Annotated in this window: 58 protein-coding genes, 1 tRNA gene and 1 pseudogene (1 of these 60 cut by a window edge); 24 read left to right on the top strand and 36 right to left on the bottom strand. The window is 65.4% G+C overall.

What is annotated here, in order from left to right; all coding sequences use genetic code 11:
• A protein-coding gene (locus VFV19_13810; GenBank protein ID HEX4825374.1) for a hypothetical protein crosses the window boundary here: on the top strand, positions 1 to 620 show its 3' portion. It extends 37 nt beyond the left edge of the window; the window shows 620 of its 657 coding nt (coding positions 38-657); the start codon falls outside the window, past its left edge; the stop codon is at positions 618 to 620.
• Positions 621 to 1192: 572 nt separating this feature from the next.
• Here VFV19_13810 and VFV19_13805 read toward each other — a convergent pair.
• The 5 genes from VFV19_13805 to VFV19_13785 form a co-directional block, all read right to left on the bottom strand.
• Complete coding sequence (locus tag VFV19_13805) at positions 1193 to 1384, bottom strand: hypothetical protein (GenBank protein ID HEX4825373.1); 192 nt, start codon at positions 1382 to 1384, stop codon at positions 1193 to 1195.
• Between the two features lie 214 nt (positions 1385 to 1598).
• Positions 1599 to 2012 (bottom strand): hypothetical protein, encoded by a 414-nt coding sequence (locus tag VFV19_13800; protein HEX4825372.1) that lies wholly within the window; start codon positions 2010 to 2012, stop codon positions 1599 to 1601.
• Positions 2013 to 2818: 806 nt separating this feature from the next.
• The gene (locus VFV19_13795) at positions 2819 to 3040 is read right to left on the bottom strand and encodes a hypothetical protein (GenBank protein ID HEX4825371.1); all 222 of its coding nucleotides are present in this window, start codon (positions 3038 to 3040) and stop codon (positions 2819 to 2821) included.
• Positions 3041 to 3339: 299 nt separating this feature from the next.
• Positions 3340 to 3660, bottom strand: a complete 321-nt coding sequence (locus VFV19_13790; protein ID HEX4825370.1) for a hypothetical protein — start codon at positions 3658 to 3660, stop codon at positions 3340 to 3342.
• 390 nt (positions 3661 to 4050) lie between these two features.
• Positions 4051 to 4953, bottom strand: a complete 903-nt coding sequence (locus VFV19_13785) for a hypothetical protein (protein ID HEX4825369.1) — start codon at positions 4951 to 4953, stop codon at positions 4051 to 4053.
• 274 nt (positions 4954 to 5227) lie between these two features.
• On the opposite strand from VFV19_13785, the gene VFV19_13780 reads away from it, so the two are divergent.
• The 3 genes from VFV19_13780 (at position 5228) to VFV19_13770 (ending at position 6960) form a co-directional block, all read left to right on the top strand.
• A complete protein-coding gene (locus VFV19_13780) occupies positions 5228 to 5668 on the top strand; it encodes an Hsp20/alpha crystallin family protein (GenBank protein HEX4825368.1) in 441 nt (146 codons plus the stop codon).
• Positions 5669 to 5813: 145 nt separating this feature from the next.
• Complete coding sequence (locus VFV19_13775; GenBank protein ID HEX4825367.1) at positions 5814 to 6122, top strand: antibiotic biosynthesis monooxygenase; 309 nt, start codon at positions 5814 to 5816, stop codon at positions 6120 to 6122.
• A gap of 427 nt (positions 6123 to 6549) precedes the next feature.
• Complete coding sequence (locus tag VFV19_13770) at positions 6550 to 6960, top strand: hypothetical protein (protein HEX4825366.1); 411 nt, start codon at positions 6550 to 6552, stop codon at positions 6958 to 6960.
• A 629-nt stretch (positions 6961 to 7589) separates the two neighbouring features.
• On the opposite strand, the gene VFV19_13765 is transcribed toward VFV19_13770, so the two are convergent.
• The gene (locus VFV19_13765; protein ID HEX4825365.1) at positions 7590 to 7835 is read right to left on the bottom strand and encodes a GIY-YIG nuclease family protein; all 246 of its coding nucleotides are present in this window, start codon (positions 7833 to 7835) and stop codon (positions 7590 to 7592) included.
• A gap of 166 nt (positions 7836 to 8001) precedes the next feature.
• Between VFV19_13765 and VFV19_13760 the strand changes: the two genes are divergently transcribed.
• The 3 genes from VFV19_13760 to VFV19_13750 all read left to right on the top strand — a co-directional run bounded on the left by VFV19_13760 (position 8002) and on the right by VFV19_13750 (position 13343).
• Positions 8002 to 8295 carry an MgtC/SapB family protein gene (locus VFV19_13760; GenBank protein ID HEX4825364.1) on the top strand — a complete coding sequence of 98 codons (294 nt, stop codon included), beginning with the start codon at positions 8002 to 8004 and terminating at the stop codon, positions 8293 to 8295.
• A 399-nt stretch (positions 8296 to 8694) separates the two neighbouring features.
• Positions 8695 to 10008 carry a hypothetical protein gene (locus VFV19_13755; GenBank protein HEX4825363.1) on the top strand — a complete coding sequence of 438 codons (1314 nt, stop codon included), beginning with the start codon at positions 8695 to 8697 and terminating at the stop codon, positions 10006 to 10008.
• A gap of 185 nt (positions 10009 to 10193) precedes the next feature.
• Positions 10194 to 13343 (top strand): MopE-related protein, encoded by a 3150-nt coding sequence (locus tag VFV19_13750; GenBank protein ID HEX4825362.1) that lies wholly within the window; start codon positions 10194 to 10196, stop codon positions 13341 to 13343.
• A gap of 76 nt (positions 13344 to 13419) precedes the next feature.
• Here VFV19_13750 and VFV19_13745 read toward each other — a convergent pair whose 3' ends face one another.
• The 7 genes and pseudogenes from VFV19_13745 to VFV19_13715 all read right to left on the bottom strand — a co-directional run bounded on the left by VFV19_13745 (position 13420) and on the right by VFV19_13715 (position 19417).
• Positions 13420 to 14823 (bottom strand): serine hydrolase, encoded by a 1404-nt coding sequence (locus VFV19_13745; GenBank protein HEX4825361.1) that lies wholly within the window; start codon positions 14821 to 14823, stop codon positions 13420 to 13422.
• Complete coding sequence (locus VFV19_13740; GenBank protein HEX4825360.1) at positions 14824 to 15420, bottom strand: hypothetical protein; 597 nt, start codon at positions 15418 to 15420, stop codon at positions 14824 to 14826. It abuts the gene before it with no gap.
• Positions 15410 to 15943 (bottom strand): RNA polymerase sigma factor, encoded by a 534-nt coding sequence (locus tag VFV19_13735; GenBank protein ID HEX4825359.1) that lies wholly within the window; start codon positions 15941 to 15943, stop codon positions 15410 to 15412. Before VFV19_13735 ends, VFV19_13740 begins: the two co-directional genes overlap by 11 nt.
• Positions 15944 to 16153: 210 nt before the next feature.
• Positions 16154 to 16804 (bottom strand): hypothetical protein, encoded by a 651-nt coding sequence (locus VFV19_13730; protein ID HEX4825358.1) that lies wholly within the window; start codon positions 16802 to 16804, stop codon positions 16154 to 16156.
• A gap of 38 nt (positions 16805 to 16842) precedes the next feature.
• Positions 16843 to 17346, bottom strand: a complete 504-nt coding sequence (locus VFV19_13725; GenBank protein ID HEX4825357.1) for an archaeosortase/exosortase family protein — start codon at positions 17344 to 17346, stop codon at positions 16843 to 16845.
• 93 nt (positions 17347 to 17439) lie between these two features.
• Positions 17440 to 18504, bottom strand: coding sequence for a hypothetical protein (locus VFV19_13720; protein HEX4825356.1), 1065 nt, complete (start codon positions 18502 to 18504; stop codon positions 17440 to 17442).
• A gap of 643 nt (positions 18505 to 19147) precedes the next feature.
• A pseudogene (locus VFV19_13715) lies at positions 19148 to 19417 on the bottom strand (tetratricopeptide repeat protein).
• A gap of 458 nt (positions 19418 to 19875) precedes the next feature.
• Here VFV19_13715 and VFV19_13710 point away from each other — a divergent pair.
• Complete coding sequence (locus VFV19_13710) at positions 19876 to 20361, top strand: MgtC/SapB family protein (protein HEX4825355.1); 486 nt, start codon at positions 19876 to 19878, stop codon at positions 20359 to 20361.
• A 141-nt stretch (positions 20362 to 20502) separates the two neighbouring features.
• On the opposite strand, the gene VFV19_13705 is transcribed toward VFV19_13710, so the two are convergent.
• Positions 20503 to 21429 carry a hypothetical protein gene (locus VFV19_13705; protein ID HEX4825354.1) on the bottom strand — a complete coding sequence of 309 codons (927 nt, stop codon included), beginning with the start codon at positions 21427 to 21429 and terminating at the stop codon, positions 20503 to 20505.
• A gap of 1357 nt (positions 21430 to 22786) precedes the next feature.
• Here VFV19_13705 and VFV19_13700 point away from each other — a divergent pair.
• The gene (locus tag VFV19_13700) at positions 22787 to 22966 is read left to right on the top strand and encodes a hypothetical protein (protein HEX4825353.1); all 180 of its coding nucleotides are present in this window, start codon (positions 22787 to 22789) and stop codon (positions 22964 to 22966) included.
• A 215-nt stretch (positions 22967 to 23181) separates the two neighbouring features.
• Here the strand turns inward: VFV19_13700 and VFV19_13695 are convergent, their stop codons facing one another.
• The 5 genes from VFV19_13695 to VFV19_13675 form a co-directional block, all read right to left on the bottom strand.
• Positions 23182 to 23649, bottom strand: coding sequence for a hypothetical protein (locus VFV19_13695; GenBank protein ID HEX4825352.1), 468 nt, complete (start codon positions 23647 to 23649; stop codon positions 23182 to 23184).
• Between the two features lie 55 nt (positions 23650 to 23704).
• Entirely contained in the window at positions 23705 to 24241 is a 537-nt protein-coding gene (locus VFV19_13690; protein HEX4825351.1) for a sigma-70 family RNA polymerase sigma factor, read from the bottom strand.
• A 41-nt stretch (positions 24242 to 24282) separates the two neighbouring features.
• A complete protein-coding gene (locus VFV19_13685; GenBank protein HEX4825350.1) occupies positions 24283 to 24759 on the bottom strand; it encodes a thioredoxin family protein in 477 nt (158 codons plus the stop codon).
• A 6-nt stretch (positions 24760 to 24765) separates the two neighbouring features.
• Positions 24766 to 25182: a hypothetical protein gene (locus VFV19_13680; GenBank protein ID HEX4825349.1), complete on the bottom strand. Its 417-nt coding sequence runs from the start codon at positions 25180 to 25182 to the stop codon at positions 24766 to 24768.
• 322 nt (positions 25183 to 25504) lie between these two features.
• Positions 25505 to 25924, bottom strand: coding sequence for a hypothetical protein (locus tag VFV19_13675; protein ID HEX4825348.1), 420 nt, complete (start codon positions 25922 to 25924; stop codon positions 25505 to 25507).
• Between the two features lie 546 nt (positions 25925 to 26470).
• Here VFV19_13675 and VFV19_13670 point away from each other — a divergent pair.
• Complete coding sequence (locus VFV19_13670; protein HEX4825347.1) at positions 26471 to 29440, top strand: MopE-related protein; 2970 nt, start codon at positions 26471 to 26473, stop codon at positions 29438 to 29440.
• Between the two features lie 21 nt (positions 29441 to 29461).
• Positions 29462 to 30694 carry a M48 family metallopeptidase gene (locus tag VFV19_13665; protein HEX4825346.1) on the top strand — a complete coding sequence of 411 codons (1233 nt, stop codon included), beginning with the start codon at positions 29462 to 29464 and terminating at the stop codon, positions 30692 to 30694.
• A gap of 8 nt (positions 30695 to 30702) precedes the next feature.
• Here VFV19_13665 and VFV19_13660 read toward each other — a convergent pair whose 3' ends face one another.
• From VFV19_13660 to eno, 5 genes are all read right to left on the bottom strand, one after another.
• The gene (locus VFV19_13660) at positions 30703 to 31137 is read right to left on the bottom strand and encodes a hypothetical protein (GenBank protein HEX4825345.1); all 435 of its coding nucleotides are present in this window, start codon (positions 31135 to 31137) and stop codon (positions 30703 to 30705) included.
• A 190-nt stretch (positions 31138 to 31327) separates the two neighbouring features.
• Positions 31328 to 32371, bottom strand: a complete 1044-nt coding sequence (locus VFV19_13655) for a CPBP family intramembrane glutamic endopeptidase (protein HEX4825344.1) — start codon at positions 32369 to 32371, stop codon at positions 31328 to 31330.
• A gap of 347 nt (positions 32372 to 32718) precedes the next feature.
• Positions 32719 to 32795 (bottom strand) — tRNA-Met (locus tag VFV19_13650).
• A complete protein-coding gene (locus tag VFV19_13645) occupies positions 32796 to 33338 on the bottom strand; it encodes a septum formation initiator family protein (protein ID HEX4825343.1) in 543 nt (180 codons plus the stop codon).
• An 11-nt stretch (positions 33339 to 33349) separates the two neighbouring features.
• Positions 33350 to 34636, bottom strand: coding sequence for a phosphopyruvate hydratase (gene eno, locus VFV19_13640; GenBank protein ID HEX4825342.1), 1287 nt, complete (start codon positions 34634 to 34636; stop codon positions 33350 to 33352).
• A gap of 165 nt (positions 34637 to 34801) precedes the next feature.
• On the opposite strand from eno, the gene cutA reads away from it, so the two are divergent.
• Entirely contained in the window at positions 34802 to 35122 is a 321-nt protein-coding gene (gene cutA / locus VFV19_13635) for a divalent-cation tolerance protein CutA (protein ID HEX4825341.1), read from the top strand.
• On the opposite strand, the gene VFV19_13630 is transcribed toward cutA, so the two are convergent.
• On the bottom strand, positions 35119 to 36294 hold the full coding sequence (locus tag VFV19_13630) for a PLP-dependent aspartate aminotransferase family protein (protein HEX4825340.1): 1176 nt from the start codon (positions 36292 to 36294) through the stop codon (positions 35119 to 35121). The genes cutA and VFV19_13630 overlap by 4 nt on opposite strands.
• 61 nt (positions 36295 to 36355) lie before the next feature.
• On the opposite strand from VFV19_13630, the gene VFV19_13625 reads away from it, so the two are divergent.
• Positions 36356 to 37342 carry a cysteine synthase family protein gene (locus tag VFV19_13625; protein ID HEX4825339.1) on the top strand — a complete coding sequence of 329 codons (987 nt, stop codon included), beginning with the start codon at positions 36356 to 36358 and terminating at the stop codon, positions 37340 to 37342.
• A gap of 95 nt (positions 37343 to 37437) precedes the next feature.
• Here the strand turns inward: VFV19_13625 and VFV19_13620 are convergent, their stop codons facing one another.
• The 3 genes from VFV19_13620 to moaC form a co-directional block, all read right to left on the bottom strand.
• Entirely contained in the window at positions 37438 to 38139 is a 702-nt protein-coding gene (locus tag VFV19_13620; protein HEX4825338.1) for a hypothetical protein, read from the bottom strand.
• A 136-nt stretch (positions 38140 to 38275) separates the two neighbouring features.
• Positions 38276 to 38710, bottom strand: a complete 435-nt coding sequence (locus VFV19_13615) for a hypothetical protein (protein ID HEX4825337.1) — start codon at positions 38708 to 38710, stop codon at positions 38276 to 38278.
• A 25-nt stretch (positions 38711 to 38735) separates the two neighbouring features.
• Positions 38736 to 39233, bottom strand: coding sequence for a cyclic pyranopterin monophosphate synthase MoaC (gene moaC, locus VFV19_13610; protein HEX4825336.1), 498 nt, complete (start codon positions 39231 to 39233; stop codon positions 38736 to 38738).
• Between the two features lie 72 nt (positions 39234 to 39305).
• On the opposite strand from moaC, the gene VFV19_13605 reads away from it, so the two are divergent.
• Complete coding sequence (locus VFV19_13605) at positions 39306 to 40769, top strand: aminoacyl-histidine dipeptidase (protein ID HEX4825335.1); 1464 nt, start codon at positions 39306 to 39308, stop codon at positions 40767 to 40769.
• A gap of 85 nt (positions 40770 to 40854) precedes the next feature.
• Here the strand turns inward: VFV19_13605 and VFV19_13600 are convergent, their stop codons facing one another.
• Positions 40855 to 41439: a molybdenum cofactor guanylyltransferase gene (locus VFV19_13600; GenBank protein HEX4825334.1), complete on the bottom strand. Its 585-nt coding sequence runs from the start codon at positions 41437 to 41439 to the stop codon at positions 40855 to 40857.
• Between the two features lie 22 nt (positions 41440 to 41461).
• Between VFV19_13600 and VFV19_13595 the strand changes: the two genes are divergently transcribed.
• The 6 genes from VFV19_13595 to VFV19_13570 all read left to right on the top strand — a co-directional run bounded on the left by VFV19_13595 (position 41462) and on the right by VFV19_13570 (position 47218).
• Positions 41462 to 42151: a TIGR04282 family arsenosugar biosynthesis glycosyltransferase gene (locus tag VFV19_13595; GenBank protein ID HEX4825333.1), complete on the top strand. Its 690-nt coding sequence runs from the start codon at positions 41462 to 41464 to the stop codon at positions 42149 to 42151.
• 45 nt (positions 42152 to 42196) lie between these two features.
• A complete protein-coding gene (rho, locus tag VFV19_13590; protein HEX4825332.1) occupies positions 42197 to 43648 on the top strand; it encodes a transcription termination factor Rho in 1452 nt (483 codons plus the stop codon).
• Between the two features lie 253 nt (positions 43649 to 43901).
• Entirely contained in the window at positions 43902 to 44051 is a 150-nt protein-coding gene (locus VFV19_13585) for a hypothetical protein (protein ID HEX4825331.1), read from the top strand.
• A 488-nt stretch (positions 44052 to 44539) separates the two neighbouring features.
• Positions 44540 to 44782: a hypothetical protein gene (locus tag VFV19_13580; GenBank protein ID HEX4825330.1), complete on the top strand. Its 243-nt coding sequence runs from the start codon at positions 44540 to 44542 to the stop codon at positions 44780 to 44782.
• Positions 44783 to 45025: 243 nt separating this feature from the next.
• Complete coding sequence (locus VFV19_13575; GenBank protein ID HEX4825329.1) at positions 45026 to 46054, top strand: HAMP domain-containing sensor histidine kinase; 1029 nt, start codon at positions 45026 to 45028, stop codon at positions 46052 to 46054.
• 6 nt (positions 46055 to 46060) lie between these two features.
• Positions 46061 to 47218, top strand: a complete 1158-nt coding sequence (locus VFV19_13570; GenBank protein ID HEX4825328.1) for a hypothetical protein — start codon at positions 46061 to 46063, stop codon at positions 47216 to 47218.
• 6 nt (positions 47219 to 47224) lie between these two features.
• Here the strand turns inward: VFV19_13570 and VFV19_13565 are convergent, their stop codons facing one another.
• Positions 47225 to 47494, bottom strand: a complete 270-nt coding sequence (locus VFV19_13565) for a hypothetical protein (GenBank protein HEX4825327.1) — start codon at positions 47492 to 47494, stop codon at positions 47225 to 47227.
• 172 nt (positions 47495 to 47666) lie between these two features.
• Between VFV19_13565 and VFV19_13560 the strand changes: the two genes are divergently transcribed.
• Complete coding sequence (locus VFV19_13560; GenBank protein HEX4825326.1) at positions 47667 to 47906, top strand: hypothetical protein; 240 nt, start codon at positions 47667 to 47669, stop codon at positions 47904 to 47906.
• A 17-nt stretch (positions 47907 to 47923) separates the two neighbouring features.
• Here VFV19_13560 and recG read toward each other — a convergent pair whose 3' ends face one another.
• Genes recG through VFV19_13535 form a run of 5 tightly spaced genes read right to left on the bottom strand, consistent with a single transcriptional unit; the run spans position 47924 to position 54437 of the window.
• Positions 47924 to 50020 (bottom strand): ATP-dependent DNA helicase RecG, encoded by a 2097-nt coding sequence (gene recG / locus VFV19_13555; GenBank protein HEX4825325.1) that lies wholly within the window; start codon positions 50018 to 50020, stop codon positions 47924 to 47926.
• Entirely contained in the window at positions 50017 to 51003 is a 987-nt protein-coding gene (locus VFV19_13550) for an asparaginase (protein HEX4825324.1), read from the bottom strand. Before VFV19_13550 ends, recG begins: the two co-directional genes overlap by 4 nt.
• A 13-nt stretch (positions 51004 to 51016) precedes the next feature.
• Positions 51017 to 51979, bottom strand: coding sequence for a response regulator (locus tag VFV19_13545; protein ID HEX4825323.1), 963 nt, complete (start codon positions 51977 to 51979; stop codon positions 51017 to 51019).
• Entirely contained in the window at positions 51976 to 53490 is a 1515-nt protein-coding gene (locus VFV19_13540) for an HD domain-containing phosphohydrolase (protein ID HEX4825322.1), read from the bottom strand. The genes VFV19_13545 and VFV19_13540 overlap by 4 nt, the downstream gene beginning before the upstream one ends.
• 53 nt (positions 53491 to 53543) lie before the next feature.
• Positions 53544 to 54437 carry a decaprenyl-phosphate phosphoribosyltransferase gene (locus tag VFV19_13535; protein HEX4825321.1) on the bottom strand — a complete coding sequence of 298 codons (894 nt, stop codon included), beginning with the start codon at positions 54435 to 54437 and terminating at the stop codon, positions 53544 to 53546.
• A 21-nt stretch (positions 54438 to 54458) separates the two neighbouring features.
• Between VFV19_13535 and VFV19_13530 the strand changes: the two genes are divergently transcribed.
• Positions 54459 to 55154: a glycosyltransferase family 2 protein gene (locus tag VFV19_13530; protein HEX4825320.1), complete on the top strand. Its 696-nt coding sequence runs from the start codon at positions 54459 to 54461 to the stop codon at positions 55152 to 55154.
• On the opposite strand, the gene greA is transcribed toward VFV19_13530, so the two are convergent.
• A complete protein-coding gene (greA, locus tag VFV19_13525) occupies positions 55120 to 55596 on the bottom strand; it encodes a transcription elongation factor GreA (GenBank protein ID HEX4825319.1) in 477 nt (158 codons plus the stop codon). The genes VFV19_13530 and greA overlap by 35 nt on opposite strands.
• Before the next feature lie 140 nt (positions 55597 to 55736).
• Here greA and VFV19_13520 point away from each other — a divergent pair, with 140 nt between their 5' ends.
• Both VFV19_13520 and ccsA read left to right on the top strand, forming a co-directional pair.
• Positions 55737 to 56153, top strand: coding sequence for a cytochrome c maturation protein CcmE (locus VFV19_13520; protein HEX4825318.1), 417 nt, complete (start codon positions 55737 to 55739; stop codon positions 56151 to 56153).
• The coding region (gene ccsA / locus VFV19_13515) for a cytochrome c biogenesis protein CcsA (GenBank protein HEX4825317.1) at positions 56153 to 56962 on the top strand (810 nt) is incomplete at its 3' end. The genes VFV19_13520 and ccsA, both read left to right, overlap by 1 nt.

Genomic DNA, 56962 nt, shown 5'->3' with positions numbered 1-56962 from the left:
CGAGCGTTACCACAGCGCCCGCTCACGCACAGTTCGGTGTGCCGTGGCGTCACAGCCCAAAGATCGTGGTCATCGGTGCCGAAGGCGACCCTCGTCTGAAGCTCGTCGATGAAGCCGTGTCGTTCTGGAATCAGACGCTGGAAGACCTTGGCTCGGGTTTCAGGCTCGGGCCCGTCCAACGACTCGTGCGCCCGGTGCCGGAAGAAGCATTGCAGTCGCTAAGCCATTCCGTGGTCGGCGCCTCGAACGGACGCGTGGACATCCCCCCGGCACTCCGAGACCTACCCGGCGATCTCACGATTCTGCTTGGGCAATCTGAGTTTGTCTCGTTCACAGGACCGTTTGATGCGGCTTCGAAACGCGTCATCGGCATTCGCGGGCCTGACTTTCCTCCGATCAACCTCCCGAACGTGGCGCTCAACGTGATCACTCACGAACTGGGTCACGCCATCGGCCTGGGGCACAACAGCGACCCCACCATGCCGATGTGCGGCCGTCCTGCTCCCTGTCGGCCCAGCTTGTTTCGCTCGGACGAGCGTCGAATCTTTCCGCTCATGGACGACGAAAAGCGTCAGCTCCTCAGACTTTACCCGGCGAATGGAAAGTCTCGATCGCCGTAGTGGCGCTGCGACTCCCCCAACATCGTCCCCGTTGGTGCCTCGCCCGCCACTCGTCGCCTCTTACAACGACGGTCTAGACCCACCTAGTGACCAGAAGACAGCCGCGAAGTTGCGAAACCTTGCGTGCTGCACCTGGTTACCTGCGGGGACGGGCATAGCTTCTGCTGCCCGAACAACGCGCTCTGCATCCGTTGGGCGGGGTAGAACTCTCCGGTCCCCGGCCGAGCTTGCGGCCGGGGACCTCTTACCTGTCGAGAATGCGAGCGAGTCAGCCTCGTGACCGCTCGTGACCTACCGCTGCTGTGCGGGGCGCACCCTTCGCATCAGCGATCTTCCCCGCGCCATTGCGAGCTAGTGTTTGCAGCCCGGGGTCGGCACGCAGTACGGACACCTGAAGCAGCTCCCGCCGCCCAGATGAGTGCACGGCGGACAGTCGGCGGGCGGCACGCAAAACAAGCATGCGTTGCTGATCGGGGTTGGAATCACCACGGCGAGCGTGCCCAACGCGATCACGACGAGAAGAGCGGAGCCGAACAGTTTCTTCATGCCGAGGCCTCCTCTTGGCTCTCCCCTCAGGGAGTGCAACCGGGAATGGGCTGACAGGTCGGACACTTGAAGCAGCTGCCTCCGCCGAGACGGGTGCACGGCGGACATCGGATGGCGGTGCAGTGGAGACATGCAATCGCGTCGGGGACGGGGAGCGCGATCGCGATCGTCCCGAGAGCGACGACGATCAGGAGCGCCGTGCCGAAGAGCTTCTTCATGACGTCGTACCTCCTGGTGCGATTATTGATTTGGGGCATGCTACGCCGGTCCGATGAGGGCGTTTTCCAGAATCTCCCTATCGGGGTGCACCCGTTTAGCCTTCGTTAGGCCACGCGATGTCACGAACGTGTTGCGGTGTATCCGCTCGCCGCGCGGCCGCCCTCGGCGGTCGCACCCCGCTCGCCTACGGCAATCGAATGCGACCGGCTTTGATCACTCCAAGCCTGGCAAGTCGAGCGGGTGATCGATGCCGAGAAACTCGAGCGCCGCATCCATGGTCCGGAACACGCCGACGTTCTTGGTGCTCCCGGGTTCGACCCGCCGATGGATCTGGAATATGCGGCCCAACCCGAACGCGAACTCGCCCGGCGCGACGATGGCCAGCTTCGCTGGTCCATGGAAGGCGTCCCTCGCAGCGGCCTCGGCCGCGAGATTTTCCATGCGCTCCTCCGAGGCGACGTCGATGTCGGTCACCGAGGACACGTCGATCAACTCGTCGTAACCGATCATGTCGGATCGCGCACCGGTCTCCCGCTCGTATCTGAAGAGGTCGGCGTCGGTGAGCGTCCCGTACCCCGCCGCCACGACGAGCTTGGCGTTTCGATCGATCCGGTACACCAGCGCCACAAGGTGATCCTACCTCCCTTTTGGCGCGATTCTCCGGACGGCGGCGGTTGCAATCTGCGGACGCGACGACATACAAGTGTCGGCGGCCGTTAATCCTTCCAAACTGGTTCGCCCCCGGGTTTCTTAGAATGCACCTCGGAAGGCGCTCCAACATTTGATGAGTACTTCCTCGCCCGCGACCGCTCATTCGCGCGTTCCGGCGGAAATGGGCGCACGAAAATAGGCGGGGAACGTCGCCGCGTACCACGATCGTGTACACCCATCCTTCGGACCAGGAAATGGCCGGGAGGCTGCGCGGGCTGACCTGCTGAGCCCCACGCTCCGTACTAATTGCCCGAGCAAGACGCGCTCGCGATCGGCACGAGAGCTGGTCGACGGGACGCGCACCCGGCCGCCAGCGCGGCCGGGGATCAGGACAGAGCTAGTTCAGGCAAAAGATGCAGAGCGCGTTGTTCGGACAACAGAAGTGGCGTCCATCCGCGCAGGTGATCAAGTGGGAGCCCTTCGGGCACGAGCTCGCTGCAGCGGCCGGAGTCGTCAGAACAGAGGCGATTCCGAAGATAGCGGACGCTACAAGCAAAGTGACCAAGAGTTTTCTGCGCATGAGCGTTCCTCCTGTTAACTTACGCCAAACGACCGTCGCCGATTTTACTCCCACGCGGGAAGCTCCGGCCGCAAGAGTGAGGGCACCCACCGATTCCGGTCCGCCTTCGAAACAAAGTGCCTGTTCGGGATCTCCGCAATCGACACGCGTGCTCGGTCCGCCCGGTGACCGGAGCCGGACGGTCGTCTCGCAGGAAAACCGCTCAAATGTCTCCGCTGCGCACGCAGCCGGTCGCGTGGGCGCAGCCGGCCAGGCAGGAATTTGCATACGTGACACCGTTTGAGCACGTCACAGGGGCATAGTTGTCGGGGCAGATGCAGTGCCCGAAGAAGGCCTGAGCGGGGGTGGCGAAAACCGAAACACCGACGACGAAGGCAGTTACGAGCGCGGCGCCGAAGATGAACTGCATTGCTCGACGAATCATGGTTTCCTCCTCGAAAGAGAGACGGGGTTCCGCCCGTACGGATTCGACGACGGATGTTACACGACCGGCGACGTGGAGCAGCCAAGGTGCAGCGGAACTCTGACCGCCGAGATTCATGAACGCATTTCACGAACGTCCGCGACATGTCGTCTTACGGTTAAACCACGACACGCGACGCGCGTTGGGGACATCGAACGGCTCACATGTGTCCTGCGAGCGTGTCTAACTCGGCCGGCGTAAGAAGAAGGGGCACAGCCGAAGCTGTGCCCCCAATGAAATCGTCAAATTGACTACAAAGACTAGTAGCGACGATTCTCACCGCGACCGCCACCGCCGCCGTTACCCCCGCCGAATCCGCCACCGCCAGGCGTGCGCTCTTTCGCCTCGTTCACCGTCAGGGCCCGGCCGCCGAAATCTTGGCCGTTCAGATCGCGGATCGCGCCGTCGGCGTCGGCGGAATTACCCATCTCGACGAAGCCGAAGCCGCGGGGGCGGCCAGTATCCCGGTCGGTCACCAGCTTGACCTCGGTGACCGTGCGTCCGCCCTGGGAAAAGAGTTCGCGGACTTGTGAGTCGTCCGCCGTGAAAGGAAGATTGCCGACATACAGTCTGCTGCCCATGCTGAAACTCCTGGCGACCTCAATTGGGACGCCTCTCCTCGGGTTCTAGCCATCCACCCGATCCGTCGGGTCAAACAGAAACGCCTAGCGTTCAACACGCTTCGGCGCACCGCACTTTCGTTTCAGTACGAGAAGATGCGGGCCAGAACCCAGACTTACCGTACACCTCCCACACCGGCGCTGTGTATGGGGCGATACCCTACCGAGCCCTTGACCCGACTCCGAGCGCGGCAGCGGGGGTTTGCCGAGGAAGTACACGCCGCAGTCGCGGTCGGTGATGCCCTGCCACATCTCCGGGCTCGATCTGCTCACATCCGCGTTACACCGATCCCTTGGACCAGGATCTGGCCGGTAAGGTAGCCGGATAAGGCCCGTTTCCCGATTGGCTCGTCAGGGAGTTGAGGCATGGCAGCCTCCCGCGCTGCGATCGAAGCCGGCGTCACATGCCCAGTCGTTTCCCGAGTAATCGAGATGCGCATTCGGCGGCGTTGTCAGGGTGGCGCAGAAGTCGCCATCTCTCCGGTAGCCCCGATCGCAGTCCCAGTCGTTCCCCGAGCGCACGAGGTAGCCATGCTGCGGGACCTTGAGTGCTTCACACGATTCGCCGACTTTGCGAAAGCCGCGGCCGCACTCCCAATCATCGCTGGAACACGCCAGGTAAGCGTTCGCGGGCACCATGACGGCCACGCACGACTGGTCGATCATCCGGTAGCCCCGGTCGCAATTCCAACGGGCGCCGTCGGAGGCCAGATAGGCGTTCGCGGGGACCACGACGGCGCTGCAGGCGTCGCGGAGCTCGTGATAACCCCGATCGCATTGCCATCCGCGACCGCGCGAATCGAGGTACGCGTGCGGCGGCACCTGAATCGCCTCGCACACGCCCGCGACGCTACGATAGCCTCGGTCGCAGTCCCATCCATTCCCGCTGGAATCCAGGCGAGCATTCACCGGCACCATGACGGCCGCGCACGAGTTCTCATTCATCTGGTAGCCGCGGTCGCACTCCCACCCGCTGCCATAGCTTTTCGCGTGCGAATGCGGAGGGGATGGAGCCGCCGGAGTCGATGCGACGGCGGAGAGACTCGTCAAAAGGAGCAAGAGGAGAACTCCGGTTCCAGTCTTCATGCCCGACCCGACCGCGATCACTTTCCCCTCCATCAGCTTCTCCTTCGCCGAGTCCGGGACGATGATGTTGCCGTGCTTCTGTTCCTTTACGTCGATCCGCTGAACGAGGATTCGGTCTTCGAGCGCCCGGAACTTCATATGCTCCACCTCCATGGTCTTGAGAATCATGTCGGCCAACAGAGTTGGAGAGCCCCGATAGCACTCGCTCATGCCGAGTGTTATCGCTATGGAACTCGCCAAGGCAGCTGTCAAGGCCCGCGCGCGGAGTCGTTCGACAATGAGCGGCGAGTCCCCCGGTTCCTGGCGCAGAGGTTTGCGATCGAGCGCGGAGCAGGGTCGTCGCAGTACGACTTCGCAAGCAGGCTTGACTCCTACGATCCGCGTCTTATCTCAGGGGATGTCGCAGCCCACCCTGCATCGCGACCCCAAAGAGGATTACGTCATGAGACTCGTTCGCTTGGATCCGGTACGCGAGTACCTCGCAAGAAACCAGGAGATCGACCCTGCCGCCGTCGGCAACAACCACGCTCCGCGTGTCAAAGAGTCAGTTGATACGTGGGCCCCGCCCGTCGACATCTTCGAAACCCAAGAACAACTCGTCATTCGTGCCGAGGTCCCGGGCGTCCGGAAGGACGACATGGACGTCCAGATCGAGAACGGCGTGCTGACCCTCCACGGGCGGCGCGAGCGCGACACCGATGTCCAAGAAGAGAGCGCGTACAGGCTGGAGAGGGTGTATGGGGCGTTCACCCGGAGCTTCTCGCTTCCCACCACGGTCGATGCCGCGAGGATCGCCGCGACCTACAAGGACGGCGTGCTCGAGGTGATCGTGCCCAAGGCCGAGATGGCGAAGCCCAAGCGGGTCGAGATCAACGCCGCCTGATCGCTCGAAGTCCCCACCGGCGTCACGCGACGCCTTGATCCGGGTTCCCCCCTGGTCCAGTCGCAGCCACCTTCGCAAACCTTGTGCGGGGGATGCTCCGGGAATCCATGCATTCCGCACCTACAAGGACGAAGGGAGCTTTACCATGAGTTTCGGTCGCAACGTTCAGTTCACGGTCAAGGCCGGCAAAGTCGACGAGTTCAAGCGTCTCATGAACACGGACGTCTTACCGGTCATGAAGAAGGAGAAGGGGTTCCGCCAGATCGTCACGGTCGTGGAGAAGAACACGGGCTTGAGCCTCTCGGTGTGGGACGATCGCGCCTGTGCTGAGACCTACAACACGAAGACCTTCCCCGAGGTCCTCAAGAAGCTCAACGCCGTCCTCGAAGGAACGCCGACCGTCCACATGTACGAGACGGTCCTCGCGCTGACCCCCGACGTCGTCCACGCCTGACCTGTGGCCTGGCGGCTCGCTCCCGGAACGGCCGGGAGCGAGTCGAGTTGGTTCCGCTACTGGGCGCAAAGGGCTGGCCGACCGTCTGGACGTGCTGCTCCGTGACCCCTCATTCGCCGCGAAGTCGATCCGGAACGAGATCGTCGTGCCGCACGCGAGCGACGTCGACAGCTTCGCGTGAAGTGGTGCGCGATCGAGTCCGCGTTCGCTCCCGCGGCCATCGACGGGTAGCTCAAGGTGCAGCGGAACTCTGACCGCCGAGATTCATGAACGCATTTCACGAACGTCCGCGACATGTCGTCTTACGGTTCAACCACGACACGCGGCACGTGTTCGAGACAGCGAACGGCTCATCTTCGAGGCTTATCGGACTAAACGGCGAGATAACGGCGTCGTCACTGAATCGCTCGCGTCCCTTCCAATCAAGATGACGGACTTCGAGCTAGTCTCCCTGTTGGTACCACTGAAACTGATTGCCGTTCCAGAGCACGAGCGCGCTAGCGGACTCCTCCCATCTGAGAAGAATCGCATCGCCGATGAGCTTGGGGAGTTTGGCCTCCCCTACTCCGCGCTGGACAGGTTGTCGCTTGGAATGAAACGTCCAACCGGCGAAATCGAGATCGCTCATCCCGTGGAACGTCGAGCCGGCTCCAAGGACCACGTGACTTCCATCAGCCCAACAGACTGCTATGCCTCGCGATCTCGCATGACGAATCGCAACCGCGTAATCCGTTCGACCGTCACCGTTGAAGTCGCCGCCCAGGTAGAACGGATTCACGTCGGCGTTGACTTGGAAATCGTTGCCAAGTCGTGCAAGACAACTCGCGACCTCCGCTGAGGTGGAGTACTTAATGGACGTAGCGATATCGGCCCTCGCCTCCCCCATTAGAAGGCCACCGCAAAGCAGGACTGCCTGACCGATCCGAGAGCGTGCGCGCACTGAAGAGGGCCTGGTTTCTATTGGTCTAGCAGAAATAGCAAGACTTTGATTGCGAACAACCAACCGCCGATACCAATTATAAAGCCCGCGTTGCGAGCGTACCCCTGCAGCGCCCTTACTCGCGGATCCTCGCTGTCAACTTTTGTTGTAATCCCCATGTGAAGAGCGAGGACATTCATGACAACGATGGCGATCAACCACCACCACGAAAGCTGTTTCATCCCAATCTTCTCAGGAAGCCGAGCAGAATCACCCCAAAGCTCGCCGCGACAAGTCCGATCCAGCGGCGGAGTCGATCGCCCATAGGCAGTCTCCTAGCGCGAGTTTTTAGATCCTACTGGCAAGTGCCGTTTCGGTGTATTGCTGATTGTCACCGCCGCGTGTTGCCGGCCGGCAACCCAACTCGCCGTGAGATGTGGACTCCAAGCCAGGGTCCGCGTACTTCATCGCAGGCGAGCGCCCAGCCCCACCACCCTCGTGCTTTCCCCCAATTTGGTGCGAGCGAGGAGGTTGGGCGCTCGAACCGACTACCGTTCGATCAACGCGAGCTTGGCCTCACGTCCCATCCGTCGCAGCTCCGCCTCGCGCCTGAGCGCGCTGGAGCGACTGGGCTGATGCTCGTGGTAGACGAGGACGACCGGTAGCCGGCTGCGGGTGTACTTCGCGCCGGTCCCGGCCTCATGCTCAACTAGGCGCCTTGGAACATCGACGGTAACACCGGTATAGAGCGTGGCATCGCGACACCGCAGGACGTAGACATGCCAGCCGTTCATCCTGCCAAGATATCAATGTGGTAGATCGCGGTAAGATCAACTCACGATCGGGTGTCCGTGACGCAACCAGCCGAGCGAGCGACAGGAAGGGCGAGGAGAACCGATGACAGAAAGCACGGGATCACCCATGCCGCTCGCCATGACCTTGGTCCGGCTAATCGCAGCGGTGGCCATCAGAAGCGTGATTGGGCTCGATCGTGAGCTCCGCCACAAGCCGGCAGGGCTGCGGACGCACGGGCTCGTGGGTCTCGGGGCCGCGGCGATCACCTTGACGAGCGTCCAGCTTTCGGGCGCAGGCGATCCCGGCGGCGTGCTCAGGGCTGTGCAGGGGATCATCACCGGGATCGGGTTCCTCGGTGCGGGCGTCATTCTTCACCCCGCGAACCAGGGAAGCGTTCTCGGCTTGACGACCGCCGCAAGCCTCTGGGTCGTTGCTCAGGCCGCGCCTGATGCGCGCTAGACTTCCCCGGAGAAGAAGGGAGAAGGAGCGCGGACCATGGGGCGTGTGAGCCCTGCAAGTACTCACGCCGCTGGAGAGGTTCCTGGCGGGGGTGCGTAGGGCAGCCTAGCGCCCTCGAGCGCAGGAATCGAACTCGTTCCCTGAACCAAGACAGAACAGCGATGGGAATCGCCGTTTGACGACGTGGCGTCATTTCTCGTCGGTTCGATCATCGATCAACTGCCCAGGAGTCCGCTGGAATCCGCTCAATTCGGGGCAGCCGTAGAGACATCCTGGAGACGCTCTCAGGGGTCGACCCGAGTGCCCTTGCTCGCGCCGGCCCTAGTTCGAGGTTGACGCAGTCCCGTCGAGACCGTACCCGATCGGAAGGGCTTTTCGGGCCTGCGTGGGGGTGTCAGCATGGGCGCTTCGACACGACGCGGATTCCGATCGTCGTTCTCGACTCTCTTTTTCCTCGTCATCGCCAACTTCGCCACGCCGCCTCCAGTGATGGCGGTCGAGCAGGTGCTGGATCCCGGCGGGGTGCACGTCGTCCCGGCGGCGGCGGCGTCCTGCTTCACTGCCATCAATATCCCGAATTCCGTTCCGAGCGGAGGAATCCGCCTCACCACGGCCAAAGCGTCGTGCGATGGCGGTCGACTTCGCGTCGAGCTCGACAGCGGCGAGTCCACACTCCCCAAGCCCGTGGATGCCACCGCCACCGCCAGGTTCGTGACTGAGTTCCGAGTCCCCGCGGTCGCCGGGGCCACCGCGCCCAGCTTCGTTCCGGTCACGGTCACTGTGCCCGTGAGCTGGGCGGGCCTGCTGTTCAACGACAATCTGGTCCCCGGCAGCTTCTTCGCCTGGGCCAACGACAACATGTACGTGCGGCTGCGCGAAGGCGATGCCGCGCACCCGGACACCCAGGGCGCGATCCTCCACGATTTCCGGTTCAGCGGCGCGTCCCACGGCGGGATCTCGAAGTGCCTCACCGTGCCGACTTCGTTGGTCAGCGTGGCGACCACGAGTGTCAAGTGTGCCATAGCCGCGCTGAGCCAGGAGTCGGGATCCCAGACCGTGACCTTGAATGGCGTTATCGAGACCGGGAAAACCTACGACATCGAGGTGGACATCGACGGTGAGATTCACACCGACGATGCGGAGATCAATCTTCCGGGGCTGCCGCCGGCCGGTGCGCACCCCCTCGTCGATTTCATGGTCAAGCAAGTCGGCTTCGACGAGCCTGGCGTGGTGCCCGGCGACATCACGTTCAACATCGGGACGGACTTTCAGAGGAACCTCGCCGATCTGCAAAACGAGATCGACAAGCTCCGCTCCGACTTCGAGAACCACACCCACCAGTACTTGACGGGGAGGGGCGTCGGACAGAACAACACGGTGGTGGACACCGGCCCGCCGATCGTCGTCGACGCCCCCACACCTCCCGCGCCGCCCCCAGACGCCGCCAAGCCGGTGATCACGGGCGCCACGATCGCAAAGACGAAGGGACAAGGCTCCACGGTCGTTCTCGAGGTGTCTGGAAGTGGGTTCGTCACCGGCGCGGTCGTACGGTGGAATGGCGCCGATCGACCGACCGCGTTCGTCGGCCCCACCGCTCTCCGGGCCTCGCTGTCACCCAGTGACATCAAGAGACCGGCGATGGTCTCAGTGACGGTCGCCGATCCACCCCCCGACGGAGCGGTCTCGGATCCCTACCTGCTCACCGTGAAGTGACGGGGTCGCGAGCTTCGAGGGCCCGCGCGATCCCGGCGAGCCACGGTCGAGTCGATGCGCTGTGAAGCAACACCGTTCTCGGTTGCACGCGTCGAGGCAGGGACGGATCTACAGCAGTCCGTCGCGGCGGTGTTGGGGGGATCATGGGAACTCGAATTGCGTTTGCCACGGTTGCCTGCTGCGGGTTGCTCATCACATTGGGCCCGTCCACCTTCGCCCGAGAGCTCAGCATCGATGACCGTGTCGCCGCTCAGCGGGCGATCGAGCAGGTCTACTGGAGCCACCGCATCTGGCCGACTGACAACCCCGGCGCGAAGCCGCGCTTGTCGGAGGTGATGTCCGACACCGCGCTGCGCGCCAAAGTCGACGACGCACTTTGGAAGTCCCAGGCGCTGGAAACCCTGTGGCACCGTCCGATCACCGCCGCGCAGCTCCAGGCCGAGCTGGACCGAATGGCCGCTCACTCGCGCGACACGCGGGTCCTTCGCGAACTGTTCGACGCGCTCGGCGACGACCCATTCCTGATCGCGGAAACCCTGGCGCGAGAAACACTCGCGGACAGACTCCTGCGAAACGCCTACGCGGCAGATCCTCTTCCACCGAAATCATCGTTCGATGCCTGGTGGGCGCGGCAACGCGGCGTATCTCCCGTCCAGGTTGCGCCCGTGAAGGACGCCTTCACTCTGCCATCCATCCTCGACGCGCCCGCGTGCACGCAGGACACCTGGTCCCCTACCCGCCTCGACGTTCCGGACCCGCGCGACTCCCACACGGCCGTCTGGACCGGATCGGAGATGATCGTGTGGGGCGGAAGCGGATCGGCGTTCAACACCGGCGGACGCTACAACCCGGCGACCGACACGTGGACGGCGACGTCAACGGGGGCCAATTGCCCGACGGCCCGAGCCAATCACACGGCCGTATGGACAGGGTCGGAGATGGTGATCTGGGGCGGAGGGCCGACAGCGACGAACACGGGTGGTCGGTACAATCCGGCGACCGATTCCTGGACGGCCACTTCGACGGGCACCAACTGCCCGGCGGCCCGTACCAATCAGACCGCCGTCTGGACCGGCACTCAGATGATCGTTTGGGGCGGTGAGACCACTTCAGGCACCGCGCTGAGTACGGGAGGTGTGTACACCGCCTCGTCGGACACTTGGACGGCGACCTCGACGGGAACGGGTGTGCCGTCGGCGAGGATCGACCACACGGCCGTCTGGACGGGGTCCGTGATGATCATCTGGGGCGGCAGCACATCAAGCGGCGTCCTGAACACCGGGAGCCGCTACACGCCGGGAACGAATACCTGGTCCGCGACGTCGACGGGGACGAACGTCCCGGCGGCCCGCGCCAGTCACACCGCCGTGTGGACGGGGACGGTAATGACCGTGTGGGGAGGATCGGCCACCTCCGGTCCCGTGAACAGCGGCGGAAACTACAACCCGAGCACGAACGCGTGGACCGCGACGTCAACGGGGACGAACGTCCCTTCGGCCCGCTACATGCAGACCGCGGTATGGACCGGGATGGAGATGATCGTCTGGGGGGGCGTCACCCAGGACAACGCACCTGGCCGGTACAACCCTTCCACGAACACCTGGTCGACGGGCCGAACGAGCGCGGCGACGCCGTCCGCGCGTGATGGGCACACCGCGGTCTGGACGGGGACCGACATGATCGTCTGGGGAGGGATCATCGGCACCGGTGCGAACGACGGCGGGCGCTACTCCCCATCGTCCGACACCTGGACTGCGACTTCCCGCGGCACCGTTCCCAACGCTCGGGTCTTCGCGTCGGGCGTCTGGACCGGTGCGGAAATGATCGTCTGGGGCGGCAATGACCCCAACGGGACCACCCTCAATACCGGAGGTCGATACACACCTGCAACGGACGCCTGGACGCCGACCACCACCGGCAACGGCTGCCCTTCTGCTCGGCATAACCACACGGCCGTGTGGACTGGCACGAGGATGATCGTGTGGGGTGGTTTCAGCTCGAGCGTCTATCTGCAGACCGGGGGACGGTACGACCCGGGCACCGACACGTGGCTATCGACGTCTACGGGCACAAATGCCCCGGCTGGTCGTTACTACCACACTGCGGTCTGGACCGGTCAGCGAATGATCGTCTGGGGCGGCTCCAACGTCGGCGGAGTCTTGAATACGGGGGCGCTCTACGATCCGGTCGCCGACTCGTGGATCCCCACTTCGACGGGCTCGGGGGTGCCAAGCGCGCGCTGGTTCCACACCGCGATCTGGACCGGCACACTGATGATCGTGTGGGGTGGCGGGGACTTCCCTCACCTCAACGACGGTGGACGGTACGATCCGGCGTCGGACAGTTGGACCGCAACCTCGACCGGCACCGGCGTCCCTGACCCCCGAGAGGAGCACACGGCCGTATGGACCGGCACCCAGATGATCGTCTGGGGGGGAATCGGCGGCACACTCGATCTCGCGATGAACACGGGGGGCCGCTACGATCCGACGACCGACACCTGGCAACCGACCGCCGCGGCTCCAGGCGCGCCCTCCGCGCGGGCGAATCATGTCGGCGAATGGACAGGCCACGAGATGCTCGTCTCCTATGGCGGCGAAGGCGACAGGTACGACCCTTCGATCGATTCGTGGCAGCCAATGGCGAGCTCCTCGACCACCAACGCCAGAACTCTCGCGAGTGGGGTCTGGAACGGCGCGCAGATGATCGTCTGGGGAGGACGCTTCCCGGGCAGCCTCAGTCTGACGGCCACCGGAGGCCTCTATTGCGCTTGCCCAAACGGGGTTCTCGTTTATCGCGATGCCGACGGCGACGGCTATGGAGCTGCCGGGGGCGCGATCGGGTCGTGCGACGGTTCCGTGCCTGCCGGCTACGTGCTGAACGACACCGACTGCGATGACACGAACCCCGCCGTCCACCCCGGCGCGACCGAGGTCTGCAACGGTATCGACGACAACTGCGACGGCCTGATCGACAACGGCCTACCCACGCCCTCCGGTCGGCCCACGCTGCTGGTGTCCAAGGCGGGGACGAACGCCGATTTGTCCTGGAACGGTGAAGCCGACGCCACGGGATACGACGCGGTGACGGGAAACCTGTCGACGCTTCAAAGCTCGCTCGGAAATTTCACGTCCAGCACGACGGCCTGTATCGGGAACGACCTGGCCACGACCGCTGCGCAGGACACGGCGATTCCGGCACCCGGCGACGGCCTGTGGTATCTCGTGCGAGCGGTCAACTCGTGCAGCGGCGCAGGAACTTACGACGACGGATCGCCGAGTCAGCACGGCGGAAGAGATCCTGCGATCGATGCAGCCGCCGCTGCCTGCCCGTGAGATCGCGACCACACGATCATCTCCCTCGCGCTCGGCTCGCAGCCAGCGCGGAGCCCGTGGCGCGCCGCGATCCGTTTCACTCTTGAATCCTAGTGGCGCGGTGATCCCCGCTTTGGTGCAAGACCAGCCCCGTCGCCCGGTTGTTCGCGTCCGTTTCGAAGGTGATCTGCGCATCCACGGCTTTGAAGAAGTAGTCCTGCTGGCCTTCCGGAAAGATCTCCAATCGCGGCTGTCCCGTGGCTTGGGCGAAGAGTTGATCCCCCTCGCGCGTGATGCTCAGGATGAAGTTCGGAGCGAGCTGATAGCGTCCCACATAACGGGCAACGACCGCGGGATCGACCTTCGCGATTGCGTGCTCTCTTGGCGCGTGCACAAGAGGCGCGCTCGGGACGAGCAGATGCTGGCCGATGTCATCCACTCCAGCGTTCGTGAACATGTTGGCGAGGATGACGACGCCGGTCCGGTTCTTTTGATCGAAGCCGATCCATGAGCGCGAGCCGCCCGTGCCGCCGTTGTGCCAGACAATTTCGGTATCGCCGGTCTTTGTGACGTGCCAGCCGAGAGCGATCTCCATCGACGACACGCCAGTCGGCCGTCGCGTCGCGAGCATGATGGCCATCGCGGGCGCGAGCGGCGTCGTCTGGTAGCCCAGGTTGTCGGCGAGGAAGGTCAGGAGGTCGTTCGCACTGGAGTGGAGAGCACCGGCTCCAGCTAGCGTCGGTATGTCCCAGTTCGGAACAGGTTTCCTCTGCGCGTCGTGCCCGACAGCGAGACGTTTCTTCATCGCATCGGAGAGGGTGACGGATGTGTCCTTCATGCCGAGCGGACCGCAGATGCGCGTCCGGACGAGCGTCTCGTAGTCCTGGCCCACGTGCAGCGCGAGAACGTGACCGAGGAGGCCAGCACCCAGATTCGAGTACTCGTACTGAGATCCGACGTCGCGCGAGAGGCGGTAGCCAGAGAGGAAATCGTAAAGCTGCCGGACCGTGTAGTCCGCGTAGGGATTCGAAGTATCCCTCGGCGCGAGGTTCGACGGCAGTCGCGGCAGGCCGGACGTATGAGTGGCCAGGTCCACGAGCGTGATCTTCCGCCCATTGCGCTCCGGCATCTTCACTCCTTCCGGCAGGAAGTTCGACACCGGGTCGGTCAGGGCCACCTCGCCCTTCGACACCATGTCGGCGAGGAGAAGGGAGGTGAACACCTTCGTGGTCGAACCGATCTCGAACAGTGTGTCGCCGTTGAGTGGCCGCGAGTCGCCGGCGTCGAGCGTTCCGTAGGCAACCACCCTGCGGCCGGCCGGTTCGATCACGCCGACGACGATGCCGACGCCCTGGTGCTCCGCGTCGACGCGGTCGGCGAGGATCTTCCGGATCTCCGCGTCACCGGCTACGCGAGGCGGCAACGTCTGTGCGATGGCTGAAAAGGCGAAGAGTGTGAGGAGGGTGACCACACTCAGGAAGGAACACGCGACTCGTTTCATCTAGGCCTCCTTCCGGAGTTGGTCGAGCTCCGCGATTCGTCGCGCGTAGCGGCTGCCGAGCCAGAGGTTCAACGGAATTGCGGCTATGAGGAGCGCGACCATCACGAGCCCTTCGATGCGGATCGTCTTGCCGACTTCGGGGTGCGCGTGCGCGAACCCGACCATGAACATCACCGGACCCGGGACGAAGATCGCCAGTCGCAACCAGAATCCTCCGCCGCGATGGAAGTCGCGCATGCGATCCAGCGCGGCGCGGTAAAAGGCGGTTGATTCCATACCACCGCTGGCCGCGGCATGCGCAAGGTCGAAGCCGGCCGAGCTGGTCGCCCTCCTCAGTTGCCACGCCAGATAGGCGACGCCTGCGATCGTGAGCAGCGATCCGACTTGCTGCAAGCGATCCTCGAAGATTGTCAGCCACCAGATAGCGCCGACCACGACGAGCGCGCAGGCCGCTATCCCGACGCAGGTTTTCACGCGAAGGTTCTTTTCCATCCCTTTCACTCTCCGGCGGATCTCTTCCGGGGACATGCGGAAGGATTCGCTGCTTTGCTGCTGCCAGAGGTTCTGGATCCTGTCTCGCTCGTTGCTATTGGCCATCGCGTTCTCCGTGTTGGAACCGGCTTGCCAGGATCTTCTTGATCCGATGAATGCGGGTCGCCACGTTTCCCGCTGAAATGCCCGTGATCACGCCGATCGACGCCGCATCCTCTCCCTCCAGATAGAGCAAGATCACCTGCCGCTCGATCGGCTCCAGTTCGCGGATAAGGGCGTGGATCTGCTCGACGGCATCGCTTCGCTCAAGCGCCTCCTGATTGTCGGTGCGGTCGGCGAGCGTTGCAGCCTCTTCGAGCGTTACGAATCGCGACAACCGCATCCGGGTGTGCCGGACGACGTGCGACGCCGCCACGTTGTGCGCGACGCGGTAAACCCACGTCCGGAGAGAGCACTGTGACTCGAACCCCGCGAGGCTGTGCCAGATCGCGATGTGGATCTCCTGGAGCAGGTCGCGTTGCTTGTCCGGATCGAGCTCATACGAGCGGGCGAGGCGATGAATCGCAGCGCCGTGGGCGGCCGATGCTTCCTCGTAGAGCGCGTCCCGGGTGGTGGCGAGCTGAGGCATTGATTCCCGTGTCCTCCATCTGAGGTAGTCGGTCGCTGAGCTGGTTTCTTACACCAAGTGCCCAAGAGTTCCTCGTCTGGAGCTCACAACGGGGATGCTCGACATATCGTCTTAGTGCTCAACGAGGACATGCGGCGCGCACTCGCGAGTCGCACGCTCGCGCGTCGCATACGCCGACGTTTCAAGTGCGACGGCTACTCGGGAAGACCCTCACCTGTTGGAACCACGGACCAGCCCACGGCGCGTGCGGCGCGGTACCCACGCGCCCGATTGCCAATCGAGGCCTCTCGGAGGCTCTTGATTCGCGGCGAGATCCGCCAGAAGCCCGGAAGTCCGGAGGCACGTCAGTGCCCAGATGACAGCGGGGATGACGTAAGTTCCGTGAATGTCGGTTCCGAGGAGATCGTTCGCGAAGTCCACGAGCACGCGAACCCACGGGGCGATTTGAAGTAGGTGGTGATCGCCGATGCCGACGCGAGAAAACCCGCAGACCAGCGCGATCGCAACGCGCAGAAGGACGAACGTCTCGGTCGCTGCGACCGCGCGCAGCACAGACCACACTGTCGGCCGCCGGACGGAGCACAACCCCGCACACAGGGCCAGGACGACGGCAATTGGGACATACCCTTCGCGAACGCTATTGACCGGAAGTCTAGAGGCGACCACGACCCCTCCGCCGTCGCGAAGACCGATGGCGATTCGCGTGTCGTGAAGGCCGTCATCTCCTGGGATCGGCTCGAAGTGGGTCACGCGGTCCCCTCCGAAATTACCGAAGAGCCGCTCGCCAATCACGCGGTAGACGGCTGGATAGAACGATGCAGGTCTCACGAGCATGAGAGTCGCAAACGTCGCGACCGTCACGACCAACAACCGCAGGACCGGGTGGCGCGACGACACGGCTACGCCAGCCGTCGCGGTGCGGCAAGCGTCGAAGCCCAGGCGACCCATAGCAGCGCCGTGCAGAGAATGAGCAGCGCGGGCCAAACCTCGACGTGGAAGGACTGGAAGTGCTGCGGCCAGTCGGTCCCGACGACGAAGAGTGTCGCGATGCGGAGAATGTTGATGCCCAGAAGCAGGATCACGCCGGCGAGAATCCCTTGCGCGCGTCGCCTCCACGAAGATGGAAACGCGAGGACTGCCGTTGCCAATATCGCGATGGCCTGGATGCCGTCGCAGCCGGTGCGGATCGACATCTCGAACCCACCGTGAAGCGTGTCGAACTCACACGTCACAGTCCGTCCCACGAGCCGCAGCAGTATGGCCGCGGACTCCGCAAGAAGATGTAGATATGCTGGGAAGAGACGGCTCTTCAAGAAGAAGCCGTAATAACCTGCTTGCGCGACCACCTGAAGTCCCGCAAACGTCGCACAAAAGCGAATGACGCCATCGCTCGGCCGGTGCATTGACGACGATCCGGCCGCGCGAGTCACATGCCCCGATTGCCTCGCTGCAGCCCCTCGTCCCATCGATCGCTCCAGGTCGACCGAGGTCGTCCTCTAAGCCATGCGACGGTGCAGCATGAACGCGCCCGTAGCTACGACCAACATACCGAGCCCGATCAGTCCCGACGTTCCGAGCAAGGGGGTCGCCGTCGACGCACCGCTGAGCAAAGTAATCGTCGGGTTGAATGTGCAGCCGGCCGAGCCGCTGGCAAAGACGTCGCAATTCGCGATCGAACAAGCGTTCGCGCATCCCGGCGGATCACCGGCACCGCTTCCCACCCAGAGGTGGTGGGGCGAGACTTGATTGAACACGATCGAAAACGTCGACGTGTTGACCGGATGGGATGCGGTTGCCACGGCTCCGCAAGCACTGTTGATCGCGTTTGCGAAGTCGTCCGCGATCGCGTCGGAGTTTTCCCCTGCTGTCGTGAACGCAACACAATTGTTGAAGCAGGTCGTCTCGCCGAGCCCGTTGTCGATCTTGAACGCGAACGTAGCAGTATTCGCGGAACCGCTGACTCCGTACGTCGCTAATCCAGAGGTACACAGCGGAAGAGTGCAGCTCGTCTTCTGCGTGGTGTAGTTCGTCGTCGTGTTCATCTTGACGAGGTAGCCCTCGCCTGGAGACAACGCAAAATCGGGCGATGAAGCCTTCCTCCCAGTGTAGGCTTGGAAGGTGTCAGTCGCACAGATGTACCGCTCCACGGCGGCGGTGTTCGCGAACCCGATACTGTTCAACAGTTGACTCGCGGTTGAAACGTTCGTGCAGAACGGGAGCGACACAAGATTTGAGCCGGAAAGGCTATTCAGACCGACGGCGTCCAGGCTGAGGACGGTCGAACCGTCTGTTCCGAGGATCGTATACTCCGCCGCCTGGTCCACAACGACCGCGAATCCTTCGCCTGGGTTCACATTGAAACACGTCGTAGCGCTCGGCTCCTTATCAGTTCGAACGAGATTGCCCCCCTTGATCGCGTCCCACACTTCGCAGGATCCGCTGCCGCTCCACCGCCAGAAGTGATCCTCGGACTCGATGAGCTTCTCCACGTAGAGCGCGTGCGGAATGCTCGCGAACAGTTGTGTTTCGTTCGTGATCGAGCTCGTGACCGGTAGAGACACGAGGTAAGCGAATGGAGGCTTGCAAAGCGTTGGGCAAGCCTGGTCCTTGCACATGAGTTGTTGCGCGCGAGTATCGGGCTGAAAGAACGCAAGGGCGAAGAAGATACCCGCCGCAAGAAGACCCCCCCGCGTGAGCGATGATGAATACATGTAGAGCCCCCTTCCTCGCGTCCCAGGATGGAACGGAACTGATCGCCTGAGTTACCTGACACTCACCCGTGCATGCGGTTCCCGCCTGCTATGCGCCGCGTTACCTTACGAAACGACGCGCACAAGAACCGACGCCCAGATAGAGCGGAGTCCGTCGTTTGCTGAGCCTCGTCCGCAGAATCTAATCCCCGGCTCTTGTTGCGCGAGAGGGTACTCCCATGCGATTCGAGTTCAAGTGAATTCTTGGGTCTTGATCGTGAGCGTCGAGGGGGGCTGCGATGGGACGACGCGAGACTGGGCCTCGACTCTCACCGGTCAGCGTGAATGTTGCGGCCCCGCAACCCAACTCACCGCGACCGGTGGACTCGACGACCGCCTCGGCGTAGTTCCTGGCCGGCGAGCGCCCAGCCCACCACTCTCGTGCTTTCCCCCAATTCGGTGCGAGCGAGGAGGTTGGGCCCTCTGCAGACGGCGCGATTAGCTAGCACCGCTACTACTTCCCGTTTTTCTGTTTGGAGTCGAGCTCCCAGGCTCTCTGATCGGCGTCGCCAGATTCGATTGGCAGTCCCTTCTCTCTCAGCGCCCTTGCAAGATTCCTATAGGCCATCGCATATGCCTCGTCGATCTGAATTGCCTTGCGGTAGCATTCGATGGCGTGATCGGCGTCGCGCTGCAATAGGAACGCATTCCCAAGGTTGTTGTAGTACGTCGCGTTGCGAGCTTCGATCTCGATCGCCTTCTGGATAGACTCAACAGCCTGTTTCGGTTTTCCCCGCTAACAACCCCGATGTTGCAAAGTTCAACGGGAAGCAATGCGCCGCTCGGCGCTCGCCGTAGACTTCGCGCGGTTCAAGGAGGTAGCGGCTGAAGCGGAGCCGAATGGGTGATCAGCGCGAGCTTGGCCGCACGTCCCATCCGTCGCAGCGCCGCCTCGCGCCTGAGCGCGCTGGAGCGATTGGGCTGACGCTCGTGGTAGACGAGGGTGACGGGTAACCGGCTGCAGGTGTACTTCGCGCGCCGACCCCGGTCTGATGTTCATCCAGCCGCCTCGAAATATCGTGATGCCCGTGTACAGCGTTCCATCGCGACAGCGCAGGATGTAGACATGCCAGCCGTTCATCCTGCCAAGATATCAATGTGGGAGATCGCGGTAAGATCAACTCACGATCGTGTCCGTGACGCAACCAGCCGAGCGAGGGACAGAAAGGGCGAGGAGAACCGATGACGGAAAGCACGGGATCACCCATGCCGCTCGCCATGACCTTGGTCCGGCTAATCGCAGCCGTGGCCATCGGAAGCGCGATTGGGCTCGATCGTGAGCTCCGCCACAAGCCGGCAGGGTTGCGGACGCACGGGCTCGTGGGTCTCGGAGCCGCGGCGATCACTTTGACGAGCGTCCAGCTTTCGGGCGCAGGCGATCCCGGCGGCGTGCTCCGGGCGGTACAGGGGATCATCACCGGGATCGGGTTCCTCGGTGCGGGCGTCATTCTTCACCCCGCGAACCAGGGAAGCGTTCTCGGCTTGACGACCGCCGCAAGCCTCTGGGTCGTTGCTGGCCTCGGCATCGGGTGTGGCGCGGGATTGTGGGGAAGCACCCTCTCAGCTTTTGGGTTGGCCCTGCTGATTCTCATTTTCGGAGGTCACGCCGAGCGGATCGTGAATCGATTCGCCGCAGCGAGGTCCGATGTTGGCGATGGCTCGAGCTGACGAGAGAGAACTGGCAATTCCCCCGGCCCTAATGGCGGGAATAGGCGCTGCCCGATCGAGAGCGTAAGTTCCTTCCGCGTGCGTAAGCCGAGGGTGTGCCGCACGTCGGAATGCTAGCGGCGGCGCGATTCGTTCGATCCGCTACTTGTCCTGCTTTGGCTGTTCCTTCTTGTCGCCCTTCGATTGCTGGACTTGATGCTTGCGCTCACTCACGGGTGGCGGCGGGACTCTCTGACCGTCGTTCGATCTCTCGACCGCTTTGGCGACAACCGGTGGAGTCGGGATCGTTACGCGCTCGGGCTTCGTGAGACTCACGGGATGGGGAGCGACGAACCGTGGTGCCTGCGCTAGTCCCCCAGTCTGGCTTCGGGCCTCGCCTCGGGGCGCATGCGTCTGTTCCTCTGTCGGATGGGCAACCGCGGCACTGGATTCGGTTGATGAACGCGGCGCCGATCCTGCGCTTCCGCTCTCTCGGGTTGCCCGGCCTCTGCTCTCGCCCATCGGAGGCGCGGTCGCGCGCACACCGCCAGGAGCCTCCCAATTCGCGCGGTCATCATGAAACCGGTGTACCTGAGACCCGCTCGCGGCAATTTGCTGCCGTTGCGCAGGGTTGACTTGCTTGAAACTCAGCGGGCTCGCCTGCCTCGCGGCAATCACCCGCACCGGCCCGGCCAATGCAACGCTCCGCCGCTGCGCCTCCGGTACGGCCTCCGAGCGGGCCTGGAGCTCGCGGTAAGTTCGCACCGGACGGAGGCTCGCATCGTTCTGGCGACGGGCATATTCCTGCCGTTGATGCTCTTCCCAATGCGGGTCGGTGCGGCTGTAGCGCGAGCGGTCGCGTTGGTAGTCCGGGTCGTACCACGTATGGACGCGATCGCCGTCGAACCTCGGGAAGATCCCGGCGCGAACATACGCCTCGTCGTAGTAGTCCCCGAAGTAATAATGGGTATAGCGCGGACACGCGAACAGGTGGCCAATCATCAATCCAAGATCGATGGCGATCGTTGGAGCGTAAGAGAACCCGACTCGGATGTAGGCCGACGGAGGGAAATAGACCGGCGCGAACAACACTCCGCGCCGCTCGATAGCGACATCCCAGTGCCCATCGATGAAGACGTACCCGCGTGGGCTCCACTGGTAGTGGGACGGAAGCCAGACCCAACCTGGTTGCTCCTGGAGCCAATAACCCGACCGAAGGAAGTAGCGGCCGTCCGACCAGCGCCAACAGCTGGGCACCCAGACCTGGTCGGGTGTCGGAGGCGGACCCGATGGTTCGACGTCTGTGGTGCTTGGCGGAGCCGGCAAGTATTCGATCGATTGCGCGCCGGCCGCCTGCCAGAAGCCCGGAACCCACTCCCAACCCTCGGAAGCCCGTGTCCAGTACCCTGGGACCCAGTACCTGTTCGGCGGAGCGACGCGCCAGCATCCGCTCACCCAGATGTAGCTCGTTCGTTCCGAATCCCAGCTCCAATACCCAGGGACCCAGACATACTCGTCCCCTTCCGGTACGTCCGCCGGAGGGACTTCCTTGATGCACGGTGGCGGCTCACTCGGCGCGAGAAGGCCGGCTTGGGGTCGCAACGTCACCGGTTCGTCGAACGCCTCGTTCACCGGACCGCGGGTGAGTACCTCCGCCCCCGCGGGCTGCTCCTCCGGTGGAATTGGCGGTGGCTGATTCGTACCGGAACCCGGAACGTCGGTTTGCGCCGTCGACTGACCGTAGGTCAAGAATGTCAAAGCCAAGGACACGACGATTGTTCCGGAGATACGACTGGGCATCGGGTCTTCTCCTAACAAGCGGGAAATCTCACCGCGTGGGATGACGAGGCCCGCTCTTCGCGGACGCTATCTTAAGCCCCGAGTGGATTTCCGCTATCGATCGGGCCAACGAGCCGCACCAGTGTTTTCCAGGTTTTGCCAGCATCGAACCGGCGACACTCGTCGAGTCCTTTGCGACTGGCGTAACGGCTCGTTGGCCTCGTTTCGTGCAAAGACGTGGGGCTCCGCCGGGCCGTGCAGCTAAGGTCGACGGTAGGGTTTTGCCCCATGGCGACGCAACGTCCGACGGCGCACGCTGACCACCGGCGGAAACCAATAAGGGAATCACGACGATGATCGAATCACAATCCGTGACCAAAGACCCTGTCTGCGCAATGCCCGTTGACGAAGCAACCGCTCCCCACGCCGAACGCGATGGAAGAACATACTATTTTTGCAGCAATGACTGCCGACAAGCATTCGTGTCCACGCCGGCTGGTGCAACGTTCGAGGCTGCGGGTGCTGTTGACAAGTTCCGCGCGTTGCGGGCACAGCAAGAACGGGACGCTCGTGGTGACGAGCGGTAATCGGGCGTCGACGGAACGGAGGAGTCTTGACCATCGAGATCAAACGTTGTGTTACCTGAATCAACCTTCTTCTGGGGGCCGTGCGCCTCAAGCGGGAAATCAAGAACCAGTTGAACCTTTCGCCGAAGATGAGCTTCGCAGAGAAGGGCGTACTGGACGTGGTGCTTGACGGCAAGACGATCTTCTCGTACCGAGCTGAACGGCGCTTGCCGGGCCGAGGTGAGATCGTGGGGCTGATCCAGGCATCGACGCAGTCATAGTCGGCGGGCACTCGTCTGGGTACCTGGGTTCGAGGGATCTGTTCCTGGCGCAGCGGTTTGCGAGGCATTACCGTACACCTCCCACACCGGCGCTGTGTATGGGGCGATACCCTACCGAGCCCTTGACCCGACTAATGCCAACGCGGGGTGATCAGATCGGACGCGTGATACCGAGCCTCTTCAAACGGGTTCGCTTGGAGACGACAGTCTCCGTTTCAAGACCGACGCATGGCGGTCCGCAGAGCGAACGGCGTGACGACGAGAAGACCGGCGGCCATCGCCACGATCCCACCGAGCCCCGCGCTGATGCAGCCGAGGGATCCGACGAGCGCGGCAGTCGTGCCGCCCGCGAGGACGAAGAGCGCACGATCTTCATCCTCGCGCATCGCGTATCGCGTCACGATCACGCCCGATCCGAGACCGCCCAGGACGCAGGCGACGAGGGGTAGAACGCCGCCGACTTCGCAGTACTCGAGCACCCTGCACGCGACGAGCGGGAACAGGAGTGATGCGAGCCCTGCGACGAGTCCGGGCGGCACGGCGCGACCCGCGGTCCCCCCGCGCCACACCAGCCAGGTGGCCAGGGTCGCGAGAACAAGGCCGATAGCGATCGCTGAGGCTGGGCGACCACAACCGCCGAACGAGACCAGCACCATCGGCACGACCACGGAGGACGTGCTCAAGGCGCGGAGAATACGTCCACGCTCGTAGGCCCGCCGAACGTCGCGTAGGACCTGATCAGTGGATCTCATGCTTGGCCCCCCACGCGCGCCGCAGTCGCGCAAGGGCGCGCTGAAGGCGTTTTCTGAACCTGGCATCGTCGACGGGGCGACGTTCGCCGATCGCCGCGAGGATCGTGGCCATGTCCTCCTCTTTCATGTCCGAGAGCACCTCGCGCGCGGCGCGCGCGAGATCCCGCTCGACGACCAACGCCTCGGGCGTGTCGGTCGTCGTGGGGGCGTCACCAGCGTGGTCGAGCGTGTCCTCTCGGCGTCTCATGCCTTTCCGCCGGAGCGATCGGACCTCGTACGAGACGATCGCGATCGCCCAAGCGACGCCGTCGCGGGACGGGTCGAAATCGGCCACCTGCGCGAACAGCTTGATCATCGCCTGCTGTGCGGCATCTTCCCCATGGCCGTCGTCACGTAACGCGCGCGCGGCGAACACTCGGAGAAGCGGCCAGAGCGCGGCGAACGCCGGCTCGATCGCGCCGCGATCCCCGCCGGCCAGGCGCTCGAGCAGCTCCTGAATCTCTTTCCGCGCGTGCGGTGTCACGGATCAGTCCAACCCGGAACGACGATCCATGACGGCCGCAATCAGGGGATCTTCCGCAGCTCTCGTGCGAGCGTCGAGGCGTCGACCAGTCCGACGATGTTCGACGACGCGAGCGCGGCGCCGCGCGACGACACGAACGCCACCGTCGGCAGTCCGCGGACGCCGAAGCGTTTGGCGAGCACATCCGTGGCTTCGCCACCGTTCGAAGTGTCGACTCGGATGGTGACGAAGCGGTCCGCGCTCTGGATGACATCGGGAGCCGAATACGCGTTCCGATCGAGCAAGCGACACGCGGCGCACCAAGCGGCGTAGAACTCGATCATGACCGGTCTCTGGGCGGCCCTCGCGGACGCGAGGACACCGTTGAGATGCGACGACGCGCTCGCGTCCGTGCCGGAAATCGTGTAGCTCCACTTCACCGCGGGCGTCTCTTCCGGCGAAGCTGATGCGACAGGCGCCGGCATGGCACCGAAGAGCGTGACGCAGACGAACCCCGCGAGCATCGTGTGGATCGACACCGCCGCTCATCCCTTCTTCTGAATGATCTTGCTGAATTCCTCTCGAATGAACTCCTTGGCGCCGGCGCCGCCCGAGATGCGCATTGTGACCGGCCCGCTCTGCGGCGCAAACGCGACGGAGTACTCGAGCGTGGGACAACAGCCACGGACGCCGTCGAGCCACTCCCCGGCCTCCCGGAATTGTCCGGAGAACTTGAACAGATACCCGTTCTCGAGCTCTTCGCTCTCCGTCACCGCGGCCGCGATCTTCTGCACCAGGACCTGGTGCCGAGTGAGCGCTTCCGGGGTGAAGAACCCCATGTTGCAATAGTGGCCCGAGGGAGCGCTCCTCCCGGCCTGTGCCGCGTGCTCGGGGCTACGCGCCGTCGAGAGGGTTCCGGCCGACAAGACGAGAACGGCGGAAAGAGTCGCCAGTCTGATCATCGGTTCCTCCTCAGGAGAAGTTCGCTGCGAGGCCACGACGTCGCGACCTCTCCCGGATAGGCGCTCGGACGCGTTCCTGTGACACCCCACTTCCGCCGCTCGATCGGTTTTGTCGGCTGAGGAAAGCCCTTGCCCCGCCCGGGTGAGCGTCGACGTGAGCCAAGGCGAAAAGATCATCCACGCCCTACGCAAGTAGCCGCGTTGCCGCTGAGATCGCCGCAGGTGGTGGAACTTCGGCAACGCCAAGCTCAAGCGGCCGCTGCCGCCGGAGCCGCGGGGGCGGCGCTGAAAGGCCCCGCCGATGGGTCCCCACCTCCTCGATCTAGGTTCGGGAGCTCAGGTAATCTGCGAACCTGTCGTTGAACAGGGCGCCGGGGCGTCGCGCCCTCAATCTGGACACGGCGTCGGGTCCGCTGTATCCGAGCTCGCAGAGGATCAATCCAGCGATCAGGGCGGAGCGATTGAACCCCAGGCCACAGTGGGAGAGAACCCGGTGCCGCGCGCGGACGAGAGAGGCGCCGAGGCGCGCGACCGCCTCCAGCTTCGAGATGTTCGGGAGATCCTCGTCGTAGATCGGAAAGTAAACGTAGAGCCACTCGTTGGGGACCGTGGGCACGCCGGGGTCGAGCCCACCGTCGAGGTCGATGACGGTGTCGATCCGATGGTGCTTCAGGACGCTCCAATCCTGGATGGCCGGCGAGATGAACAGGTGGCCGGCGTCGTCGATCTGGAACAGCTCCATCGGTTCCTCCCGCACCGCGTGCGGCACACTCTACTGGAACGAGCGTCCGACCTGCACTTGGACCAACGCTTCGCCTGCCACGCCTCACTCTCACCACGACCGTCTACACCCACCCTTCGGACCAAGAGATCTTGCCCGGCGCGTGCGCGGGCTGCGCTGCTGACCCCAACCGCTTTTGTCTCCATTTGCTCGGCCAGTTTGACGTATAGATAGCGCACATCTCGCCTCGAGGGGGTCGCTGTGCGCCACAGTTCGCTTGCCGCAATGACTTTGCTAGTTTTCGGGACGGTCGTCGCCGCCGAATCGACTCAGCGCACTCTGACATTCGAAGATCGCGTCAGGGCGCAGAAGGCTATCGAGCAGGTCTACTGGGATCATCGGATCTGGCCAAGCGGCAATCCAGGACTCAAGCCGCCGCTGTCGAAAGTCATGCCGGACGAGGCAATTCGCGCTCGGGTCGAAAGCTATCTACGGAAGACGCGCTGGCCTTCTGCAAATGCCAGCCGTGTCGTCACTGCGAGCGACTTGCAGGCCGAACTCGATCGGATGGCGCGCGATTCGCGCGACCGAAGGATGCTGCGCGAGCTGTTCGACGCGTTGGGCAACGATGCGTTCGTGATCGCCGAGACGCTCGCGCGCCAAACGCTCGCCGAGCAATCGGCCGTCGCGGATGACTCCCGGGACCTCGCGACGTTCGCCGACGTCGTTCCCGAATCCGCCACCTTTCCCTATCGGATGCCGAAGCTCGAGACCGGTTCTTGCGAGCTGAGCACCTGGGCGCCCACTCACATGGACGTCCCGGACAGGCGCCTCGGACACTACGCCGTGTGGACCGGGACCGAGATGATCATCTGGGGAGGCAGCACATACTTCGCGATCGACCTGCAGAGCGGCGGCCGGTACAACCCGTTGACAGACACATGGATCCCCACATCGATGGCGGACGGCGTGCCGGTCTCCGTGGAGAACGCGACGGTCGTCTGGACGGGCTCCGAGATGATCGTGTGGGGCGGGCTCTACGACGACCCCGTCGCCGGTGCCACTTACATGAACTCCGGCGCCCGCTATTCCCCCGCGACGGACTCCTGGCAGCCGGTGTCCACGGGATCCAACACGCCCACAGAACGTCACAGGCATACCGCCGTGTGGACGGGAACCGAGATGATCGTGTGGGGCGGCTACGTGTACGATCCCTACTACGGTAACGTCTACTTGAACACCGGTGGGCGATACGACCCCGCGACGGACACCTGGCAGCCCGTGTCCAATGGACCGAACACACCTTCCTCACGGTACAGGCACACCGCGGTTTGGACCGGCAGAGAGATGATCGTGTGGGGTGGCGACCATGTGGGAACACCGCTCAACACCGGCGGGAAGTATGACCCTTCGAACGACACATGGACGCCGACGTCGACTGGAACGAACGTTCCCTTCGTGAGGGAGTATCACACTGCGGTCTGGACGGGGAACCGCATGATCGTCTGGGGAGGAAACGGATTCAGCGGAAATCCGACGAACACGGGAGGTCTTTACGACCCGGTTTCGAACACGTGGCAACCGACATCAACCGGTGCAGGCGTTCCCCCGGGTTCTTCCAGTCACACGGCTATCTGGTCCGGCTCGGCGATGATCCTGTGGGGCGGAGACGTGGGCGGCGGGACGAGCGCGGGTGCGATTTATGATCCGGTGGGAAACACCTGGCGAGCCACAGCCGTGAATCCCCTCGGCGCGAGGACTAGCCACACCGCTGTCTGGACGGGTACGGAGATGGTCGTTTGGGGCGGGTGGGATCAAAGCCGCGACACCAACACGGGCGCGCGATACGACCCCGCGAGCGATACCTGGATCACCATGTCTTCGAACATGACCGTTCCCACGGGCCGGCAGAATGCTGCGGCGGTCTGGACCGGTGCCGAGATGATCGTGTGGGGCGGTCTCGATTCGGCCCTGCTTCCTGCTCCCAGCACCTTGAGCACGGGCGGTCGGTACCTGCCTGCGACTGACAGTTGGGTTCCGATGAGCAACACCAACGCGCCCGAATCACGCTACGGGCACATCGCCGTGTGGACGGGAACCGAGATGATCGTGTGGGGCGGGAACCCCGTCTACAACGGCGCCGCCTGGCTGACGAGTGGCGGCCGATACGATCCGCTCACGGACAACTGGAAACCGACCTCGAACGACGCGAGCACGCCGTCCGCGAATGCGGGCCGCAGCGCAGTCTGGACGGGACGCGAGATGATCGTGTGGGGCGGAAGCAATATCAAAACCGGTGGACGGTACGATCCCGGCTCCGATTCGTGGACCCCTACGTCGACGGGCGCGAACGTGCCGTCGGGCGGCTCCTCGGCGGTGTGGTCCGGAACCCGGATGATCGTGTGGAATGGCGAGTCTTCGCCGGGAGGACGCTACGACCCGCGGACCGATACCTGGGCGTCGATGGCGTCCGGGGCGGCTCTCCTGGGAGTCCGCAGCGGGTATTCCGCGGTCTGGTCCGGAAGTGAGATGCTCGTCTGGGGCGGCTGGAGCGGTGGCTTCGTGAATACCGGAGCGCGGTACAACCCGATCACCGACAGCTGGGTACCAATGTCGAATGGAAGCGGCGTGGCTTCTCCACGGTCCGGCCATCAGGCCGCCTGGACGGGGTCCGGCATGATCGTCTGGGGAGGAACTTGGCCCAGCTCGATTGCTGCCAACGGAGGAGGTATTTACGCTCCGGCGCCGGATAAGTGGTCGGAACTCTCCGCAACATATCCCGCACCGATCGCGCGCACGAACGCCGTCTCCGTGTGGACGGGTACCGCGATGATCGTCTGGGGTGGTCAAACGGGAACGTCGGCCGGGGGTGTGTACTGCGCTTGTCCATCGGGCCTTCTCGTCTATCGGGACAACGATGGCGACGGATACGGTGACTCGGCCTATCCCGCACCGAGCTGCGACGGATCGATCGCTCCGGGGTATGTCGCCAATCAGCTCGACTGCGACGATTCGGATCCCAACGTCCATCCCGGCGCCGGCGAGATCTGCAACGGAATCGACGACAACTGTGACGGTCAGATCGACGAGGACGCGAACGGCGTCGATTCCGACGCCGACGGCGTTCACAACGCCTGCGACAACTGTCCATCGATCTCCAACACCGATCAGACCGACCAGAACCATGACGGTGTCGGCGACGCGTGCGACGTCAACGACGGGTTGATCTACGTGTACGGCAGCGACGACAAGAGCCGGATCGAATGGCAGCCCGAGGTCGGCTACGACAGCTGGAACGTCTACACGGGAGATCTCGCGGTGCTCCGCTCGACCGGCCAGTACACCCAGGCGCCCGGGTCCGGCCCACTCGCTTCACGACAGTGTGGCCTCGCCGATCTGAACGCCTACGACCCGGTCATCCCCGAGCCGGCGAGCGTGGAGTACATGCTTGTCTCAGGTGTGACTGCGGGTGCGGAAGGAAGCCTAGGGACGAACAGCGCGGGGGCGCCGAGGCCGAACGCCAATCCTTGTCCGTGAGCTGGATGACGGGGAGGCTCCATGGAATTGAGTCACGGGGAAACTTCGCCCGAGGTCATACGCGTGCAACGCTGGCCCACAGAGCTTGTACTGCGCTTCCTGGTGGCCATCCTGGCGCTCGGGATCTGGGTGCTGATGGCCTTTTCGATCATCGGGATCGTTTATGCGGTGCTGATCGGGATCTTCCTGTTCACGACGCATCTCGCGTTGATCGCTCACGTCCGTGGCAGCGCGGTCAAGCTGCGACCGGAGCAATTCCCCGAACTCCATAGGCGGGTCCAGACGATCGCCAGTCAAGCCGGTCTTCGGCGCCCGCCCGACGCGTATCTCATGCAGGCGGGCGGCGCGTTGAACGCGTTCGCGACCAAGTTCCTCGGCACGCACCTTCTCGTGTTGTATTCCGACTTGCTCGACGCATGCGACGGGGACGATGCCGCGCGAGATATGGTGATCGCTCACGAGATAGGACACGTGCGTTGTGGTCACCTGCGATGGCGTTGGTTGCTTTTTCCGGGGCTGCTCGTCCCCTTCGTCGGGTCGGCCTACTCTCGCGCCTGCGAGTACACCTGTGATCGTTACGGTGCGGCGCTCTGCGGCGACCCGCGCGGCGCACTCCGCGGGCTTGCCATCCTCTCTGCGGGTGGTCACCACGCGCGCGCGGTCAATCTCGAAGCCCTGGTCGCGCAGCGGCAAGATCTAGATACCGGATTCATGACTCTCGGCACGTGGCTGGCGACACACCCTCCGCTTTCGCAGCGCATGGCCGCCCTCGACCCTTCACTCGGGGCGACGAGCGGGCCCTCTGCTCGTGGAATGATCCGGGCACTTGGGATCATCGCGCTGTTACTCATGGTTCCCTTCCTGGGAGCGTACGCGCTCGGGCGATTCGGCCACAAGTTCATCGAGCAGGTCAAGCAAGCGCAAACCGGCAGGATCGCACCAGCTCCTCAGCCGAAGCCGCTCGGCGCAAGCGAAATCGTTTTTGCTCGCAATCAGGTCGCTGAGGACTTCACCTCGCTCGCAGCCGTAGCAGAGACATTCCGCAAGGAGCACGGGCGACTCCCAGCCGATGACGATGCTCTGTACGATGCATGGGATGAGGAAAAGCCTAACGCGCGGGTTCCGCACGATCCGTTCGATGGCCATTGGTACGGTTACGGGACCGACGGGCGCCGATTCTGGCTCTGGAGCGTTGGGCCAGATATGAAATCCAACACGAAGGACGACATCGAGTTCTCGTCGCCCGAACACTGACGAATCGTTCACTTCTTCAACAACGCTTCGTTACCCGTCATGGTGAGAAGCTTCGCGCGAACATCAGGATCGTCCGAGATGTCAAAGACGGGCTCCACTCTGCGGTGCTCCACCACTTCAACGATCCCGTCCGCCATCATGATCGTATACGTCGGCATTACTCCGTCCGCTCGACGTGAGTTTGGGAGATAGAGAGTGTCTTTATGAATCTTATGCGCTCTGATCTTCGCAAGCTGACGGCCCGTCCGTTCATTTCGGAGAACGAACGTTGCATGGTCGTAGTAGTAGAACAATTCGACACTAAGGTCGCTCCGTGGTACATCCGCAGGCGGGTGGAACCATCGCGGCAATCGTGATTCCGGTGACAACATGAAGTTCGAGTCGGGAAAGAACCCACACGCCAAAATGAAGGCAGTGAGAAATACGACGACGATCACACGCATCCTGGACGTCATTGGCCCTATCACCACACAAGACTTCTTCGTCGTGAGTGCATGCATTTCACGAAAGCCATGTGACATATCGTCTTACGGTCCACGACATGCGGCCGCAGGTCCGCTTATGGGCGGTAAAAAGCTTCGATGTCGTGCGGCGGACGTGCCATGGCACACCGATTAGCCACGAGCACCACGGTTAGTTCCAGCCACCAAGCAATGTATTGAGTGATGCGTGAAGCAAAATTGCCACCCAGAAGAGACCGTACCGAATCACGAGTATTCCCGCGCACGCGCCGAACAGCAGTGCCAGAAGCTCCGACAACAGTCCGGCCCTAGAGTGAAACCCAGCAAAAACGAGAGTCGTTCCGATAATCGCGAGCCACTCGCGCGCTCGCTCTTCGGTCCTGCCATGTAGCGCCGCGACAATTAGCGCACCGCCGAATACTCGCCAGAGAGCTTCTTCTGGAATACCGACAGACAGAGCGGAAGCTGAGAATTTTCTCAGCCACCAACCGGCGGGGAGCGAATCGATCTTGACGTTGGAATACGCGATCACCGCATAACCGATTATCAATATTGACGCACTGGTAGCAGCAATAACAAGATAGTCGCGGTTAGTTCGTAGCCGCGGCTTCAGCATTTGCCGGGTCAAAAGAGGATATCGGTCTACGGCCATCGACAACGGCAGTACTCCCAAACACCAGACAATATTCGCCAGGTCGAACAGACGAAACGCGCGGTCGCCGGGGTCGACGTCCGCAAGAAAGATAGCGATCGGACCCTTTACCGTCTCAAACTGGACTCCCAGGCTCAGCAGCCCCAAGGCAATCAGTGCCAGCAAAGCACCCACCGTGCGAAAACTATTCAGAACGCGGTATGCAATTAGAACTATCGCGGCTATCAAGAGTACGTCCAAGAGCGAACGTATCTGGATGTGACCCGTGGGAATCGCGATTGTGGTGAGTGGGTCCGGAGCATAGTCGGGGAACGAAAAGCGCAAGACAATTAAGAGCGTCAGGGCGCCCCCGGCCCAGATCGAGCAGCACTTCAGCGTCAGACTGCCTTTCCAGTCTGGAGCATGATCAAGTACAGAATCGCGAGTCACCAGAACAACAAACGCCGCTCCTCCAGCAAGAAGGAACAGAATCGGTACGGACATCGACAGTAGATGTGGAACCATGAGTAAGAGCAGCAGCGCGCTAACCGCAAACAGTCCCCAAATCCGATAGCGTCGAAACATTTGGTGACCATAATCTGAATCATCCGTACTCATGCAGCGCACGCCAAGTTCTCAGGTCTCATCGCCGACCTCCGGAATCACTCGTGAACGATTGCCAGCTGTCAATACCTAGCGCCCGCTTTACGGCGCGCGACGCTGCCTCCGTGTTTCAGAGCCTCCTGGCCGCGGGCGATCGCGCCCTTCACAGACTCAACAGAGTCTTCTCGCACCGTCACCTCTGCTTTGGCGTGCTCCGTAGGGTGACATCGTGTTCGTCGGCGGCATCACGGTGCGCCCCGACGACGGCCTCCTGGACTTGCAGATGAAGAAATTCCCCGCGATCGGTTCGGAGAATTTCAACTGTGATGTGGTAGCGGGGGCAGGATTTGAACCTGCGACCTTTGGGTTATGAGCCCAACGAGCTACCGGACTGCTCCACCCCGCGTCAATGTGATCTTTCAGTCGATGAAGCCGGGGGCACGATAGCAGATTCCGGCTTCGGGTCAAGAAAAGGCGACGTGCCGCCTCCGGGCAAAAGGAGCGTCACCTCGCCCTTCGCCGTCATGCCGAGCTGCTCCCGCGCGATGCGCTCGACGGGCGCCGATTCGGTCTTGAGGCCCTTGATGTCGCTCTCGAGATCCTTCACTCGCTTCAGGTGGTCGTCGTAGGCCTTCTGCATCTCGCCGAGGCGGATCGTCTGGCGGCGGACGTCGAGGTAGCCGTGATCGCCGAACAGCGCGGCGGCGACGCCGACGGCGAAGAGGAGCACGAACGCAGCGATCGTGCTGGTGCGACGCAGGCGGAGCTTCCGCTCGACCTCGGGATCGATCGGCTGGCCTTCGCGCGGGAGATCGGGAGCGGCGTCGGAAGGGACGCGCGCGCGATGGGCGTCGGTCGAGCCGAGCGGGATCTTGAACGGTGGGAACAGAGGCCGCGCACGCTCGTCCTTGAGCTTCGACTTTCGCGGGAACCGGATGAGCTTGCCCACGCGCGATGTTCCTAGGAGGCCTTCTTCGCTCGAGGGAACGCGCGCCAACCGGCGTAGATCGCGTCGGTGCCCAGCTCTTCCTCGATGCGGAGGAGCTGGTTGTACTTCGCCGTGCGCTCGCCGCGCGCGGGGGCGCCGGTCTTGATCTGGCCGAGGTTGAGCGCAACCGCGAGATCGGCGATGAGCGAGTCTTCGGTCTCGCCCGAGCGGTGCGAAGCGATGCAGGTGTAGCCCGCGCGGTGCGCCATGTCGATGCAGTCGAACGTCTCGGTGAGCGTGCCGATCTGGTTGACCTTGATGAGGACGCTGTTGCCGATCTTCTTCTCGATCCCCTTCGCCAGGATCTCGGTGTTGGTCACGAAGAGGTCGTCGCCGACGAGCTGGACCTTGTCGCCGACGGTCTTCGTGAGCTTGGCCCAGCCGTCCCAGTCGCCTTCGGCCATGCCGTCCTCGATCGAGACGATCGGGTAGTCCTTGCACCAGCGCGCGTAGATCGCGATGAGCTCGTCCCCCGTCTTCTTCGGCTTCTTCTCGGCCTCGAGCACGTACGTCTTCTTCTCGTAGAACTCGGAGGCGGCGACATCGAGCGCGAGCACGACGTCCTTGCCGGGCTTGTAGCCCGCCTTCTTGATCGCTTCGACGAGGACCTCGAGCGCCTGCTCGTTGCTCTTCAGGTTCGGCGCGAAGCCGCCCTCGTCGCCGACGGCGGTCGAGAGCTTCTGCGATTTCAGGACGGACTTGAGCGCGTGGTAGCACTCGACGCCGGCGCGCAGCGCGCGTCCGAAATTGTCGAAGCCGACCGGTGCCAGCATGAACTCTTGCACGTCGACGTTGTTGTCCGCGTGCGCGCCGCCGTTGAGCACGTTGAGCAAGGGAACGGGCATGACCTTCGTGTTGGCGCCGCCGAGGTAGCGGTAGAGCGGCATGCCGAGCAGCTCCGCCGACGCGCGCGCGGCCGCCATCGAAACCGCGAGCGTGGCGTTTGCGCCGAGCTTCGCCTTGTTCGGCGTGCCGTCGAGATCGCGCATCGTCTCGTCGAGGAAGACCTGGTTCACCGCCTCGAGGCCGATGATCGCCGGCGCGATCGTCTTCTCGATGTGCTCGATCGCCTTCGTTACGCCCTTGCCCATGTAGCGCTTCGCGTCGCCGTCTCGGAGCTCGAGCGCCTCGCGCGAGCCGGTCGAGGCGCCCGACGGGACGGCGGCGCGGCCCATGTCTCCGGATTCGAGCACGACGTCGGCTTCGACGGTGGGGTTCCCGCGGGAGTCCAGAACTTCGCGGGCGATGACGTCCCTGATGCGTCCGGCGGCGTGAGGCGCTTCCACGGGCACTCCTAGGTAAGAGTCGTCTACACGACTATGCGTTGCGGGTTCCGCTTCTTCGACTCAGGCGCGGCGCGACTATAGCCCAGTGGTTCACCGGGCCACAAGTCCTAATCCTTCATCGTGATAGAGTCCGCCGCCGTGTCCCCGTACGCCGTCATCCTCTCGACCGCCGGAAGCGAGGCCGAGGCCCGCTCCATCGCCCGCGCCCTCGTCGGCCGGCACCTCGCCGCCTGCGTGAACGTCGTTCCCGGGGTGCGCTCGATCTACCGCTGGGAGGGCGCCGTGAAGGACGAGGCCGAGTGGCTCCTCGTCATCAAGACCCGCGCCGAGCGGTTCGAAGAGGTGCGCACCGCGATCCGCGAGCTGCACAGTTACGAGCAGCCGGAAGTCGTGCGGCTCGAGATCGCGGAGGGCGATGAGGCCTATCTGCGCTGGATCGAGGCCGAGACCGAGCGCTAGACCGCAGCGAGCGCTCCCGAGAGATCGTCGATCAGATCGGCCGGATCCTCGAGGCCGACGGAGATTCTCACGAGCCCGTCGGTGACGCCGATCTTCACGCGGTCTTTCTTCGGGACAGCGCCGTGAGTCATCGACGCGGGGTGCGAGATCAGACTCTCGACGCCGCCGAGGCTCTCCGCGAGCGCGCAGAGGCGAACCTTGCCGAGGAAGCGCTTCGCCGCGCCGAGCGAGCCCAGCTCGAACGCGATCATGCCGCCGAAGCCCGACATCTGCTTCTTGGCGAGCGCGTGCTGCGGGTGGCTCTTGAGCCCCGGGTAGTGGACTTGCTCGACCTTCGGCTGACGGTCGAGCCACGCCGCGACCTGACGCCCCGAGGCGTCGTGCCGCTCCATGCGGAGCGGCAGCGTCTTGATGCCGCGGAGCACGAGGAACGAGTCCATCGGCGAGAGCACCGCGCCGACCGAGTTCTGGAGCCAGCCCATCCGCTCGGCGTCGGCCTGCGACGTCGTGACCACGGTGCCGCCGACGCTGTCGCTGTGGCCGTTCAGGTACTTCGTCGTCGAGTGCACGACGATGTCCACGCCGTACTCGATCGGCCGCTGGAAATAGGGGCTCATGAAGGTGTTGTCGACGACGAGGCGCAGCTTGTTCCTGCGTGCGATCTTCGCGGCGCCGGCGAGATCGGTGATGCCGAGCACCGGGTTCGTCGGCGTCTCGACGTAGAGCATCTTCGTCGCCGGAGTGAGCGCGCGCTCGATCGTGCCGAGGTCGGTCGTATCGACCCACGTGAAGGTGAGGCCGAACTGGCGGAGCAGCCCTTCGAACAGACGATACGTGCCGCCGTAGACGTTCCGCGAGACGACGACGTGATCGCCCGAGCGGAGCAGGTTCATCGTGGCGCTGATCGCCGACATCCCCGAGGCGAAGCAGCGGGCCGAGAGGCCGCCTTCGAGCGCGGCGAGATTGCGCTCGAGCGCCTCGCGCGTCGGGTTGATCGTGCGCGCGTAGTCGTAGCGCCACCCTGCGCCGAGCGCCGGCTGGCGATAGGTCGAGGTCTGGTAGATCGGCTGCATGACGGCGCCGGTCGCCGGATCCGGGACCTGCCCCGCGTGCAGAGCCTTCGTCGCGAACCCCGGCTCGCGCTTGCCGCGCGCGCGCTTCCTCGCTGCCACGTTATCCCTCCCGAGCGAACGCGAGAGGTTATCATGCGCGCTTCTCACGGGGGCCGATCCGATGCCGATGTACGAGAACATCCTCGACACGCTGGGCAACACACCGCTCGTCAAGCTGCGGCGCTTCCATCCGGAAGGCGCGCTCGTCGCGGCCAAGATCGAATCGTTCAACCCCGGCTCGTCGGTGAAGGACCGCGTGGGGATGGCGCTCATCGAAGCGGGCGAGCGCGAAGGCAAGCTCCAGCCGGGCGGCACGATCGTCGAGCCGACGTCGGGGAACACGGGGCTCGCGCTCGCGATGGCGGCGGCGCTCCGAGGCTACAAGCTCATTTGCACCGCGCCCGACAAGATCTCGAAGGAGAAGCAGGCGCTCCTCCGCGCGTTCGGCGCAAAGGTGATCACGTGTCCCACGGAGGTCGCCGCCGACGATCCGCGCTCGTACTACAAGGTGGCCGAGCGCATCCGCGACGAGGAAGGCGCCTACCTCCCCTACCAGTACTACAACCCCGCGAATCCGCAGGCGCACTACAAGACGACCGGCCCCGAGATCTGGCAGCAGACCGACGGCAAGGTGACGCACTGGGTCTGCGGCGTCGGCACCGGCGGCACGATCAGCGGTGTCGGACGTTTCCTCAAGGAGCAGAACCCGAAGGTGCGCGTCGTCGGCGTCGACACGGTCGGCAGCATCTACGCGTTCTACAAGGAGCACGGCAAGCTGCCGCCCGCCGAGCAGATCCACCAGTACCTGATCGACGGCATCGGCGAGGACTTCCTTCCCTCGACGGTGTGGTGGGACGCGATCGACGAGATCGTGACGATCGACGACAAGAGCGCCTACCGCGCCGTCTTCGAGCTCGCGCGGAAGGAAGCGATCTTCGTGGGATCGTCGGCGGGAGCGGCCGCCGCCGGAGCGCGGATCGTCGCGAAGCGCTCGCCGGCCGACGCGATCGTCGTGACCCTCTTCCCCGATTCCGGCGAGCGCTACCTCACGAAGCTCAACCCGGACTGGCTCGGCGCGAAGGGGCTGCTCGAAGACGGAATGTTCTGAAACGAAAAGTCGGTAGTCGATCGTCGATAGTTCCTAGGAACTACCGACCACCGACTACCGACTGTTGACTACTAACTGTTGACTGTTGACTCGTCTTAGTGGCGACCGCCATGGTCGTCGTCCTTGTCGTGACCGTGGCCGTTGCCGTGACCGTGGCCGTGATCGTGATGGTCGTTGTCGTCCGCGCGATCGTGGCCATGATCGCCTTCGCCGTGATGCCGGCTGCGGTACTCGCGGTTCATCATCTCGCGCGTGTCGCGCCCTTCGCGACGCCAATCCATCGCGACCTGCGGCGTCACGTGGTAGTAGTCGTGCGCCATGCGAACCGCGACGAGGTCGCGGCACTGGTGATCCGAGATGTGCATCACGTAACGCGGGTCGCGCTGATGCTGGCGCCAGTACCCGTACGCCTTGCCGTACGGCGGGCCCGGGTCGCCCTGGACGGGAACGAACCACGTGTCGACCGGCACGCCGACCCGCATCCCGACGTCGAACCAGGGCATCCCCTGGCGCCGGTACGAGTAGACCATCTCCGGCGAGACGCGCGTGTGCGAGCAGATGTGAAGGAAGACCGAGAGGTCGTCCGGATCGGTGAAGCGCTGGCTCCAGTCGGCGACGACGTGGGGCTCACGGTTGAAGTAGTTGGACGAGATCGAGACGAAAAGCTGACCGTTGTCACCGATCGGCGCCGCGGCGCCGAAGGCGATGTCCACACCGGCATGAGCTGCACTGGGGAGAGCCGTGAAAACGCTCGCGGCGATCGCCCCGGACATGAGCCAGCGTCCAAGAGACTTCATGGTTCCACCTCCGGCCCGATCGAAGTGCAGGAGGCGTGCCGCCGCGGAATCGCGGGCTTTCTTCGTCGTGCAGACTACGAAAGCGTAGCTAAAGGAGCGGAACGCGTCCCCTTGGGGGGACGAGCCTGTCGTCGTCTTACTTCGGCTCGATGCTCAGATGGAACGTCGTCCCGTTCGCGAGCTCGCCGTTCACGCCGCCGAAGTCGAGCGTGTAGTCCATCTGCCGCTCGGCGCGGAGCGGGAAGAGCTTCGTCCCGCCGGAGGCGACGCCGACGAGGTGGCCGTCGGCGTTCAGGACGGCGATCGCGATCGCGACCGTCACCGACGTCTTGCCGAGGTTCGAGATCGTCACCTTGACCTTCGGCCCGCCGAACGTCGAGGTCGGCGTCCCGGCGCCGGGGATGACGAACTCGATCGCGTCGAGCCTCAGCCCTTCCTGGATCTCGGTGCCGACCTTGAGCGCGGTGTTCGCCTTGAACTCGTACGTCTTGCTGAAGAGCGCGGCGTCGGCTCCGGTCGCGACGGCGACGAGGACGAGCGCGGGAAGGATCCGTCGGACGATCTGTCGCATGCACCTCTCCTTTGCGGCAGCCATGCTAAAGGCGACCGGCCTTCCGGCGCCACGTGCCGGAGCGGCCGCCGCTCTTCTCGAGGAGCGCGATCCGCTCGATCTCGATCGCGCGGTCGACCCCCTTCGTCATGTCGTAGAGCGCCAGCGCCGCCGCCGACGCGGCGACGAGCGCCTCCATCTCGACCCCGGTCGCCCATCGCGCCTCGGCGGTTGCGGTGATCACCGCGCGCCGGTCCCGGGCGGACAGCTCGATCGCGACGTCGAGGCGATCGAGCGGGACGGTGTGGCACAGGGGGATCCACTCCGCCGTGCGCTTGCCGGCCTGGATGCCGGCGAGGCGCGCCACCGCGAGCGCGTCGCCCTTCGCGAGCGCGTGTTCGCGGACGCTCTTGAACGCGACCGGCCCGAGGGCGACCGTCGCGCGCGCGACCGCGCGCCGTTTCGTCGCTGACTTCCCGCCGACGTCGACCATGACGGCGGCGCCCGAGTCGTCGGCGTGCGTGAGCTTGCGGCGGCGGGCCATGCGCGGATTATGGCGGATCGGCCCGCCCGTGGGCTACCGTGAACGGCCATTCCGTTCTTCCGGAGGCCCGCCATGTCCGACTCCCTCGACCGTCTCGCCCCGCACGCCCTCTGGGGCCACTTCGCGTCGCTCGCCGCGATCCCCCGCCCGTCCGGACACGAGGAGCGCGCGGTCGATTGGGTGCTCAAGACGGCGGCGTCGGTCTCCGGCGCCAAGACGTCGCGCGATGCGCGCGGCAACGTCGTCGTGACCCTTCCGGGCACTCCCGGGCGCGAGAAGGCGAAGCCGGTCATCCTCCAATCCCACCTCGACATGGTGTGCGAGAAGAATAAGGGCGTGACGCACGACTTCGATCGCGACCCGATCCGCCCCCGGATCGAAGGCGAGTGGGTCTACGCGAGCGGCACGACGCTCGGCGCGGACAACGGGATCGGCGTCGCCGCGGCGCTCGCGACCGCGACCGACGGCTCGCTCGTCCACGGCCCGCTCGAGCTGCTCTTCACGCTCGACGAGGAGACGGGGCTCACCGGCGCGCGCGACCTCGACCCGTCGATCCTGAAGGGCCGCATGCTCTTGAACCTCGACTCGGAAGAGGACGGCGCGATCTTCGTCGGCTGCGCCGGCGGCGAGGACTCGCTCATCGACCTTCCCGTTTCCTGGACCGCTCCCGCGCCGGGAGCCAAGGCGCTCAAGATCGAGATCACCGGCTTGAAGGGCGGGCACTCGGGCCTCAACATCATCGAGAACCGCGGCAACGCGCTCAAGCTCGTGGGCCGCATCCTCGCCGCGGCCGGCGACGCCGGCGTGGCCTTCGAGATCGCCTCGATGGCCGGCGGCTCCAAGCACAATGCGATCCCGCGCGAGGCCGAGGCGACGATCGTCCTCGATCCCGGCGCGCGCGCCGTGTTCGAGAAGGTCGCGCAGCAGCAGCTCGCCGGCTTTCAGGTCGAGCTGCACAAGATCGACGACGGCCTCAAGCTCGCGATCACCGACGCCGCGATGCCCGCGCGCGTCCTCGCCCGCGCCGACCGCGACCGCTTCCTCAGGCTCCTCCTCGCGCTCCCGCACGGCGTCCTCGGCATGAGCCAGGACATCGCCGGCCTCGTCGAGACGTCGAACAACGTCGCGGTCGTCGCGTTCGGCGACGCCGCGGTCCGCATCGTCACGTCGAGCCGCTCGAGCGTCGCGCCGTCGCTCTCGTACGTCCTCGCCGGCATCCGCTCCGCCGCCGCGCTGGCGGGAGGCGGCGTCACCCTCAAGGACGGCTATCCGGGTTGGAAACCGGACATGGACTCGCAGGCGCTCGCCGTCGTCCGCGAGGTCTACCGGAAGCGCTGGGGGAAGGAGCCGCTCGTCACCGCGATCCACGCGGGGCTCGAGTGCGGCCTCCTCGGCCAGAAGATCCCCGGCCTCGACATGGTCTCGTTCGGCCCGCGTATCGAAGGCGCGCACTCGCCCGACGAGCGCGTCCACGTTCCGTCGGTCGAGCGCTTCTGGGGCGCGCTCGCGGAGACGCTGGACCGCCTCTCCGCGTAGAGAGAAGAAGGGGACAGTAACCAAGTTTTTCTTACACGCGCACTTCGCGTGTAAGAAAAACTTGGTTACTGTCCCCTTCTTCTCTCTACGCGTCTTGGAAGATGTCGATGTCGCGCGGCCAGTTCACGTTCGTGAGCACGCGCTTCAGATCGAAGTTCGGGAAGAGCGCCGGCTTGAGACGCACGACGTCGAGGTCCGGAAACAGCGCCTGCACCTTGAGCGCGCGCTCCGCGAGCGCCTTCTCGACGGCGGGCTGAGCGCTCCTCCGCCAGAGCGCGACGAGCGGATGGTCGCGGCCGTCGGCGTCGACCGGCATGACGAGATCGCCCGGCGCCGTCGCGGCGAAGAGCACCGAGCGGAGGAAGCTCGTCCCGACCGCCGGGTAGTCGCACGCGAGGACGAGCAGGTCGGCTTGGCCCGTCGCCGCGAAGGCCGCCGCGATGCCGGCGAGCGGTCCCATCCCCGCCCCGCGATCGGGGATGAGGGCGTGCGTTCCCTGCGCGGGAGGCACGCCGTGGGCGACGCTGATCACCACGCTGCCGCAGAGCGGCTTGAGCGTGCGTGCGGCACGATCGACCAGGGTCTGGCCGCCGAGCACGATCGCCGCCTTCGGCTTCCCGAAACGCTTCCCCTCGCCGCCCGCGAGAACGACCCCGATCGTCTGCGCCATGCCGCGATCGTACAATGCCTCGATGGAGCGCGTCGTCCTCTTCGCCCGGGTGCCGCGCCGCGGCGCCGTGAAGACGCGTCTTGCGCCGCCCCTTTCCGATGACGAAGCCCTGGCCCTCCACGAGGCGATGCTCGCCGACCAGATCGCGTTCGTGTCCTCGTTCGCGGGGCCGGGGCGGACCGCCGAGATCTGTCTCGACGCCACGTGGCCCGAGGACCGGCCGAGGCCCGACGGGCTCGAAAAGCTTCCGCACACGCTCCAAGGGGAAGGGTCGCTCGGTGCGCGCCTCGAGCGGACGCTCGCCCGAGGCCATGCGGCGGGGACGCGACGGATCGCGATCGTCGGCGCCGACGCCCCCACCCTTCCCGCGCGGATCGTCGACGAGGCGTTCCGGCGCCTCGCGGACGGCGCGGACGCCGTCGTGTCGCCGGCCCGGGACGGCGGGTACGTTCTCGTCGCAACCGCCGGCCGGTGCCCCGCCCTCTTCCACGACGTGCCGTGGGGGACCGAGCGCGTGCTCGAGGTCACGCGCCGCCGCGCGAGGGACGCCGGCCTCGACCTCCGGGAGACCGAGGGCTGGTTCGACGTCGATCGCGTCGAGGATTTCGCCCCGCTCCTCGACGGGACCGAGAGCGAGCGACGCCGCGCACCGAAGACCGCGGCGCTCGCGCCGACGCTGCGGCTTTACTTGCCCGAAAGGCCGGTGCTATAGTCCGTCTCGCCGCAAGTCCCCGAACCCACCAAGAGGAATCATCCCATGCCCGAAGGACGCCCCCGCGGTCGCCGTGGTCATGGCGGCAACGATCGTGGCAGCCGCCGCCGCAGCCCGAGCACACCGAACGAGCTTCGCCCTCCGTTTCCCGTCGAAGAGCTGATCCCCGACGACGCACCCGCGGGCATCGACCTTCCCGTCGAGACCGAAGAGGGCGCCCCTGCGGCCGAGGGCACCGCAGGCGCAGTCGACCTCAACTCGCTCTACAAAATGGGGAACACCCAGGTCGCCGATGCCGCCAAGCGCCTCGGGATCGAGGGCGCGACGAGCATGCGGAAGCAGGACCTCATCTTCGAGATCATGAAGGCGCAGTCGGAGCAGAGCGGCCTCGTGTTCGCGGAGGGCGTGCTCCAGGTCCTCCAAGATGGCTACGGGTTCCTCCGCCATCCCGACTACAACTACCTGCCCGGCCCCGACGACATCTACATCTCGCCGTCGCAGATCAAGCGCTTCGGCCTCGTCACCGGCGACACCGTCTCCGGCCAGGTGCGCCCGCCGAAGGAAGACGAGAACTACTTCGCGCTCATCAAGGTGCTCGCCGTCAACTTCGACGACCCGGAACGCCTCCGCGACCGCATCTTCTTCGACAACCTGACGCCGCTCTACCCGCAGGAGAAGATCCGCCTCGAGATCGGCCCCGACGCGATCGCCGGACGCGTCATGGATCTCCTGACGCCGATCGGCAAGGGACAGCGCGGCCTCATCGTGGCGCCGCCGCGTACCGGCAAGACGATGCTCCTCCAGTCGATCGCCAACTCGGTCACGAGGAACCACCCCGAGGTCTTCCTCATCGTCCTCCTCATCGACGAGCGCCCCGAGGAAGTCACCGACATGCAGCGCTCCGTCGGCGGCGAGGTCGTCGCCAGCACCTTCGACGAGCCCGCGCAGCAGCACGTGCACGTCGCCGAGATGGTCATCGAGAAGGCGAAGCGCCTGGTCGAGCACAAGAAGGACGTCGTCATTCTGCTGGACTCGATCACGCGCCTCGCGCGCGCCTACAACACCGTGCAGCCCCCTTCGGGCAAGGTCCTGTCCGGCGGCATCGACGCGAACGCGCTCCAGCGCCCGAAGCGCTTCTTCGGCGCCGCGCGCAACATCGAGGAGGGCGGCTCGCTCACGATCATGGCGACCGCGCTCATCGACACCGGCAGCCGCATGGACGACGTCATCTTCGAGGAGTTCAAGGGCACCGGCAACATGGAGCTCCACCTCGACCGCAAGCTCGTCGACCGCCGCGTCTTCCCCGCGATCAACATCGACGCCTCCGGCACGCGCAAGGAAGAGCTGCTCATGGCGAAGGAACAGCTCAACAAGGTCTGGATCCTCCGCAAGATCCTGAACCAGATGTCGCCGGTCGAGGCGATGGAGCTGCTCATCGACAAGATGGGCAAGAGCCGCGCGAACGAAGAGTTCCTGATGATGATGCAGGGCGGTTGACCGTTTTCCCCAGGGAACGGCGGCCTGAGCCTCGGATGTAGTGATGCCGGTCAGCGTGCTCGTCTACCAGATGTTCACGAACGGCGAACACCCCTTACCTCGTGTTCGTGGAGCGTCACCCCGAGCGCCGGGGCGAGAACATCGGTGACGAACCCACGGCCGAGTTCTTGAAGCGTGTTCCTCCCCCCATCACCGCCTAGGAGGTAGGGAACCGGCCCCCGGTGATTGACGCCAGCCACATGGCGAGACGCTCGTGCTCCTCACGCTCGCGGAGGTGCCGTACGTTCTGGATGGCCTCGCGCTTTTCGAGCGCGTCCGGATCATGGACGCTGCGACGGCCACCTGCTGGTGCGAGGCGGTAAGGATCCTCGCCGCCGAGCTGGCGGAGCCGATCGGCGAGTAAACGCCCAACTCGGTCCGTTGTGCGCGCGACGATGTCAGGTATACCTCCCCTATCTCCACGGGAGTGAAGTGATGAGGTACGCCGGCGCTCAACGCGTCACTGACGTACTGAGGAACGAAATGATCGAGAAAGCGCTTCGATGGTTCGGCTGTAGCGCCATACTCCTGCTCCTGTGCATCTGGTCGGCAATCAGCTACGTGCACGCCTCTCCGGTCCCCTGCAATTCCATTCAGACCGCCCACTGCGACGAAAAATGTTCCGGCTACCTGATCAGCAACCCACCCGGTTCGTTGCAATGGAGCCACGCCACTGGTGCGTCTTGCTTCCGTGGTGAAGTCTGGATTGAGGGGTACGGCTGGAAGTGGGAGAACACCGTAAGCTGCTCCTGTAGCGCCACGATCCGGATTCCGCCGAACAACCCTCCCACGAGCGAGTGCACGACCCCCAAGCCGTCCTGGTGCAACGGCCCCACCGACATTTGGGACCCGGTGACGTGCATCTGCGACAAGGACTACGTTCCCAACGATCCGACGTGGACGACCATCGACATCGAGGTCGCTTTCGACAACATCTGCGGCGACGGGACCGTCGATCCCGAAGAGGAGTGCGACCAGGGATCGAACAACACGGACGACGTTATCTACGGGCTGCCTTGCGCGTTGCCCGACTACCGCACGCAGACGAAGTGCGACACGTCCTGCCACACCTTTTGGGACTGTGTTCCCAACTGATCAATGACCAGGGGGCCGCTCACACGACGATCCTGGCGCTCCGGGTGACGGGACAACTTCGAGGGTGGCGGGAGCCTGGACGCAGCGACGGCCGAGAGTTGGCGAAGGGTGGTAACGATGCGGCGCGGGCGAGGGGCAGCGACGGGCGAAACATCGGGTCCACCACCGGCTCGTCGGGGATGCCGAGGCAGGCCACCGCTAATGATGCAGGGCGGCTGAGACCTGACTACACTCGACCGCGGCATGCCGCTGCATGAGATCATCGCCAAGAGCCGCGTCGAGATCGTCGCACGCTGGACCGAGCGGGTGCGAAACGCCGTCGCGCCGCGGGTCAGCGCTCCCGAGCTGATCGATCATCTCCCCCAGTTTCTCGACGCGTTGATCGCGGCGCTCCGCGGCGACGAGAAGGCCAGCGCACGCAAGCTGCCGTCCGCCGCAGCCGTCCACGGCGAGCAACGTCTCCGTCTGGGGTTCGATCTCGGAGCCCTCGTGCACGAGTACCGATCGCTGCACGATGTGATCCTCGAAACGGCACGGGCGGCCGGAGAGGAGCCGGCGGATCGCGAGGCCCGCGTGCTCTTCCATGCGATCCTCGACGGAGTCGGCTACGCGGTCTCGGAATACAACCGGCGCCGGGACGCCGAGTTCGTACACCAAGCGAACGAGAGCCTCGCCTTCATCGCCCACGAGCTGGGCAGCCCGCTCTTCTCGGCCTCGATGGCGCTCCGCATCCTCAGGACCACGGGCCAGCTCCCCGACGACTCCGACGCGGTGGGAGCGCTCGAACGGGGACTCGGCCAGACCTTGGAGATCCTCGAGCAGAGCCTCGACCTCGCGCGGGCCGCTTCCGCGGTCGAGATCAAGCCGGAAGAGACGACGCTCCGGGAGCGCCTCGAAGACGCCAGGTCCGGTGTGAGCGAGAAGGCCGAAGCGAAGAACGTGACGCTTCGCCTCGAGGCCGAGGACGCGCCCGTGGTGCTCGACGTACGGTTCGTGCAGTCCGTGCTCGGCCACCTGGCTCGCAGCGCCGTGGAGCGCACGCCCGCCGGCGAAACGGTGACGCTTCGTGCGCGCCTTCGGGGCGGGCGCATCCACTTCGAGGTTCAGGACCCGGAGCCACGGCCCGATCCGGAAGGGCTCGCTCTCGCGATCGCGAGGCAGGCGATCGAAGCTCACGGCGGCACGATCCGCGTGCAAGACCTTCCCGGCCACCGGTGCCTCTTCGTCCTCGAGCTTCCGTGGACAGACCCGGGCACACATCCTGCTTCGTAACGAGGCGTGCGCACCGCAGGCCTCGCCTTCGCCATCGCCGCCGCGCTTTCTGCCTCGGCCGAGGTCAAGGACGGCCTTACGCTTCGCGTCGCACACGGTACGAATTCCGCGGACGTCGCCCTGAGCTGGACCGCCGGCGCCGCCGGACCCTACACGATCTATCGGTCGACAGCGGGATCGCCGGAAGCGAGCCCGGCGAACGCACGCGGGACGACGGACTCCTCGACATGGACCGACACGCCGCCTGCGGGTAGCGTCTTCTTCTATCGCGTAACCGCGGCTCCGTTCTGGAAGCGCGACGTCTCGCAAGCCACGGTCGATCCTCAATCGGCGACGATCATCGCCAACCTCAACGCAGCCGGCGGCTTCGGCAACGGCCGCCTCCAGATCGACTTCTCGATCGTCGTGCTCAGCGCGGACGCGACAACGCCGTTTCAAACGTTCACCCCCACGAGCGATTTCTACAGCCCCGACTGCGACCTGGCCGCGGTGCCTGTTCCAGCGGGCGGCGCCGTGGAAGGCGAGGCGGGCTACAGCTGCGTCCACGACGGCGACTGCCACCTCATCGTGAACGATCCCCTCACCCATTCCCTCTACGAGATGTGGCGCGCCGACATCACGAACGGCATCTTCCACGGCGGCTGCCTCGCCATCTGGGACTCGAGCCGTGTTTACGCGCCGTCGGGACGCGGCGACCAGTGCACGAGCGCCGACGCCGCGGGCATGCCGATCGCTCCGCTCCTCTTCACCGCGGATGAGCTGCAGGCGGGATCGATCGATCATGCGATTCGATTCATTCTGCCCAACCCGAGGATGCAGGCCGGGGTCTACGTTCACCCGGCCACGCACGCCGGAGGGCCTTCGGGCCAAGGGATGCCGCCTTATGGGGCGAGACTGCGCCTGCGCGCGGACTACCCGATCTCGACGCTGCCCGACGCGGGGACGCGGACGGTCGCCCGCGCGCTCCAGAAGTACGGGATGATCCTTGCCGACGGCGGCAACATCGCGCTCACCGCGGCCGACGATCGCTTCACAACGGCGAAGTGGAGCGTCGTCTTGCCGAGCGGGTCGACCGGCCTCGCCGCGATCAAGGTCACCGACTTCGACGTGATCGACGCAGGAACCAGAATCACGCTCACCGACGACTGCGTGCGAACTCCCTGAGGCGCCCTAGGGCGAAGAGATCAGCTTCCGGCGCTCCCACTGGTCGTTGCAGCAGCAGCACGTGTAGCTCGCCGGAAAGGTTCTCCCCGTCTCCTTGTCGACGCATGCGGTGGTCACCTTCGGCACGTCCACGCAGGGATCGGTGCACGGCTTGCAATCGAGGCCCGGCTTCGTCGCTGCCCGGCCGGGTCCGCGGACGTCGATCGAGACGGCCCAGGCGGTGACGAGTGCGGCGGCCGCGATGACGATCGACCGGATCACGGTACGACGAGACATGGTCGAGACTATACGTGTGGAAATCCTCGCCACCGAGGCCGCCCTCTTTGCAGCATCCGAATGACACGCAGGGAAATACCGGAGCCGATTGCACCGGAGCGCCGCGTTCCCCGCGATGGCACGTTCCTGGCAAACGTCCTGGAAGGGGTGCGATTGCATAGGAGAACCGGCAATGGAACCGATGTCGGGAAAAAAGGGAAGCCTCGGCCGAGCGGGCAACGCGATGGACGAGTTCATCGGCGACGTGCGTGAGCAGGCCCGTAGCGTCAAGGAGCAATACATCGACAAGGGCTGGGCGCAGACGCGCAACTACGCCCGGGAGAATCCTGGGAAGACGATTCTCCTCTCCGCGGGCATCGGCGCCGGCGTCGGCCTGTTGCTCGGCGCCATGATGGCGCGGCGCCGCTACTAGATCTCGAGGAGGACCTCCTAGCCGAGCGCCGGAAGCTCGAGGCGCTGCCGCCAGCCTCCGGTGAGCTCGGCGAGGAGGCCCTCCGCGCGTCCTTCCGACGCGAGGCGCTGCGCCTCGGCGCGGGCCGCGTCGAGGAGCGCCGGGTCGCGCAGGATGACGGCGAGGAACTGAAGATCCGAGAGCCCGTGCTGCTGGGTCCCGAAGACCGCCCCGGGGCCGCGCAGCTCGAGATCCTTCTCGGCGATCTTGAATCCGTCCGAGGTTGCCTCCATCGTGCGGAGCCGCTCGCTAGCGGCGCCGCGTCCGTCCTCGCCCACCATCAGCACGCAGTACGACTTCGCCGACCCGCGGCCGACGCGCCCGCGGAGCTGATGGAGCTGGAAGAGGCCGAAACGCTCCGCGTGCTCGACGATCATGACGGACGCGTTCGGCACGTCGACGCCGACCTCCACGACCGTCGTCGCGACGAGCACCTGGATCGCCCCGCGCGCGAACGCGCTCATGACCCTGTCCTTCTCGTCGCCCTTCATCCGCCCGTGCAGGAGTCCGACGACGAGGTCGGGCATGACCTCCTTCTTCAAGAACGAGGCGAAGGCGGTGGCGGCTTTCAGGTCGGTGCGCGCCGTCTCCTCGACGAGCGGGACGACGACGTACGCCTGCCGGCCGCGCGCGATCTCCTGGCGCAGCCCGGTGTAGACGCGCGCCCGGTCCTTCTCGGTCCTCACGACCGTGGTGATCGGGGTCCGCCCCGGCGGCAGCTCGTCCAGGACCGAGAGGTCGAGATCGCCGTAGAGGGTGAGCGCGAGCGAGCGCGGGATCGGGGTCGCGGTCATCACGAGCACGTCGGGACGGCTCCCCTTCGACACGAGCGCCGCGCGCTGCATGACCCCGAAGCGGTGCTGCTCGTCGACGACGACGAGGCCGAGCCGCTTGAACGTCACCCCCGCCTCGAAGAGGGCGTGCGTTCCGATGACGAGCTGCGCGTGGCCGTTTGCGATGTCGGCGAGCGCGCGCCGGCGCGCCGCGGCCTTCTGCGAGCCGGTCAGGACCGCGACCTTGACCGGGAGCCCGGAGCGTTGCAGGAGGGCGAGGATGTTCCGCGCGTGCTGGTCGGCGAGGATCTCGGTCGGCGCCATGAGCGCGCCCTGGTGGCCGTTGTCGATCGCGACCAGGAGCGCCATGAGCGCGACGATCGTCTTCCCCGACCCGACGTCCCCCTGGAGCAGGCGGCTCATCGGGTGGGGCGAGCGGAGGTCGTCGCCGATCTCGCGGAGGACGCGCTTCTGCGCCCCCGTGAGCTTGAACGGGAGGACCTTCGCGAGCTTCTCCCGGAGCGCCTCGGGGATCTCGTAGTGCGCGGCGCGCGGCGCCTTCACGGCGGCGTCCCGTCGCGCGGCGAGGGCGAGCTGGACGAGGAAGATCTCGGTGAAGGCGAGCGTGCGCTGCGGCGGCGTCCGCCTCTCGGCGAGATCGGTCATCGAGACCTCTCCCGGAGGGAAGTGCGTGCCCGCGAGCGCGTCGGCGTGCGACAGGAGCCCGTGGCGAAGCCTGACCTCGGCGGGAACCGGATCGAGAACGTCGGCGGGGCCCAGTCCCTCCACGACGCCGTGCATCGCGGCGCGGAGCGCCTTCGAGGTGAGGCCGCCGAGCTTCCGGTAGACCGGCACGATCCGGCCCGTGTGAACCCCCGCCGCGTCGTCCGCATCGAGACGCTCGTAATCGGGGTTCGCGAGGACGATCTCCCCCCGTCGGTCGATCTCGGCATGCCCGAACACGACGACGCGCGCGCCCTTCGTGAACACCCGCTCGAGATACGGCTGGTTGTACCAGACCGCCTTGATCGCCCCGCTCGCGTCCTCGAGCGTCGCCTGGAAGATCGAAAAGCCGCGCTGGCGCGTGCGGATCAACCGTGCGCTCGCGACGCGGAGGTCGAGAGTCGTGTCGGGCCCGCCCGGCACGAGGTCCGCGACGCGCGCGAATGCGCGCCGGTCCTCCCATCGGAACGGAAGCACTTCGAGGAGACCTGCCGCCGACGCGATGCCCACGGCCTCGAGCGCCGCCGCGCGCTTCGGCCCGATCCCCTTCACGAAGCGAAGGGCGGCGGGCTCGCTCACCGTGGGGGGCGCTCGAACGCGTCCCGGATCTTCTCGAGACCGTACCCCGCGCCGAGCAGCACCATCAGCTTGATCCGCGCCTTCGGCGCCGCGAGGTCGCCGGCGAAGATCGCCCCCGCCTCGCGGAGCGTGAGACCGCCCCCCTCGTAGCCGTAGGTCGGGCCCGTGCGGCCGTGGCCGCAGCGGCTCGCGACGACGACCGGGATTCCGGCCGCCAGCGCGTCACGGATCGCGGGCACCATCGGCGGCGGAACGTTGCCGCGGCCGAGCGCCTCGAGGACGATCCCCTTGGCGCCGTCCGCGATCGCGTGCCGCAGCGGGCGCGCATCGGCGCCGACGCACGCCGTCACGAGCGCGACGTCGGCCTCGAGCCCGGCGACGTCGTAGCGCTCGTCCCGCATCGGCGCGGCGTAGAGCTGCAGCCCTTCGCTCTCCAGCTCGCCGAGCGGCCCGCCCTGGCTCGACGAGAACGCGCCGAACGACTCGGTGTGCGCCTTGGCGACGTGACGCGCCGCGTGGAGCGTCTCGCCCATCATCGCCGCGACGCCGACGCGCCGTCCGCGGAGGCCGGCCACCGCGCGAACCGACGCGATGAGATTTCCCGGGCCGTCCCAGATCGCGTCGTCGGCGGTCTTCATGGCGCCGGTGAGGACGACCGGCTTGTCCGTACGGAGGACGAGGTCGAGGAGGTACGCCGTCTCCTCGAGCGTGTCGGTCCCGTGCGTGACGACCGCGCCGTCGAACGCGTCGCCCTCGAGGCGCTCGTCGAGCCGCCGCGCGAGGTCCATCATCCGCGCCGCCGTCCAGTGCGGGCCGGGCAGGCGGTCGAAGTCCTCGCACGTGATGCGCGCGAACGTCCCGATCTTCGGAACGGTCTCGAGGAGCTCCTGCCCGCCGCGCGCGGGGACGGCGCCGCGGCCGGGAACGATCTTCATGGAGATCGTCCCGCCGGTGAAGATCATGAGAACGGACGGCAGCGCCATGGGGCGGGAGAGTTTACCCCGCCAGCGACGCTCCGCGGTCGACCTCGAGCACGCCTCGCCCCAGGAGCGTGCAGATCGCCTCCGCGACCTGCGCGTCGGGATGCGGGCTCTCGGCGATCGTCTCGGCGACGGTGGCGCCGATTCGCGCTCGCGCCAGGACGTCGAACTCGACGGGGTTGACGCCTTGGCCCGACAGGCGTGCCCGCGCGTCCGCGGCGAGGGCGAGGCGCGTGCCGTCCTCCGGCAGCAACTCCTTGAAGCGGACCCACTCGTCGAGCGCGACGAGGCCGTCCATGAGGATGCCGGCGGTGGGTGCCGTGATGGACGCGTCGGTGAACGACGCGGGCCGCGGGAGGACGCGGAAGCGCGCCGCCGTCCAGCCGAGCATCCGGAAGAGAGCCTTGGTGCCGCGGCAGGAGCCGGTCTCGGCGTGAACGATCCGGCCGCGGTCGAACGCGATGAGGCCGCTCAGGTCGCCTTCGCTCAGTTGGACCAGGCCGTCCTTGCCGTTGAGCGAGAGGATCTGGAGAAGATCGGAGATCGCCAGATGCTCGACGGAGCCCGCGAGCAGGGCGTCGGCGGTGCCGCCGCCGCGGCGCCTCTCGACGAGCTTCACGAGCCGGGCGTGCAGCTCCTCGACGGCGAACGGCTTCGTCAGATAGTCGTCGGCGCCGAGGTGGAGGCCGCGCAGGCGCTGCGGCAGCTCCCCCTCGACCGTGAGGAAGACGAACGGGATCGCGGCGGTGCGCGGGTCGCGGCGCACGCCGTCGAAGAACTCCCAGCCGTCGATCTCCGGCATGAGGATGTCGGAGACGATGACGTCGGGAAGCCGCTCGTCGATCGCCTCCCGTGCCTCGGCCACCCCTTCCGCCGTGACGACGGTGAAGCCGCGCGGCGTGAAGAAGTCGGCGATGACGCGGAGGATGAGCCGGTTGTCGTCGACCGCGAGGAGGCGGAGCTTCGCGGGCGCGGTCATCGGATGCGGTCGATGAGCTCGTGGAGCGTCGGGGTCGATTCGGGGAGGCCGTCGGGGACGAGCCCTTGCCGGTGCGCCTCGACGAGGCACTGGACGAGGTCCGGGTCGAACTGGTGACCCGCGTGCTTCGTGATCTCATTCATGGCGCCTGCGACGCCGATCTTCGTCCGGTACACGCGGTCGGTCGTCATCGCGTCGAACGCATCGCCGATGTGGATGATCCGGCCCTGGAGCGGGATCCCCTCGCCCGCGAGACCGTGCGGATAGCCCGTACCGTTCCAGTACTCGTGGTGGTAGAGGATGCCGGGGATCACGTTCTCGAGCGCGCGGATGTGCTGGAGCATCTTCGCGCCGGCCACGGCGTGGCCCTTCATGATCTCGAACTCCTGGCGATTCAGCTTCTCGGGCTTCTTCAGGATGTTGTCCGGGATGCCGATCTTCCCGACGTCGTGGAGGATCGCCGAGAGGAGGAGCGGCTCCAGCTCTTCCCGGGCGAGACCCTTCTGCTGCGCGACGATGAGCGAGACGCGCGCCACGCGGAGGGAGTGCCCGTGCGTGTACGCGTCCTTGGCGTCGACGGCGCCGGCCATCGACACGATGATGCTCAGGAACATCGAGCGGACGTCGCGCTCGAGGCGCGCGTTGACGAGGAAGATCGCCGCTTGGCTCGCGAGCGCGTAGAGGACCTTCTGCTCGTTGACGGCGAGCCGGCCGCGGCGCTCGCCCAGGTACAGCTCGATCCCACCGACGAGCTTCTCCTTCGAGACCATCGGGACGAAGACGACGGATCGCGACGGGTCTTCGTAGATGCGAATGCCGGTCGTGCCACTTTCCGCGGCGTCGACGACGGGGAGCTTGTCCGAGATGCGATGCCGCTGACCGATCTGCGGATCGGACGGGGCGTCCATCCCCATCGTCCCCTTGACCTCGAGCATGCCGTGGTCCTGGTCCAACAGGAGGATCGCGCCCTTCGCTGCGCCGACGGCGACGAGCCCTTGCCGCAGGATGATCTCGACCTCGTCGTCGACCTTGAACGGAGACGTGATCGCCGAGCCGATCCCGAAGAGCATCTCGAGGTACGACTGCCCCAGCCGGCGGCTCGCGTGGATCGACTCGCGCATGCGGAGATTCTTCCGGAGGCGCGCCAAGAGCTCCTTCGTGAAGAACGGCTTCGTCAGGTAATCGTCGGCGCCGGCCTCGAACCCGGCGAGCTTGTCCTTGAGCTCGTTCAAGGCCGTGATCATGAGCACCGGGATGTCCGCCGTCGCCGCGTCGCCCTTGACCCGGCGGCAGACCTCGTAGCCGTCGATCCCGGGCAGGCCGACGTCGAGGAGGATGACGTCCGGACGGAGGTCGCGCGCGCGCTCGAGCGCCTGCGGGCCGTCCTCGGCCATGTGGACCTCGAACCCCTCGGCTTCGAGCTCTTCCTTGAGGATGCCGCGAAGGAGATTCGAGTCGTCCACCACGAGGACGGAATGACGGACGGCCGATTGCGTGGCGGTGACGCTCATGGGCCCGGTGAATCGTATGGACCGGCTACCTTCGAGTCAAGGAAACCACGATCTTACGGTCTGAAGTAGAGCAGGAGGACGACGGAAACGCCCCACGAGAGGACCGCGACCTGCAGCGGCCGGTCGCTCAGGAAGAGGCCGGTCGGGTTCTCCCCTTCCCCCCGCTGGTGGACGAGGTAGAGGGTCCGGAAGATTCCATACAGGACGAAGGGAATCGTCAGTCCCATGTACTCGGTGTGCAGCTTCTCGGCGGTCTTCGGATCGAAGGCGTAGAACGCGTAGGCGACGACCGTCGCCGCGGTGACGACCCCGATCATCTCGTCGAGGAACGGGAGCGAATATTCCCGGAGGATCGCGCGGGTGCCGAGGCCGTCGGTCAGCGTCGCGATCTCCTGGCGGCGCTTGACGAAGCCGAGGAAGAGCGCCAGCAGGCCCGTGCAGAGCACGAGCCAGTGAGAGATCAAGACGTCGAGCGCGAAGGCCCCCGCGGCCGCGCGGAGGAGAAAGCCCGACGCGACGATCATCACGTCGAGGATGACGACGCGCTTGAGGCCGAACGAGTAAAGAATGTTGAGGACGAGGTAGGCCGTCGCGACCCCGCCGACGCGCGGCGCGATGACGAAGGCGGCGGCGAGCGCCATCGCGTCGAGCACGACCGACGCCGCGATGGCGACCGCGGGCGACAGCTCGCCGGCGGCGATCGGCCGCCGGCACTTCACCGGGTGCAGGCGGTCGGCTTCGCGGTCGCGGACGTCGTTCGCCAGGTACACGGCCGAGGAAAGAAGACAGAATGTGACGAACGTCGCCAGGGCCAAGGCGACGGCGTGCGCGTCGAACAGGCGGTCGGCGAAGACGAGCGGCGCGAAGACGAAGACGTTCTTGACCCACTGCTTCGGACGCAGCGCGACGAGGAGAGCGGCGGCGGGAGAGCGCGTCGGTTCCGGCACGGGCCGCTTATCATACGGCGGGTGATCGTCGACCTCGTCATCCCGGCGCTCGACGAGGAGCGCGCCCTTCCCCTCGTCCTCGCCGACCTCCCGCGCCATGCGATCCGGCAGATCGTCGTCGTCGACAACGGATCGACCGACGGAACGGCCGCCGTCGCAGCGTCCCACGGCTGCCGCGTCGTCGCCGAGCCGCGCCGCGGCTACGGGAGCGCCTGCCTCGCCGGGCTCGCCGCCCTGGCTTCGACCGTCCCGCCGCCGGACGTCGTCGCGTTCGTCGACGCGGACCACTCCGACCACTCGGAGGAGCTCATACAGCTCCTCCTCCCGATCGAGAGCGGCGAGGCCGACCTCGTCGTCGGTTCGCGCGCGGCGGGACGCGCGGAGCGGGGCGCGCTCCTCCCGCAGCAGCGCGCCGGCAACCGCGTGGCGGCCCACCTCATCCGCGCGCTCTACGGTGTCCGCGTCACCGATCTCGGGCCGTTCCGCGCGATCCGATGGCCGTCGCTCGTCGCCCTCGGGATGGAGGACCGCGGCTACGGGTGGACGGCGGAGATGCAGGTCAAGGCGATCCGGCGCGGCCTGCGTTATCGCGAGGTTCCGGTCTCCTACCGGCGGCGGCTCGGACGCTCGAAGATCGCGGGGACGTGGCGCGGGACGATCGGGGCGGGGTGGAAGATCGTGATCACGATCCTCCGTTTTTCTCGTGGATCGTCTTGAGCTCGAGGATCTCGAAGCGCCTCTTTCCCGACGGGATCTCGATGGTGACCGTCTCCCCGTCCTTCCTGCCGATGAGGCCGCGGCCGATCGGCGACGCGATCGAGACGAGCCCCTTGTCGAGGTCGGCCATCTCTGGGATGACGAGCTCGTAGGTGACTTCGTCGCCCGCGTCGAGGTCGTTCAAGACGACCGTCGAGCCTAGGCCGACGCGGTCCTTCGGGATCCGGTCGAGGTTCATCGTGCCGAGCTCGGAGAGGCGGGTCCGGAGCTGGCCGATGCGGGCGCGGACGAACCGCTGCCGGTCGAGCGCGGCGTGGTACTCGGCGTTCTCGCGGAGGTCGCCCATCGCGACCGCGGTCTTGATCTCGCGGGGCAGCTCGATCGTCAGCTCGCGCTCGAGCAGCTTGAGCTCCTCCTCGAGTTTGGCGCGCGCCTCTTTCACGAAAACCTCCCGCGAACCGGTCGAAAATACCATCCGGCGCCGGAGCGTGTCCAACCGGATCGCATTGGTCCGGATTCGTTGACGGCCCTTCGCCTCGGGCCTACCATGCCCCCCTTGGACGCGACCGGGAGACGGCTGGAATGAACGGACGCAGGCTAAAATTCATCTTCATCGGGTGCGGGATTGCGGCGACGATCGTCTTCATGCTCGTCGTGGCGACCCAGAAATCGAACGGCGGCCTCGCCTACTACGTCACCGTCCAGGAGTTCAACGCCAAGGGCGAGCTGCCCGGCCACTTCCGGGTCAACGGGAAGGTCAGGACCGGCAGCATCGAGCGCCTCCCCGGCGGGCGGCAGGTCCGCTTCACGATCGTCGACAAGGCGAGCCCCGCCACGCTGCCGGTCGACTTCACCGGCGAGATCCCCGACACCTTCGTCGACGACGCCGACGTGGTCGTCGAAGGGAAGCGCCGCGCCGACGGCACGTTCGAAGCAACGACCCTGCTCGCGAAGTGCCCCTCGAAGTACGAGGCGGCCGATCCGGGCAAGCGATCCTGATGGCGACGATCGGTCACTTTGCCCTCTTCCTCGCCCTCCTCGCCGCCGCGTGGGCGGTCGCGGCGTCGTTCCTCTCCACCGTCGCCTCCGGCCGCGGCCTCCAGGCGAGCGCCGAGCGCAGCATGCTCTCGGCCTGGGGTCTCATCGTCGTCGCCGTGATCTGCCTCGAGCACGGCCTGCTGACGAACGACTTCCGGCTCGACGCCGTCTACCACTACTCGAGCGTGAGCCAGCCGGTGCCGTACAAGATCGGCGCGCTCTGGGGGAGCCAAGCGGGGAGCCTCCTCCTCTGGGCGCTCATCCTCTCGACGATGTCGATGCTCACGATCGTCACGAACCGGGACAAGAACCGCGCGCTCATGCCGTGGGTCGTCCATGTCCTCGGCGCGGTCCTGACGTTCTTCCTCATCCTCACGAACTTCATCTCGAGCCCGTTCGAGAGCGGTCCCCTGCGCGCCGACGGCGTCGGCCTCAATCCGCAGCTCAAGAACTACTGGATGATGATCCACCCGCCGACCCTCTACCTCGGGTACGTCGGGTTCACCGTCCCGTTCGCCTTCGGGATCGCCGCGCTCATGACGCGCCGAACCGGCGACCTCTGGTTCCGGACGACGCGGCGCTGGACGCTCTTCGCCTGGTTCTTCCTCGGGATCGGGATCCTGATGGGCTCGTACTGGGCCTACATCGAGCTCGGCTGGGGCGGCTACTGGGCGTGGGACCCGGTCGAGAACGCGTCGCTCATGCCGTGGCTCACCGGAACGGCGTTCCTCCACTCGGTCATGCTCCAAGAGAAGAAAGGGATGATGAAA

This window comes from Candidatus Polarisedimenticolaceae bacterium (genome assembly GCA_036275915.1).
Lineage (GTDB): Bacteria > Acidobacteriota > Polarisedimenticolia > Polarisedimenticolales > DASRJG01 > DASRJG01.
The sequence above is the reverse complement of the archived record's forward strand: the minus strand, read 5'-3'. Positions and strand labels throughout refer to the sequence as shown.

What these genes read in the sequence shown, in the direction of transcription:
- VFV19_13805 (HEX4825373.1), bottom strand. Translation starts at nt 1,384, where the DNA reads ATGAAGAAGCTCTTCGGCACGGCGCTCCTGATCGTCGTCGCTCTCGGG.
- VFV19_13795 (HEX4825371.1), bottom strand. Translation starts at nt 3,040, where the DNA reads ATGATTCGTCGAGCAATGCAGTTCATCTTCGGCGCCGCGCTCGTAACT.
- VFV19_13790 (HEX4825370.1), bottom strand. Translation starts at nt 3,660, where the DNA reads ATGGGCAGCAGACTGTATGTCGGCAATCTTCCTTTCACGGCGGACGAC.
- VFV19_13785 (HEX4825369.1), bottom strand. Translation starts at nt 4,953, where the DNA reads ATGATTCTCAAGACCATGGAGGTGGAGCATATGAAGTTCCGGGCGCTC.
- VFV19_13780 (HEX4825368.1), top strand. Translation starts at nt 5,228, where the DNA reads ATGAGACTCGTTCGCTTGGATCCGGTACGCGAGTACCTCGCAAGAAAC.
- VFV19_13775 (HEX4825367.1), top strand. Translation starts at nt 5,814, where the DNA reads ATGAGTTTCGGTCGCAACGTTCAGTTCACGGTCAAGGCCGGCAAAGTC.
- VFV19_13770 (HEX4825366.1), top strand. Translation starts at nt 6,550, where the DNA reads ATGACGGACTTCGAGCTAGTCTCCCTGTTGGTACCACTGAAACTGATT.
- VFV19_13765 (HEX4825365.1), bottom strand. Translation starts at nt 7,835, where the DNA reads ATGAACGGCTGGCATGTCTACGTCCTGCGGTGTCGCGATGCCACGCTC.
- VFV19_13755 (HEX4825363.1), top strand. Translation starts at nt 8,695, where the DNA reads ATGGGCGCTTCGACACGACGCGGATTCCGATCGTCGTTCTCGACTCTC.
- VFV19_13745 (HEX4825361.1), bottom strand. Translation starts at nt 14,823, where the DNA reads ATGAAACGAGTCGCGTGTTCCTTCCTGAGTGTGGTCACCCTCCTCACA.
- VFV19_13740 (HEX4825360.1), bottom strand. Translation starts at nt 15,420, where the DNA reads ATGGCCAATAGCAACGAGCGAGACAGGATCCAGAACCTCTGGCAGCAG.
- VFV19_13735 (HEX4825359.1), bottom strand. Translation starts at nt 15,943, where the DNA reads ATGCCTCAGCTCGCCACCACCCGGGACGCGCTCTACGAGGAAGCATCG.
- VFV19_13725 (HEX4825357.1), bottom strand. Translation starts at nt 17,346, where the DNA reads ATGCACCGGCCGAGCGATGGCGTCATTCGCTTTTGTGCGACGTTTGCG.
- VFV19_13710 (HEX4825355.1), top strand. Translation starts at nt 19,876, where the DNA reads ATGACGGAAAGCACGGGATCACCCATGCCGCTCGCCATGACCTTGGTC.
- VFV19_13680 (HEX4825349.1), bottom strand. Translation starts at nt 25,182, where the DNA reads ATGATCAGACTGGCGACTCTTTCCGCCGTTCTCGTCTTGTCGGCCGGA.
- VFV19_13675 (HEX4825348.1), bottom strand. Translation starts at nt 25,924, where the DNA reads ATGGAGCTGTTCCAGATCGACGACGCCGGCCACCTGTTCATCTCGCCG.
- VFV19_13670 (HEX4825347.1), top strand. Translation starts at nt 26,471, where the DNA reads ATGGCGCGCGATTCGCGCGACCGAAGGATGCTGCGCGAGCTGTTCGAC.
- VFV19_13665 (HEX4825346.1), top strand. Translation starts at nt 29,462, where the DNA reads ATGGAATTGAGTCACGGGGAAACTTCGCCCGAGGTCATACGCGTGCAA.
- VFV19_13660 (HEX4825345.1), bottom strand. Translation starts at nt 31,137, where the DNA reads ATGCGTGTGATCGTCGTCGTATTTCTCACTGCCTTCATTTTGGCGTGT.
- VFV19_13655 (HEX4825344.1), bottom strand. Translation starts at nt 32,371, where the DNA reads ATGTTTCGACGCTATCGGATTTGGGGACTGTTTGCGGTTAGCGCGCTG.
- VFV19_13625 (HEX4825339.1), top strand. Translation starts at nt 36,356, where the DNA reads ATGCCGATGTACGAGAACATCCTCGACACGCTGGGCAACACACCGCTC.
- VFV19_13620 (HEX4825338.1), bottom strand. Translation starts at nt 38,139, where the DNA reads ATGAAGTCTCTTGGACGCTGGCTCATGTCCGGGGCGATCGCCGCGAGC.
- VFV19_13615 (HEX4825337.1), bottom strand. Translation starts at nt 38,710, where the DNA reads ATGCGACAGATCGTCCGACGGATCCTTCCCGCGCTCGTCCTCGTCGCC.
- moaC (HEX4825336.1), bottom strand. Translation starts at nt 39,233, where the DNA reads ATGGCCCGCCGCCGCAAGCTCACGCACGCCGACGACTCGGGCGCCGCC.
- VFV19_13605 (HEX4825335.1), top strand. Translation starts at nt 39,306, where the DNA reads ATGTCCGACTCCCTCGACCGTCTCGCCCCGCACGCCCTCTGGGGCCAC.
- VFV19_13600 (HEX4825334.1), bottom strand. Translation starts at nt 41,439, where the DNA reads ATGGCGCAGACGATCGGGGTCGTTCTCGCGGGCGGCGAGGGGAAGCGT.
- VFV19_13595 (HEX4825333.1), top strand. Translation starts at nt 41,462, where the DNA reads ATGGAGCGCGTCGTCCTCTTCGCCCGGGTGCCGCGCCGCGGCGCCGTG.
- rho (HEX4825332.1), top strand. Translation starts at nt 42,197, where the DNA reads ATGCCCGAAGGACGCCCCCGCGGTCGCCGTGGTCATGGCGGCAACGAT.
- VFV19_13575 (HEX4825329.1), top strand. Translation starts at nt 45,026, where the DNA reads ATGCCGCTGCATGAGATCATCGCCAAGAGCCGCGTCGAGATCGTCGCA.
- VFV19_13565 (HEX4825327.1), bottom strand. Translation starts at nt 47,494, where the DNA reads ATGTCTCGTCGTACCGTGATCCGGTCGATCGTCATCGCGGCCGCCGCA.
- VFV19_13560 (HEX4825326.1), top strand. Translation starts at nt 47,667, where the DNA reads ATGGAACCGATGTCGGGAAAAAAGGGAAGCCTCGGCCGAGCGGGCAAC.
- VFV19_13550 (HEX4825324.1), bottom strand. Translation starts at nt 51,003, where the DNA reads ATGGCGCTGCCGTCCGTTCTCATGATCTTCACCGGCGGGACGATCTCC.
- VFV19_13545 (HEX4825323.1), bottom strand. Translation starts at nt 51,979, where the DNA reads ATGACCGCGCCCGCGAAGCTCCGCCTCCTCGCGGTCGACGACAACCGG.
- VFV19_13540 (HEX4825322.1), bottom strand. Translation starts at nt 53,490, where the DNA reads ATGAGCGTCACCGCCACGCAATCGGCCGTCCGTCATTCCGTCCTCGTG.
- VFV19_13520 (HEX4825318.1), top strand. Translation starts at nt 55,737, where the DNA reads ATGAACGGACGCAGGCTAAAATTCATCTTCATCGGGTGCGGGATTGCG.